The organism is Rugamonas fusca (genome assembly GCF_014042365.1).
Classification (GTDB): Bacteria; Pseudomonadota; Gammaproteobacteria; order Burkholderiales; family Burkholderiaceae_D; genus Rugamonas; species Rugamonas fusca.
This window is the reverse complement of the sequence record NZ_JACEZS010000025.1, coordinates 1-56,583: the sequence shown is the minus strand read 5'-3', so window position 1 is coordinate 56,583 and position 56,583 is coordinate 1. Positions and strand designations below refer to the sequence as shown.

Below are 56,583 nucleotides of genomic sequence, written 5' to 3'. Positions count from 1 at the left end.
AACTGGGCGTCGAAGCTGGCCGTGTTGGCCGGCGCGTTGAAGCGGGGCAGGGCGCCGAACAGCCGCAGGTATTCAGCGTGATCGGCCGGATCGCCGCCATCGTGGGTGAGCGCCAGTTCGGCGGGTGGCAGCGGCATCCCGGCCAGCCAGTTGCCGAACACGCGGATGCCGGCAAACACGCTGTCGATCAGGTGGCGCCGGCCCGGCCCGTAATGGCAATGCCAGGTGTAATGGGCCATGCCGTCGTTCACGCGCAGGGACGAGCGGCCCAGGTCATGCGCCAGCTGCTCGTAGCGCATGGTCTGTTCGAAGGCCTGGCCGAAGTCGCGGCAACTGAGCAGGATCAGCCCATACACGTTGTAGGTACCCAGCTTGAAGCGTTCGCCCACGTGCAGCCCGAAGTGGGGATCGCCGGCCAGTTCGGCGCCCACGTCGAGCAGGCGCACGTAATCGTCGGCCGCCAGCGACTCGGGCAACGGGCTCAGGGCGCCGGCGGGCAGGCCGGCGGCCCGTTCCAGTGCGGCCGGCTGCACGCCGCGCGCGGCGGCCGCCTCCAGCAAGGGCTGCAGGTAGGAGCCGGCCACGCGGGCGCCATGCGGGGTGCGCGCGTCAGGCGTGGGGCTTGGCATGATCGAACAATGCGGATGTCATGAATACGCAATACCTTGTGTGGGTTCTGTCTTATTCTGCTGCCATGATTAGCCAGGTGCGCGCCAGTATAACAACTGCTGCAAGCGCGCCGCAACGAGGACAGGAAAACGATGAGACGCTGGAACGGTTGGGGTGACGACACCATAGAATTCGCGCTGGGCGAGGATGCGCTGGGCTTCCTGGCGCAGCGCATCGGGAGCGGCACGCCATTCCCGGACGCCGCCTTCGAGACGGCATGCGGGCAGTTGCGCCCGTCGCGGCTGGCGCCGCATCGCCTGATCGACACGGCGCCGGCCGTCCGCTTGCGCAACGCGCTGGGCCAGAGCCTGCCGGACTGGCTGCGCCTGCGCTACGGTGCCATCGACACTGCGCCCGACGGCGTGGCCTATCCGGACAGCCCGGAACAGGTGCGTGAATTGCTGGACTACGCGGCCGAACACCATGTGGCGCTGATTCCACAGGGCGGCGGCACCAGCGTGGCCGGCCACCTGACGGCGCCTGGCGGCCCGCGTCCCGTGCTGGCCGTGAACCTGACCCGCCTGCGCAACCTGCTTAGCCTCGACACCCAGTCGCAGCTGGCCACCTTCGGCGCCGGCGTGTTCGGCCCGGACCTGGAGGCGCAACTGCGCGCCCACGGCTACACGCTGGGCCATTTCCCCCAGTCGTTCGAATACTCGACGCTGGGCGGCTGGGTGGTCACCCGTTCGTCCGGCCAGCAATCGTTGCGCTATGGCCGCATCGAGCAGATGTTCAGGGGCGGCAAGGTGGAAACGCCGGCCGGCACGCTCGATATTCCCACGTTCCCCGCCTCGGCCGCCGGCACTGATTTGCGCGAAGTAGTGCTCGGATCCGAGGGGCGGCTCGGCATCCTGACGGAAGCGACCGTGCGCGTGACGCCGCTGCCCGAATATGAATCGTTCCATGCCGTGTTCTTCCCCAATTGGGACCAGGCCGAACAGGCCGTGCGCGCCGTGGTGCAGGCCGGCCTGTCGCTGTCCATGCTGCGCCTGTCCAATCCGCTCGAGACGGTGACCATGCTGGCGCTGGCCGGCCACCAGACCCTGATCGGGGCGCTGGAAACGTGGCTGCGCCTGCGCGGCTGCGGCGAAGGCAAGTGCATGCTGATGATAGGCGTGAGCGGTCGCAAGGCCGCCGCCAGGGCGGCCCTGAAGGACGCGCTGGCCCTCACGCGCGCGCGCGGCGGCGTGCACATCGGCCGCTACATGGGCGACAAGTGGAAGCAGAACCGCTTCCGCAACGTCTACCTGCGCAACGCGGCCTGGCAGCACGGCTACGCCATCGACACGGTGGAAACGGCCGTCGACTGGCCGCGCGTGGCCGGCATGATGCAGGCCGTGGAGGCGGCCGCCACGGCGGCGCTGGGCCAGCACGGCGAGAAGGTGCACACCTACACTCACCTGTCGCACCTGTACGCGCAGGGCGCCAGCGTGTACACCACCTTCGTCTACCGGCTGGCTGGCAATTTCGAGCAGGACCTGGCCCGCTGGCGTACGCTCAAGCAGGCCGCCAGCCAGGCCATCGTGGCCAATGGCGGCACCATCAGCCACCAGCACGGCGTGGGCAGCGATCACGCGCCTTACCTGCCGGCGGAAAAAGGAGAGCTGGGCCTGAGCGCCATGCAGGCGCTGTTCCGCCACTTCGACCCGCAGCAGATCATGAACCCCGGCAAGCTGCTGCCGTCCGAGGCCGTGCCGTCATGAGCGCCCACTGGAACAGCGGTGGCCGTGGCGGCGCCGCGCAACTGCTGGCGCGCGACTGGGACCTGGTCGTGATCGGCGGTGGCATCACGGGCGCCGGCATCCTGCTGGAAGCGGCGCGGCGCGGCTTGAAGACGCTGCTGGTGGAGCAGCGCGACTTCGCGTGGGGCACGTCGAGCCGCTCGTCCAAGCTGGTGCACGGCGGCCTGCGCTACCTGAAGGAGGGCAAGTTCGGCCTCACGCGCGAATCCGTGCACGAGCGCCAGCAGTTGCTGCGCGACGCGGCCGGCCTGGTGGAGCCGCAAAGCTTCGCGTTCGGCGATTACCAGGGGCGCAAGCCGGGCCGGCGCATGTTCCTGCTCGGCCTGGCCATCTACGACCTGATGGCGGGCCAGCGTGCGCGCCACTATTTTGGCCATGACGATTTCCTGGCGCTGGCGCCCAACATCGCCAACGCCGGCCTGCAGGGCGGCATGTGCTACACGGACGCCAAGACCGACGACGCGCGCCTGGTGCTGCGCGTGCTGCGCGAGGCGCAGCAGCATGGTGGTGTGGCGCTCAACTACATGGCGGTGGAATCGCTGCTGCGTTCAGCGGACAACGGCGGCAAGGTGTGCGGCGCGAAGGTGCGCGATGGCGTGACGGGACAGTCGCACGAAGTGCGCGCGCGCCTCGTCATCAGCGCCACCGGCGCCTGGGCCGACGGCTTGCGGGCCCAGGGCGGGGCGGCGCCCCGGCTGCGGCCACTGCGCGGCAGCCACCTGGTGCTGCCGGCTTGGCGGTTGCCGCTGGCGCAGGCCGTGAGCCTGATGCATCCGGCCGATGGCCGCCCCGTGTTCGCCTTCCCCTGGGAGGGCGTAACGCTGGTGGGCACCACGGACGTGGACCACAAGGGCGACATGGCGCGCGAGGCCGCCATCACGCGGGGTGAAGTCGATTACCTGATGGCGGCGCTGCACGACCAGTTCCCGCAACTGGGATTGAACGAGGGCGACATCCTGGCCAGCTACGCGGGCGTGCGTCCCGTGATTGACAGCGGCAAGAGCGATCCGTCCAAGGAAGGGCGCGACCATGCGTTATGGCTGGAAGATGGCCTGTTGACCGTCACTGGCGGCAAGATGACCACCTTCCGCGTGATCGCGCTCGACGCGCTGCGCAAGGCCGCCACGCTGCTGCCGGACTGGCGCGACAAGCTCGAACCGCGTCCCATCTTCGATCCGGCCGCGCCGCTGCGCTACGACCGCCGACTGTCCGTCATGCAGGCCGCACGCCTGCAAGGACGTTACGGCGCCCAGGCGCAAGCGCTGGTGGATGCGGCCCAGCCGGGCGAACTGGCCACCATACCGGGAACGGAAACGCTGTGGGTCCAACTGCGCTGGGCGGCCCGCTGCGAATCGGTGCAGAAGCTGGACGATCTGCTGCTGCGCCGCAGCCGCATCGGCATCCAGTTGCGCGGCGGCGGCGTGGAGATACTGCCGCGCGTGCGCGCCATCTGCCAGCCGGAACTGGGCTGGAGCGACCAGCGCTGGGATGACGAACAGCGCGCCTATCTGGCATTATGGGCTGCCCATTACAGCCTGCCGGCGCAACGCGCCATGAGCAACGAGAACAACTAAAACAATCAGACGATATGGCCGAACAATATCTTCTCTCCATCGACAACGGCACCCAGAGCGTGCGCGCGCTGCTGTTCGATTTGCGCGGCAACCTGGCGGCCAAGACCCAGGTGCATTTGCAGCCGTATTTCTCGGACAATCCCGGCTGGGCCGAGCACAGCGCGGACGGCTACTGGAAGGCCGTGTGCGTGGCCTGCCAGCGGCTGTGGGCGGAAACGGATATCCCCAAGTCCGCCGTCAAGGGCGTTGCCGTCACCACCCAGCGTGGCACCGTCATCAACCTGGACCGCGACGGCAACCCGCTGCGCCCGGCCATCACCTGGCTGGACCAGCGCCGCACGGAACAGGTGCCGCCGCTGAACGCCTTGTGGCGCACGGCCTTCAAGGTGGCTGGCGTGAGCAGTACCATCGAATACTTCCGGCGCGAAGCGGAGATCAACTGGATCGCCGCCCACCAGCCCGACATCTGGGCCAAAACCGACAAGTTCCTGCTGCTGTCGGGCTTTCTCAACTATCGCCTGTGCGGGCGCATGGTCGATTCCATCGGTTCGCAGGTGGCCTACCTGCCGTTCGACTACAAGGGCCACAAGTGGGCCGGCAAGCGTGACTGGAAATGGCAGGCGCTGGCCATCAAGCCGGACATGCTGCCGGAACTGGTGGAGCCGGGCACGGTGATCGGCGCCATCACGGCCGCCGCCGCCGAGGCCACCGGCATCCCGGCCGGCACGCCGCTGGTGGCCGCCGCCGCCGACAAGGCGTGCGAGGTGATCGGCGCCGGCGGCCTGGCGCCGCACATCGGCTGCCTCAGTTACGGCACCACGGCCACCATCAACACCACCACCAAAAAATACGTGGAGGTCACGCCGTTCATCCCGCCGTATCCGGCCGCCATTCCGGGCGCCTACAGCACGGAAGTGCAGATCTTCCGCGGCTACTGGATGGTGAACTGGTTCAAGGAGCAGTTTGGCCACCTGGAGCAGGCCACGGCCAGCGAGCGGGGCACGGCGCCCGAAGCCATGTTCGACCAGCTGGTCGAGCAGGTGCCGCCCGGTTCCATGGGCCTGATGCTGCAACCGTACTGGAGTCCCGGCATCCGGGTGCCGGGGCCGGAAGCCAAGGGCGCCATGATCGGCTTTGGCGACGTGCACACGCGCGCCCACATGTACCGCGCCATCCTCGAAGGGCTGGCTTACGCGCTACGCGAAGGCAAGGAGCGCATCGAGAAGCGCAGCGGTGTGGCCGTGACGGAGCTGCGCGTGGCAGGCGGTGGCTCGCAGAGCGATGCGGCGATGCAGCTGACGGCCGATATCTTTGGCTTGCCCGCCGCGCGCGCGCACGTGTATGAAACCTCGGGCCTGGGCGCGGCCATCGCGATCGCGGCCGGCCTGGGGCTGCATGCGGACTTTGATACCGCCATCCGCGCCATGACGCGCACGGGCCGCGTGTTCCAGCCGATTGCCGCTAACCAGAAGATGTACGACCGGCTGTACCGGCGCGTCTACCTGAAGATGTACGAGCGGCTGCAGCCCATGTACGCCGAGATCGCCGACATCACGGGTTATCCGGAGCAGCTTTGAGCGGGCGGGCGCTCAGCGCGAAGTGAGCGCCTTGATGGCATCCATGGCCGCGTTGCCGGGCAGGGTGGCCTGCACCTGGTTGCGGCCACTTTCCTTGGCCACGTACATGACGCGGTCGGCCGCCACGAACAGCGATTCCGTGCTGTCGAGCTGGTGGGGCTGGATGGTCGACACGCCGATGCTGACCGTGATCCACGGCGACGTGGGCGAGCGGGGGTGGGGCAGTTGCAGCGACTCCACGTGGGCCCGGATCGACTCGGCCAGCAGGTAGGCCGAGTCGGCGTCCGTTTCCGCGAACAGCAGCACGAATTCCTCGCCGCCGTAGCGGGCCGCCAGGTCGGTCGGGCGCAGCGCGTGCGAGGCGATGGCTTGCGCCACCTGCTGCAGGCAGGCGTCGCCGGCCGGATGGCCCAGCGTGTCGTTGTACAGCTTGAAGTGGTCCACGTCCAGCACCACCAGCGACAGCGGCATGCCGCTGCGCAGGGCGCGCTGCCATTCCTTTTCCAGGAAGGCGTCGAAGTGGCGGCGGTTGGCGATCATGGTCAGCGGATCGACCATGGCCGCACGCTGCAGCGCATCCTCGGACTGCTTGTGGTGGGTGATGTCGTGCAGCAGGCCGATGAACAGCGGCTGGCGCAGGTACATGGGCGTGAGCGTGAGGTCCATGCACACGGAGCTGCCGTTGCGGTGGCGGATGATCACCTCGCGCGTGCCGTGGTTGTGGGCCGTCTGCGGCGCTGCCGCGTAGCGCTCGAAGTAGTCCAGGTATTCCTGCGCCACCATGGGGTTGAGCAGCTCGGTGATGGAGCGCCCGGCCAGTTCGTTCTCCTGGTAGCCCAGGTACTTGTCGCAGGCCGGGTTGGTGAACTGGATGCGGCCGTCCGACTCGATGATCAGCAAACCTTCGGCCATGTTGTTGACGATGGTGCGCAGGCGCTCGGCCTGCTCTTCCTGGTTCTCGCTGTTGCTGCGGATTTGCAGCTGGGTGCGCACGCGGGCGCACACTTCGGCCATGCGCAGCGGCTTGCCGATGTAGTCCACGGCGCCGATGTCGAAGCCGGCCACCACGTCTTCGGTCTCCGTGCGCGCGCTCATGAAGATGACGGGAATGCGCTGGGTGGCCGCATGGCTCTTGAGCTGGCGGCAGGTCTCGAAACCGTCCATGCCGGGCATGACCACATCCAGCAGGATCAGGTCCGGATGCACCCGGCGCGCGATCTGCAGCGCCCGTTCGCCGGAGGTGGCGACAAAGGTCTGGTAACCCTGTTGCACCATCATCTTGCGCAGCGTGCCCAGGTTGTCCGGCGCATCGTCCACGATCAGAATGGCGGCGTCGCGCCGCACGGCAAAGCTCGGGCCAGCTGGATTCATTGGGTCGTATCCTGGCTGGGGCGGCCGCTGGCGACACCGTGCGGCGAGGCCGGGGCGACAGGGCGGAGAGCGGAATGGTGTGCGCTTGCGTACAAAGGCTGGCCTGACGGTAAGGTGACTATCCGTCCAAATAATACCCCTTTGCAATGTGCAATTGTGAAAAAAAGTGCAGGGTTATTCGAGGAAAACCTCAGAATCTATGCGGAACTGCCGTCAATGCGGCAAATTGCATGACTTTTTATCATGCTTGCCGTTTCTGATTGGAAAGTTTGTTACTTTTGGTGATAAAGTCGCGGCGCACGGCGGTGTGCCGCGGCGGTGGCCGCGCGCCGTCGCCGGAGGTGCCGGCGGCGGCGCGGGTGAACGATCGGGGCCTCAGATTTTGGCAGCGATCAGCTTGCCCAGGGTGGCGATGCCGGCGCGGATGCGCTCCGGCGGCACCGTCACGAAGGACAGGCGGAAGGTGTTGGTTTCCGGCTCGTTCGCGTAGAACGGCGCACCCGGCACGAAGGCCACGTGGTTGGCGATCGCTTCATCCAGCAGGGTCATGGCGTTGACGTGCTTGGGCAGGGTGACCCAGATGAACATGCCGCCTTCGGGCTTGGTCCACTTGACGCTGGCGGGGAAGTGCTCGGCCATTGCGTCCAGCATCACCTGGCACTGATTGCCGTACAGCTGGCGGATTTGCGGGATGTGGCGCTCCAGGAAGCCGTCCTTGATCACGCGGTGCACCACCATCTGGGTCAGCTGCGAAGTGTGCAGGTCGGCCGCCTGCTTGGCCAGCTCCAGGCGGCGCACCAGCGGCAGCGGGGCCACCACGTAGCCGAGGCGGATGCCCGGGGTCAGCACCTTGGAGAAGGAGCCCATGTAGATCACGCCGTCCGGGTTCATGGCCACCATCTTCGCCAGCGGTTCGCCCTTGTAGCTCAGGGCGCCGTACGGATCGTCCTCGATCAGCGGCAGGCCGAGGCGGGCGCAGGTCTCCACCAGCTGCTGGCGGCGTTCCACCGACAGCGTGCGGCCGGTGGGGTTCTGGAAGTTGGGCAGCGCGTACAGCAGGCGCGCGCCTTGCGCCACCTTCTCCAGCGACGATGGCACCAGGCCGTGGTCGTCCGTTTCCACCGACACGAATTCAGGACGGTACACCGAGAACGCCTGCAGCGCGCCCAGGTAGGACGGGGTTTCCACCAGCACGCGGCTGCCTTCGTCGATCAGCACCTTGCCCAGCAGGTCCAGCGCCTGCTGCGAGCCGGACGTCATCAGTACCTGTTCCGGCACGATTTTCGCGCCATTGGTCGACAGGGAATCGGCGATCCACTGGCGCAGCGGCAGGTAGCCATCGGTGGGGCCGTATTGCAGCGCCACGTTGCCCGAGTCGGTCAGCACCTGGTCGAACGCCTCCTTCATCTCGGCCACGGGGAAGGTGGCGGGCGAGGGCAGGCCGCCGGCGAACGAGATGATCTCGGGACGCTGGGTGATCTTCAGGATTTCGCGGATGGCGGAGCTTTGCATCTGCTGTGCGCGCTCGGAGAAGCGCCACTGCATCGGATTCGGGTTTTCAATTTTCATACGTGTCTCACTGAGTAGATGCCGGGCTGGCCCGGGCTGGAGTCAGGTGCGCTGGTGGCGGCCTGCGGAAGGGCGGCGCAGGGTAGGGCGCCGCCCGGGAATTACGCGACTTCCGCCACCAGGTCGATCTCGACGCAGCAGCCGAGCGGAATCTGGGCCACGCCGAAGGCGGCGCGGGCGTGCTTGCCGGCGTCGCCGAACACTTCACCGAGCAGCTCGGAGGCGCCGTTGGTGACCAGGTGGTGTTCCGTGAAGTCGGGCGTGGAGTTGACCAGGCTGGTGAGCTTGACGATGCGGCGCACGCGCGTCAGGTCGCCGCCCACGGCTTCCTGCAAGGTGCCCATCAGGGCCACGGCCACGCTGCGCGCGGCGGCCTTGCCTTCTTCCGTGCTGATGTTCTTGCCCAGTTGGCCCACCCACGGCGAGCCGTCCGCCTTGCGCGCGATATGGCCGGACAGGAATACCAGGTTGCCGCTCTGGACGTACATGACGTAGGCGGCTACCGGCGCGGCGGGCGCGGTCAGGGTGATGTCGAGGGCTTTGAGTTTTTCGTAGACGGACATGAGGGTTCCAATATTGAACAATGGGTGAAGTCGAACGAGCGACGGGTTTATTTATCGTGTTGTCTTGGCCGTGGGCGTGCGGTTGGGGGCGTTAAGTGAGCGCGTCGTGCGCGGCAGACCGATATTGTACGTCGTGCCGGGGGCGCTGCCCACAAAGCAGGCAAAATCAGAATTCTCTACGGTTTTAGCGCCGCTTCACCTGCATTTTGCGGCCCGCGCCCACCACAATGATCACTGCCAGTGCGAATACCAGGGTTGGCCATTCCGGCGTCTCGCCCAAAAACAGGCCTGCGCCCAGCATGGTCAGGAACGGCTGCACCAGTTGCACCTGGCCCACCCTGGCCACGCCGCCCAGCGCCATGCCGCGGTACCAGAAGAAGAAAGCGAGGAACATCGAGACCAGCGACACATAGGCAAATCCGGCCCAGGCGCGGGCGCCGGCGGCGGCGATGCGGGCCGCGTCGTGCCAGGCCAGCCAGGCCACGGCCGGCGCCAGCACGGGGGCGGCCAGCAGCAGGGCCCAGCAGATCGTTTGCGGCCCGCCCAGGCGCTGGGCCAGTTTGCCGCCTTCCGCGTAGCCCAGCGCGGCCAGCAGCACGGCCGCCAGCAGCGCCAGGTCGGCCGGGCGCAGCGTACCGCCGCCGTCACGCAGGGCGAAGCCGGCCACCAGCGCCGAGCCCAGCATCGCCATGCACCAGAAGCCGGCCGAGGGCCGCTCGCCACCGCGCAGCGCGGCCCATACGGCCGTGGCCAGCGGCAGCAGGCCGACCAGGACGGCGCCGTGGGTGGCCGGCACGCTGCGCATGGCGATCGAGGTCAGCCATGGGAAACCGACGATGCAGCCGCCGGCCACGCAGGCCAGGGGCAGGAGGGCCGAGCGTGGCGGCCATGGCGCGCGGTTCCAGCCCAGCCACAAGGCGGCGCAGCAAGCGGCGGCCACGGCCCGGCCCAGCGCCACGAAGGCGGGATTGAAGTCGGCCACGGCCATCCGGGTGAACGGCAAGGTGAGGCTGAACATGGCCACACCGATCAGGCCGAGCAGCATGCCGGCGGCATCGTCGCTCAGGCCGGTAGTGGTGGCCAGGGGGCGGCCAATGGCGGCGGGTGTTCGCATGGTGTCTTCCTTCCTGTTCCTGAATTGTGATGGTCTGTGCCGCTACAGTGGCCAGGTGTGGGTGCGCGCCGTTCAGGCACCGTGCAGCACGCCGGCCAGCATGGCGGCATCCACATTGCCGCCGGTCAGGGGCAGGCCGATGCTGCGGCCGCGCCAGGCCGGGTCCTGCTGCAAGGCCAGGGCGGCGGCCAGCGCCGCGGCGCCGGCCCCTTCGGCCGTGTTGTGGGTGGCGCGGTGGTACAGGCGCATGGCGGCGGCCACCTGCTCGTCGCTGACGGCCACCACATCGTCCACGTATTCAAGGATGATGGCGAGCGAGTGCGGGTCGGGCACGCGGCAGGCCAGGCCGTCGGCCAGTACGGTGGTGACGGGCGATTCGATGCTGCGCCGGGCCCGGAACGACAGCTGGTAGGCCAGCGCATGCTGCGACACGACGCCGATAATGGGCATCTTCAGCCCTAATGCGTTGCGGGCCGCGATGGCCGCGCAGATGCTGGAGCCCTGGCCAATCGGCGCCAGCAGCAGTTCCAGTCCAGGTTGGGCGCGCAACAGTTCCATCCAGGCCGTGGCCACGCCGGCCATCAAGTCCGGATGGTAGGACGGAACCATGTGCAGGCCGTCGCGTTCGGCCAGCATCAGCGCGTGCTCGCGGCTGGCCTGGAAGTCGTCCCCATGTTCAATCAGCTGTGCACCCAGGGCGCGCATGCCGGCATTCTTTTCCGTGCTGTTCCCGTGCGGGACCACGATGGTCGCTTGCAGGCCATGGCGGCGGGCCGCGTAGGCCAGCGACAGGCCATGGTTGCCGCGCGTGGCCAGCACGATGCCTTTGACGCCGGGCAAACGGCGTGCAAGTGCCTCCACATAGACCAGTCCGCCGCGTACCTTGAAGGCGCCGGTGGGGGTATGATTTTCGTGCTTGATCCACGCTTCCACGCCCAGCCCTTCGTTCAGCAGGGGCCAGCTGTATTGCGGCGTGGGCGCCATGGCGGCGTAGACGGTGGCGCTGGCGGCATCGAGGTCGGAACTGGTGGGCAGGTGCATGGCGGCTTTCCCCGGTCGGTGGATTTGTGTGGGTGATGGGTGTATCCTAAGCGACAACACCAGTACAGTCCCAATACACTTTTCCACATAATTTCAAATACTGTGACGGTAATATGACCAATACACTGTCCCCGCAAACGACCGCACAACCTGGCAAGGCGCGGCCGGTGGCGCTCGTGGCGCTGCTGTCGCGCGAATCAGGCGAATCGCTGATTGACCAGATCGTCCGTTCCGTGGCCGCGCGCATCGACGACCGGCTGCTGCGCGGCGGCGCGCGCATGCCGTCGATCCGCCAGTTCGCCGCCGCGCACGGGGTGTCGGCGTTCACGGTGGTGGCCAGCTACGACAAGCTGGTGGCGCGCGGCTACCTGGAATCGCGGCGTGGCGCCGGCTTCTATGTGCGCGAACGTCCCGCGCTTGGCCCCGGCGCCGCCGAGGCAGGGACGGCGCAAGTGGCGCGCCTGCCGCTGGAGCGCTTCGACAGCAAGCCTATCGACGTGGTCTGGCTGGTGCGTAACATGTTCCGCCAGGTGCCGCACCAGCAGATGCCCGGCACGGGCGTGCTGCCGTCGGAATGGCTCGACGGTCCGATGGTGGCCAATGCGCTGCGCGCTGTCAGCCGCCAGCATCCGGGCACGTTGCTCAATTACGGCGTGCCGCATGGTTCGCTGCTGTTGCGCCAGCAGTTGCAGCGCAAGCTGGCGGAACTGGAAATTGGCGCGGCGCCGGAGCAGATCGTCACCACGGCCGGCGTGACGCAGGCGCTGGACCTGGTGGCGCGCGAGTTCCTGCGGCCTGGCGACACCGTCTTTGTCGACGATCCGGCCTGGTTCCTGATGTTTGGCTCGTTCGCCGCGCTGGGCGCGAAGGTGGTGGGCGTGCCGCGCCTGGCCGATGGCCCGGACATCGCGCAGCTTACCCACTTGGCCGCCATCCACCGGCCCAAGCTGTACGTCATCAACTCGGTGCTGCACAACCCCAGCTCCACCTCGCTGTCGGCGGCCAAGGCGTTCCAGGTGCTGCGACTGGCCGAGGAATACGATTTCGTCATCGTCGAGGACGACATCTATTGCGACCTGCATCCGGGCAGCGCCGTGCAGCCGGCCACGCGCATGGCGGCGCTGGACCAGTTGCGGCGGGTGATTTACCTGGGCGGCTTTTCCAAGACCATGGCGGCCAACCTGCGGGTGGGTTACATCGTCACGTCGCCCGCATGGGCCGAGCGCCTGGCCGACCGCAAGATGCTGACCACCCTGACCACCAGCGATATCGGCGAACGGGTGGTGTACAAGGTGCTGTCCGAAGGCGCCTACCGCAAGCACGCCGACCGGGTGCGCGCGCGGCTCGACGGCGTGCGCGCCAAGACCATACGGCAGCTGGAGCGGCTGGGCATGACGATCGACGTGGCGCCGTCGGCCGGCATGTTCGTGTGGGCCGACGCCGGCTGCGACACCAACGCGCTGACGGAACGGGCCTCGGCGGAAGGATTGCTGCTGGCGCCGGGCAGCCTGTTCTCACCGCAGCAATTGCCTTCCACCCGCATGCGGCTCAACGTGGCGGCCATGCAGGACGCGGGCGTGTGGCGTTTTCTTGAACGGGAGCTGCCGCGCGGGCGCGCGGCACGCTAGAATAGACCAGCAGCCGTCGTTACGCATTACAGCTCACGTATTACCGCTTACTTTCACACTGCATTTCACACTGCATTTCACGCTGCACGTGTTGGCGTGCAGCCGTGCACCGCCGGAGCTTGCGTCTATGGATTCCATCTTCGATCTGCTCGAACACTGGACTGCCCTGCGGCCTGACAAGGTCCTGTTCGAATTCCGTGACCGGCTGGGGCAGACCAGCGCACGCCACACCTACCGCACTTTTCACGCCCACACGCTGGCCCTGGCCGCGCGGCTGATGGCCACGCCCGGACTCGAGCCGGGCGCGCGCGTGCTGCTGGCCCATCCGGCCGGACTGGAAGGAGTGGCTGCCTTGCTTGCCTGCGCGCGCGCCGGCATGATCGGCGTCCCGGTGGCCTTGCCGCGCACGGCCGGCGACACGGCCATGCGCCGCCTGCGCGCCATCGGCGAGAATTGCGGCGCGGCGGCCTTGTTGACGGACGATGTGCATGTGGCGCGCCTGGCGCAGTTGTTCGCGGCATCCGGCACGGCGCCGCCCTGGCCGCTGCTGGCGCTGGATGGCGACGCGGCCGGCCGGGATGGCCAGTACACCGAGGCCGGTCTGCCGCCGCGCCGCCATGAGCGGCTGCTGTTCCTGCAATATACGTCCGGTTCCACCGGCTTGCCGCGCGGGGTCATGGTCAGCCACGAGAATGTGATCGCCAATGCGCGCGCCACGCTCGATCATGTGCCCACCGGGGTGTCATGGCTGCCGCAGCACCACGACATGGGGCTGATCGGCTACTACCTGTTTCCCATCGTGTCCGGCGGCAGCAACTACGGCTTCGCGCCGGTTGACTTCCTGCGCCGTCCCGCGCTGTGGCTGCGCATGATCGCCGAAGTGGGCGCGACCTACAGTTCATCGCCCAACTTCGGCTTTGAATACTGCCTGCGCGAAGGCAAAGTGTCGGACGCCGAACTGGATGGCGTGGACCTGTCTTGCCTGCGGGTGCTGATGAACGCCGGCGAGCCGGCGCGGCCGGACACGATACGGCGCTTCCACCGCCGCTTCGCCCGCTTTGGCCTGGCGCGCGGCGCCTGCACGGTGGCCTACGGACTGGCGGAAAATACGCTCAACGTCACGCAGGGTGGCTGCGGCAGTGTCGCCGTGCGGCACGATGGGCACGCAGGCGCAACAATGACCACGGCCGCGTTGACGTTGGCCGAAGCCGCCGATGGCGGACACACCGTCGAATACGCGAGTTGCGGCACACCCGTGGCCGGCGTGGCGCTGCGGATCTGCGCGCCGGACAGCGGCCGCCCGCTGGCGGAGCTGGAAGTGGGCGAGATCCGCGTTGGCGGCCCGTGCGTTACCTCCGGCTACTGGAACAATGCGGCGGCTACCGTTGCGCTGCTGGGCGATCCGAACGGCGAGGGCGCCGACGACAGCTGGCTCCTGCGCACGGGCGACCTGGGTTTCCTGCACCAGGGCCAACTGTACGTGTGCGGCCGCAGCAAGGACATGCTGATCATCGGCGGCGCCAACTTCTTCCCGGACGACCTGGAGCAAGCGCTGGCGGCCAGCGGCGCCGCCGTGCGGCCACGGGGCATCTGTGCATTCCAGTGCGATGACGGCAGCGTAGCCGTGCTGGCCGAGCCCCGGCACACGGATGTCTTGCCCGATCCCGCCATGCTGGCGCTGGCCATCCGCGCCGTCTGCGGCCTGCTGCCCGACCAGCTGCACGTGGTGGCGCCCGGCACGGTCGCCATGACCACGTCGGGCAAGATCGCACGGGCCGAAACGCGCGCGCTGTTCGAGGCGGACAAGGTTGAATCGCTGGCGTGCTGGCGCAACGATGCGCCATGCCTGCCGCAGGAAGGCGATCCGGATGGCGAGCAGACGAACTGGCGCGACGCCGTGCAGCGCGCGTTCGCCCGCCAGGGCATCGCCAGCGACAGCGTCGCGCTGGCCGACCTGGGCATCGATTCGCTGGCGCTGACGGAAATCCAGCTGGAACTGGAGGACGTGCTGCGCGGCTTCGGTTCCGGCGCGCTGGCCGAGGCGCTTGATGCGCAGTTGCTGCAACGCCTGTCGCAGCGCAGCCTGTTGTCCGCGCTGGCGCCGCTCGACCATGGCCATGATGGCGGGGCCGATGCGGCCATGGCGGCCCTGGCGCAGCTGCGCGCGTCGCTGGACGACGCCATCGCCGCCCGTATGCTGGAGGACCGCGGCCGCCCGCTGCCCGCAACGGAAAGCCTTGCGCCGCCCACTGGCCGGCCCGGTCGCGCCATCCTGTTGACGGGGGTGACGGGGTTCTTCGGCCCGTTCCTGCTCGATGAACTGTTGCGCCAGGTCGATGATGAGGTGGTGGTCCTGGTGCGGGCATCCGACCCCGCCGCCGCCATGGCGCGGGTGGAAGCGGCCCTGCGCCATGCGCGCCTGTTCACGCCCGCGCTGCACGCACAGTTGCGCGCGCGGGTGCGCGCCGTGTGCGGCGACCTGGCGCTGCCTTCCTGGGGACTGAGCGCGGCGCAATGGCAGGCGCTGGCGCACAGCGTGGGCGAGGTGTTCCACAACGGCGCCTGCGTGAATTACGTGATGACGTATGAAGCCATGCGCGCCACCAATGTGGAAGGCGCACGAACGGCCTTGCGCCTGGCCCGCGACAGTGGCGCACGTTGCCTGCACCTGGTGTCGAGCACGTTCATTTTCGGCTGGAGCGCCAAGGGCGTGCTGCTGGAATCGGACTGCAACGGGGCCATGGAAGCGCTGGATTTCGGCTACGCGCAAAGCAAATGGGTGGCCGAACAGCAGGCGCTGGCCGCGCGCGCCGCCGGCATGGACGTGCGCATCTACCGGCCCTCGCTGATTTCCGTCTCGACCCAGGGCGCGGGCGACGACAACGACGTGGCGCTGCGCATGCTGGCCTTCATGATCCGGCACGGAATCGCCGTGGACACGCCCAATCAGCTCAGCATCGTGGCGGCGGACGTTATCGCCCACAATATCGTGGCCATCGCGCGCCAGCCGCACGCGCCGGCCACGCCGCTGCACGTGACGGCCGATCACTACTACAGCATGACGGCGCTCACGCGCGTGATCGAGCGCGATTTCGGCTACCGCTTCCGTTACTACGACATTCCCCATTTCATCGACCAGCTCAACTTGCGTTGTTCGGCCAGCGATCCCGTCTATCCGCTGCTGGATTTCTTCAACCGTTCGGCCGACAAGATCGCCGCCATGCAGCTCAAGCGCTACAGCAGCAACGCCTATCGCCAGGCCCGCGACAGCCTGGCCGATGGCCGCGCCGACCCTTCGCTGGAGCAGACGGCCAGCTACCTGGTGCGCTACCTGCTGGAGCAGGGCATGATCGCGCCGCTCACGGCGCCAGCGGCCGCGGCCGGGAACTGAGGCGGCGCGCGAGGTGATCGCACCACCAGGCCGCCAGCAGGCCAGCCGCCGCATCGGCCACCGTATGTTGTTTGGACAGGCAAACGGATGCCACGATGGTGGCCAGTACCAGGGTGGCCGGCACGCGCCAGCGGGCGTCGTCGCGTACCAGCGCGCCGCTGGCCAGCGCGGCCAGCGATACATGCAGCGAGGGCAGCAGGTTGCGCGGCGGGTCGATCGCGTGCAGATGGCGCAAGGCCAAGGCCGTGAGCGGGTCCAGTCCGGCGCCGCCGGCTTGCACGCGCAGTTGCGGCGCCTCTGCCGGCACCAGTACAAAACACAGGATGGAAAAGGCGATCAGCAGCGCATAGCTGTAAGCGGTGTGCCGGAACAGGGCGGGCGACTGTAGCAGTACAGCGGGCATGCCCATCCAGACTATGCCGAACAGATAGGGCCACAGTGCCAGTCCGGCGAATGGGATGGCCGCGTCCAGTGCGGACGATGGATTAAAAATGGGCGCTGGATGCAGCCAAACGCCGGCCGCGAAATAGCCCAGCGCCCAAAACCCGGCCAAGCCCACACTCCAGGCCAGCCGGGTGCCCAAGACGATTTGGGCCTCAGGGGAGTGCATCGATCATGCCAGCCCGTGCCAGCGCGCCCTCGGTGCCCGGCCAGGCCGTTTGCAGCCTTGCTCCGATCTGGCTGCGCGCGCGCGGGGCGAACCGCACCAGCGATGCTACTGACGCCAGCTCGTCCTCAAGCTGCTGCGGCGTGGGCGACATCACGCAGTCCAGCGGCGCCGCGCCCAGCCAGGCTGCCACCTGGTCCCGCATGTCCAGCCGTTCGGCCGCGCCGTGCCAGGTGCGTTGCAGCGGTTCGAAGATCGCCCACTGCACCAGCGGCAGCGCCAGCGCCGCGCGCAATTGGGGCTCCAGTTGCGCCACCAGGCCGGGCGCGCCGGCCGGCAATGGCTCGCCGCGCAGCAGCAGCGCCAGGTAGGACGCCACCTTGGCCGGGCTCAGGTAGCGCGGACAGGCAGAGCGCAATTCCTTCTCGGCCTGGCGCACGGCCGCCGCGTCATCCGGCGCCAGCGCCAGTTGGCCGGCCAGTTGGAACCACGCGAACAACGGCCGCACCACCAGTGCCATCACGCCCATGCGCGCCGCCTCGCTTTCCGCGATCTGGTCTGCCAGTGCAGGGCTGAAGCGCCAGTACTGGTCGTAGATGGCGTCGATCAGGCGTCCGGCCAGCGGCGCGCGGGCCGCCACCTGGTCGCGCAGCGCGCGCATGCCCGTCACTTCCTTCGACTGGGCCGAACCGCTGGCGGCCGTCACGATGAAGCAGCTGACGCCTCCTCCGCCCGAACTTGGCGGCGGTGGCACGTACACGCTCAAACAGGTCGATTGCGGCGTGCCTATCTGTGACCGGTCGAAGGTGAAGTTGCGCGACGAGTAGCCGGCCTTGGAAATCTGCACGATGTAGCCGCTGTAGTAGTCGTCGATCAGCGCGATGAACTGGCCATAGCTGTCGGTGTAGCCGCCGCCGCCGTAGCCGTCGCTGATCAGCGCGCCCTGTATGCCTGCGTTGGTGGCGCAGTCGTGCACCACGAGTGTCACTGCCCAGACCATGGCTATTCTCCTTTGGCGACGGTGTAGCCGAACAGCGATGGTCCGGCGAAATGGACGGCGGGGATGGAGGCGCCGCGGCTGCCGGGCAGGGCGCCGGCCAGCAGCGACGATGGCCCGCCCTGGCCCTGTTGCGCGGCGATGCGCAGCATGCCGGCGATCTTGGCGACCAGGTCGGCGCTGTCGCGGATCGGCAGCAGCGACTTGAAGCCGAAGCGTTCCACCATGGCGGGACTCAGATACATGCCGTCCACGTGCACGTACTGCACGGCGCGTTCAATTTCCTCGATGCTGGAAATGGGCAGGTGCTTCTGCATGGCGCGCGCGATCTCCAGCGCCAGGCGGGCCTGGGGAAATTGCGCGATCACCAGGGCCTGCAGGGCTGCGTCTTGCGGATCTTGGCTGGGAATTTTCATGGACTCATCCTCCATAGTGTGATGCGGGGTGGCGCGGAACCAGGCCGGGTGGGCCAGGACCAGCAGGTAGCCGCCGGTGACCGCTTGGGCGGTGGTGTGGCAGATATTGAGCACGACGAAGGTGTTGAGCGGCAGCGTCTGGGCCTGCAGTTGCAGTTCAATCTGCTGGGCCACGCCGGCCTGGCCATCCACCTTGAACAGGTGTTCTCCCAGCGGCGCGCGGCCGTCCAGCGGCATCGGGCGCAGCTTGTCGTCGGGCCGTGCCAGCGCGCGGGTGGCGCCCGTCTGGCGCACGGCGGCGATCACGGTCTTGGCCGGAATCTGTTCTCCCGCCACGGGTGGCTGGCGCGGCCCGCCCGGCGCGCGGCGCGCCGTCATGGCTTGCGGCCGCAGCCCGGCCAGCAGGTGGGCGGCCGCTTCGCCCAGCAGGCGCACGGCGTTGGTGGGCTCCTTGGGCAGCTCGCGCAGCACGCCGCGCAGAGCCGTCACGTGCAGCTCGGCGCGATTGCCGCCGGGCGCCCAGAACTGGAACGGCTGCGCCACGGCCGGCAGCACGGCCAGGTTGCGCTGGCCCACGTGGCGGTCGGCCCAGGGCTGGAATGGCAGCAGCAGCGGGTCGAGCACGTGATTGTCGCAGTTGACGAAGGCGCATTCGTGGCCATTATTGAGGTAACTCGGTATCCACGGCGTGGCGCAGCGCACCACGCGCGACGTCATGGGCCCGATCTCGGCCCATTCCGTGCCGATGAAATGGGCGTCGGCCGCGCCCAGGCCCACGGAAGGATCGGCCCAGTAAAAATCGATCTTGGCCGGTGCCGCCGTGCCCGCGCCAAGGTTGAACACGCGCGCCACCAGGTGGTTTTCCGCGCCGGCCTGGGGCCGGCCGGACGGGTCTGGACTCTCGACCCAGATGAACGGCGAGGCCCAGTACGGCGTGCCGGAGGCCAGCGGCCGCAGGCCGTAGTCGCCCAGGTTGCAGGGCAGGACCATCCACGCCGTGTACTGGGCGCGCCCGCCCTGTTCCTTGAGCCAGGCCAGCCACGCGCGCCGGCGCGCCTGTTCCTGCTTGTCGAGCGCATCCTGGGTGCGCCGCCATTCATCGAGCCACTGCTGTTCATCGCGCTGCTCGCGCCGTGGCTGGCCGTCGCGGGTGGCCGGTTTCAATTCGGGCATGATGGGCCTCACGTGCTAGGTTCGATGTTGACCGGGTTGGTCCAGTCATCCGTCACGAAATGCCAGTTCTGGAAGCCCAGGCCACGGTCGCCGTCCAGGTCGTGGTCGGGCAAGTCGGACGTGGGCGCGCCCAGCCAGGCCAGCATGGCGTCCACCGTGTTGATGAAGCCGGCCGGGTCGTTCCCCATGCCGGGCGCGAACGGCCACGGGCTGGCGTCGAATGGCGAGCGGCTGCCCAGCGGATTGGCCGGATCGTCGAGGAAGCCGGATGGGTAGGCCGCCGCCAGCGCCGGCTGCGTGCCCGGTTGTTCCATGGCGCCGCTGGCGTCGTCGAACCAGGAAAAGCCCATGCCGTTCCATGGCAGCACGGGATAGCCTTCGCGCGAGGGGCGGGTCAGCACGGTGTTGTCGCCGGTGCGGATGTGGGTGGGGATGGCCGACAACAGCTGCACCACCGTGTCGTCCGTGCTCAGTTCGGGCGTGTACGGGTGCACCAGGCCGCCCAGGCTCATCACGTCATGCAGCGCGCGCAGGCCGTTGTACATGTAGAGCCGGTACCACACCAGGCTGCAGCGGAACTTGTCCCAGTCGATGGTGCCGGCGCTGGCGGCCAGCGCGATGGCGCCGGCGATGGCCGCGCCGCCGGCCACCCAGCCGCCAAAGCACAGCGCCACGATGCCCAGGATGGCCAGCAGCACGGCGCACACCACGTTGGCCGGCTTGACCTTCTTGTCGATCTCCGGCGGCGGCGGGCCGCCCGTGCTGCCGCCCGCATCGCCCGGCACGGCGGGATTGGTCCACGGTGGCGCACCGCCGCAGTCGGTGGGCGCCACCGGGGCCACGGCGTTGCAGCCCAGCGTTTGTGGGCTGGTCTGGAACCACAGCACCAGCCACGCCATCGCATAGGCATCTTGCAGGCGGTCGGCGTCCATTTGCGGGCGGTCCATGCCCAGGTCGCCGTACACGTGTTCGTAGGCGTCCAGCCAGTAGCTGACGAAATCGGCCGGCAGGCCCGTGCCGAGCGCGTTCCCGAGCCGCAGGTCCTGCATCATGTGGTCGGGGTCGAACGTGGCGCCGGGCACGGCGACCTGCTCGTGCAGCTTCTGCGCGCACAGGTTGGGCCAGTCCGTGTAGGGCTTGGGCCGCGGCCCCACCTTGGCGTAGCCATAGGACCACAGGTCGATGTAATTGCCGACGAAGCGCGAGCGCCACCACTGGTTGCGGTACGGTGCGCCGACGATGCTGGCCACGGCGCTGGCGCCGCCGGCGCTGAGCGACCAGCTCGACAACCAGCCCAGCGCATAGGCTTTGAACTCGTCGCGCCCGCTGGCGTGGGCCGATTCCCACAGCCGCTGGGCGAAGCGGCCCGTCCGGCGCTGCGACAGGAATTCGCGCAGCGTCCAGAAGCGCGGCGGGAAGCCGGCGCCACCGCCGACGCGCGGCCGCACGGCGGCGGGCATCATGCGCGTGCCGATCAGGTCCGCCACCTGCGGCACGATGCCCAGGTTGGACGGCGTGCCGTCGCCCTTGATGGCGACCAGGATGGCACTGAGGTCGGTGGCGATCTGGTTCAGCGTGTCCACTTCGCCGCTCATCGCTTGCAGCGCGTCCAGGTCTTCGGCGGCGGCCACCGTGTCGAGCCGGTCGAGCAGGTCGCGGATGCGGTCGAGCACCGGCTTGAGGCCGGGGTTGGTGGCCGTGCCGTCGCCGCCGAACACGTTGAACACCAGCTTCCACAAGGCGATATAGGGATTGGCGCCGGCCGTGCCCAGCGTGCCGCTGGCGGGCAGGCGCACGGGCGCGAAGTCGCCGATGGCGGTGCCCAGCGCGCCAAAGTTGGCGTAGCGCGCGTGGGTGGTGATCAGGTTGCCCAGCGCCGCCAGTTGCGGGTCGGCCGCGGCGAGCAGACGTTCTCTTAGCAGCTGCAGCGCCGCCAGTTTGGTGGCCATGCCGATCATGACGTCCCCCCGTTTTTTGACGCACCCAGGGTGCATCTTGCATGTATCGTGGCTCAGGACTGCTGGCCTTGCACCGCGCGCCACAGGGGCGGGAGCGAGCCCGGCTGTGTTCAATATAGGCAGTAAAACAACGGGGATATACGCCAATTGTCACACGCTAAGATGCAAGTTTTACGTTTTGGCAGGCAATTTTTCCTATGGGCTTGAATTCGCTCCTATAATCCCCACCTTCGCCAAATCCGTGCAACACAACCTGTATCAACCGAGACTAACTAGAGGTAAAAATGGCTGACAACGAAAAGCAAACCCTGGGCTTTCAAGCTGAAGTGAAGCAGCTGCTGCAACTGATGATCCACTCGCTGTACTCGAACAAGGAAATCTTCCTGCGCGAGCTGGTGTCGAACGCGTCGGACGCGGCCGACAAGCTGCGTTTCGAGGCGATCAACAACGACGCGTTGTACGGCAACGATCACGAACTGAAAATCAAGGTTAGCTTCGACAAGCAAGCGCGCACCATCACCATTTCCGACAACGGCATCGGCATGAACCGCGAGGAAGCCGTCTCGCACCTGGGCACCATCGCCAAGTCGGGCACCAAGGAATTCTTCGGCAAGCTGTCGGGCGACCAGCAGCAGGACGCGGCCCTGATCGGCCAGTTCGGCGTGGGCTTCTATTCCGGCTTCATCGTGGCCGACAAGATCACGGTCGAAACCCGCCGCGCCGGCGCGGCCGCCAACGAGGCCGTGCGCTGGGAATCCGGCGGCGAGGGCGACTACAGCGTGGAGACTATCGAGAAGGCGTCGCGCGGCACCGACATCATCCTGCACCTGCGCGAAGGCGAGGATGAGTTGCTGTCGAGCTGGAAGCTCAAGTCCATCATCCGCAAATACTCGGACCACATCTCGCTGCCCATCATGATGCGCAAGGAAGAGTGGGACGAGGAGAAGAAGGAAACCGTGCTCAAGGACGAGCTGGAAACCATCAACCAGGCCAGCGCGCTGTGGGCCCGCAACAAGTCCGACATCACCGACGAGCAGTACGCGGAATTCTACAAGCACGTCTCGCACGACTTCCAGGCGCCGCTGACCCACACCCACAACCGGGTGGAAGGCCGCAGCGAATACACCCAGCTGCTGTACATCCCGGCCAAGGCCCCGTTTGACCTGTGGGACCGCAACAAGCGCAGCGGCATCAAGCTGTACGTCAAGCGCGTGTTCATCATGGACGACGCCGAGCAGCTGATGCCGACCTATTTGCGCTTCGTGAAAGGCGTGATCGATTCGGCCGACCTGCCGCTGAACGTGTCGCGCGAGATCCTGCAAGAGTCGCGCGACGTGAAGGTGATCCGCGACGGCTCGACCAAGCGCGTGATCGGCATGCTGGAAGAACTGGCCAACGCCGAGGAGCAGGACAAGAAGGACAAGTACGCCACCTTCTGGAAGGAGTTCGGCCAGGTGCTGAAAGAGGGCATCGGCGAGGACGCCACCAACAAGGAGCGCCTGTCCAAGCTGCTGCGCTTTGCCTCCACCCACAACGACAGCGACGAGCAGAACGTCTCGTTCGAGCAGTACGTGGCGCGCATGAAGGAAGGCCAGGACAAGATCTACTACGTCACAGCCGATAACTACACGGCGGCCAAGAACAGCCCGCACCTGGAAATCTTCCGCAAGAAGGGCGTGGAAGTGCTGCTGCTGACGGACCGCGTGGACGAATGGATGCTGTCGTTCCTGCAGGACTTCGACGGCAAGGAACTGGTGTCGGTGGCCAAGGGTGGCCTGGACCTGGGCAAGCTCGAGGACGAGGCCGAGAAGAAGGAACACGAGGAAACCGAGTCGTCCTACAAGGACCTGGTGGCCAAGATGAAGGAAGCGCTGGGCGACAAGGCCAAGGACGTGCGCGTGACGTTCCGCCTGACCGATTCGCCTGCCTGCCTGGTGGCCGACGAGCACGAACTGTCCGGCAACCTGCTGCGCATGCTGAAGGCGGCCGGCCAGAACGCGCCTGATTCCAAGCCCATCCTGGAAATCAATCCCAACCACCCGCTGGTGACGCGCCTGAAATACCAGGATGCGGGCAGCCAGTTCAACGACTGGGCCCACATCCTGTTCGATCAGGCCTTGCTGGCCGAAGGCGGTTCGCTCAGCGATCCGGCCACCTTCGTCAAGCGGTTGAATGAAATGCTGCTCAACGGCGCAGCCAAGTAAGCACACATTATCGTACCTGGCCGCAAGGCCAGGAACCGTACCGGCGTCATGTTCACGGGAGTGGGCATGACGCTTTTTTCATGGGCATGCCGTGGAGCTTAGCTGCCACGGTTGCCGTTCTTGCGCCGCCTTCCCAGCAGCAGAACGGGCAAACCCAGTGCCAGCATGGCGAATCCGCTTGGTTCCGGTACGGGCGCGGCTGGGGTGTAACCACGGATCTCACCGTTGGGATATTGGTCCGAATGGATGTTGAGGTAGGCTTCGCCGCCTGCCAGTCCGGCCATCAGCGCTTGTTCCGCGCCCGACGTGGTGCCGCCGTGGGCGGAAATGAAGGCCGGGTTCCAGCTGCTCGCTTGCGAAGTGTCGAACAGATGGCTGTAGGCGCCGCTGTGGCCGCCCAGCGGGAAGCCCGGGAGGGTGGGCAGTTCCGTGGCCACGATCGCGCTGCCGGCGCCCGGCGCGGCCGTGCAGCAGTGGATATGGGCGGCCGTGGTCACGCCATCGAGCCCGCCATACGCCACCGTCACCTGCAACTGGTGCATCAGGTCGTTGAAATCGATCACCGCCGCGCCCACGCCCTTGGAGGCGTTGGCCGGGTCCTCGTGGGTGCCGTCGAGCAGGAAGGCATAGCTGGCCGCGTGGGCCGCTGTCATGGTTGAGAGCAGCAGCGCGAGCGCTGCCGCGCCATGTCGGATTTGCTTGTTCATCTTATCTCCTTTGCTGGTTCTGAAACGGCGGGCGGACTGTCGCCCGCCACCGTTAGACCGGACCTCAAAAGGAGGAGTTCCTGCTGCTGGGATAAGGTTTTTATCGGGAGCGGCTTGCGCTTACCGCTGCAGCTGGGCGCAAAAGTCCAGCAGCAGTTGTTCGCCTTCGGGCCACGGACCATAGCCGGCGTCGCCGTTGATGTGGCCAGCGTCGCCGATGGTGACCAGGCGACTGCCCCATGCGGCCGCGAACTGCCGCGCGCGTTCGATGGTCACATAGGGATCGTTGGTGCTGGCCACCACGATGCTGGGGAAGGGCAGCGGGGCCAGCTGCATGGGCTGGAAGCCCGTGGTGCAGTCGGGGTAGCTGGGCGCATCGACGTCGCTGGGACCGACGAGGAAGGCGCCGGCCACGCGCGCGCGCGAACCGGAGGCGGCCCAGCGCGTCACCAGGCTGCAGCTCAGGCTGTGCGCGGCCAGCACGGGCGGCTGGCCGCAGGCGGCGATGGCCTTGTCCAGTTCCGCCACCCATTCGGCGCAGTCGGGCGTGTCCCAATCGCGGTGCGGCACGCGCAGCCAGCCGGGATGTCTGGCTTCCCATTGGGTTTGCCAGTGCAGCGGTCCCGAATTCCACAATCCGGCCAGCGTCAGTACCTGCGGCTCCATGGGGCGTCCTTTCAATCTTGAATGAAAGGCAATGATAGCCGAAGTTGGCCGCGACTGTGCGCAACCATACCGGGACAGTGCGCGTTACAGTTCCGTACGGAGTGCAAACAGTTCGGGGAACAGCACCACGTCCAGCATCTTGCGCAGGTAGCTCACCCCGGCCGTGCCGCCGGTGCCGGTCTTGAAGCCGATGATGCGCTCGACCGTCGTCACATGGCGGAAGCGCCAGAAGCGGAACGCTGTCTCCAGGTCGACCAGCTTTTCAGCCAGCTCGTACAAGGCCCAGTGGCGCTCGGGGTCGCGGTACACCTCCAGCCAGGCCGCCTTGACGGAGGCGTCGGCCACGGTGGGCTGGGTGCAGTCCGCGTGCAGGCGTTCGGGGGAGATGGCCAGCCCATTGCGGGCCAGCAGCTGGATGGATTCGTCATACACGGATGGCGTGCGCAGCGCCGTGTCGAGCAGCGCGAACACTTCCGGCGTGGTGCTGTGCACGTTGAGCAGGGCGGCGTTCTTGTTCCCCAGGATGAACTCGATCTCGCGGTACTGGTAGGACTGGAAGCCCGACGAGGCGCCCAGGTAGGGGCGGATGGCCGTGTATTCGGGCGGCGTCATGGTGGCCAGCACGTCCCAGGCGTGCACCAGCTGGTCCATGATGCGGGCCACGCGGGCCAGCATCTTGAACGCGGGCGCCAGGTCGTCGGCGCGCAGGTGGGCGCGCACGGCGTGCATCTCGTGCAGCATCAGCTTCATCCACAGTTCGCTGGTCTGGTGCTGGACGATGAACAGCATCTCGTTATGGTTGGGCGAGAGCGGGTGCTGGGCGTTGAGGATCTGGTTCAGGCCCAGGTAGTCGCCGTAGCTCATCGATTTACTGAAGTCCATCTGGGCGCCATGCCACTGGGCGTCCGATGGGTTGTGGGCGGCGCCGGCCGCGTGCGGGCAGCCGCCGGCCGCGCCTTGCTTGTTCTGCTCAGTCATGGTGTTCTTTCGTAGGCGTTGTCAGGTCACGGCGTCGCGCTTGGCGTGCACGTCGTACGCTTGCCGGTCCAGGATGTCGCGCAGGATCTCGACCGCATCCCACACGTCGGCATAGCTGGTGTACAGCGGCGTGAAGCCGAAGCGCATGATGGCCGGTTCGCGATAATCGCCGATCACGCCGCGCGCGATCAGGGCCGCCATCACGGCGTAGCCATGCGGGTGGCTGAAGCTGACCTGGCTGCCGCGCAGCGCATGGGCGCGCGGCGTGACCAGGGCCAGCGGATGGGCGGCGCAGCGCTGTTCCACCAGCGCGATGAACAGGTCGGTCAGTGCCAGCGACTTGGCGCGGATGGCGTCCATGGTGGTTTGCGCGAACACGTCCAGGCCGCATTCGACCATGGCCAGCGATACCACGGGCTGGGTGCCGCACAGCGCGCGGCCGATGCCGTCCGTGGCCGTGAAGTGGGGCGTCATCGCGAACGGCGCCGCGTGGCCCCACCAGCCCGACAGCGGCTGCTGGAAGCGGGCCTGGTGCCGCGTGGGCACCCAGATGAAGGCGGGCGCGCCGGGGCCGCCGTTCAGGTATTTATAAGTGCAGCCAACGGCCAGGTCGGCGCCGCCCGCGTGCAGGTCGACGGGCACGGCGCCGGCCGAGTGGGCCAGGTCCCACACGATCAGGGCGCCGCGCGCATGGGCCAGCGCGCTGGTGGCGGCCATGTCGTGCTGGTAGCCGGTACGGTAGTTCACGTGGGTGAGCATGACGACGGCCGTGTCGTCGCTGATGGCCTGGGGCAGTTCCTCCACCGAGTCGACCAGGCGCACCGTGTAGCCGCGCTCCAGCCACGATGACAGGCCCTGTGCCATATAGATATCGGTGGGGAAGTTGCTGCGCTCGGTGACGAGCACCCGGCGCGCGGCCCGTTGCGGATCGCCGGCCTGCATGCGCAGGGCGGCGGCCAGCGCCTTGAACAGGTTGACTGAGGTGGTGTCGGTGATGACGACTTCGCCGGCGGCGGCGCCGATCAGCGGCGCCAGCCGGTCGCCCAGGCGGCGCGGCAGGTCGAACCAGCCGGCCGTGTTCCAGCTGCGGATCAGGTCGTGCCCCCATTCCTGGGCGATCACGTGCTGGGCGCGGGCCAGGGCCGCCCTGGGGCGCGCGCCTAAAGAATTGCCATCCAGATAAATTACGCCTTGCGGCAAGTCGAACTGGTCGCGCAGGGCGGCGAGCGGATCACGCGCGTCGCGTTCCTGACAGTCTATGCGAGTTGTCATTAAGTAGCTTTCTTCGGGTAGAGGAAATACTTGAGGCCTCAACATTTGAGGCCTGAGCCGCGAGTGTAGCAATTATTTACGCGTTTTAGCCAAAAACAGGCCGTCGCGGGCGCTATCTGCCACCACCTCATCGGCCGCAAACCCGCATGGATACTGGCTTTACGGGCGCCCGCCCAACTTTTTTCAACAATTTTCAAAAAAATTCAAAAAAACCCTAAAGTTCCCGAAAACGCTGCCGTTACCAGTTTCAAGATGCGCCTGAAAAGGTGTGGCGAACGGCCCCGGCGGGGTGGATGTAAAAAATCGAAAAAATTTTCATTTTTTTTCGTCCAGACCCTAAAGTTCCTGAAAAGGCTGCCGTAACCGGGTTAGATGTGGCAAAAAAGAGTCGCGCTAACGCACTATTTTGATGCTTAGGACAGGATGTTGTTGAAGCTTCCCGACCGCTTGAAACCCGCGCCGCAAGGGCGTAGGAGACCGATCTGCGAGTGTTTGTAAGACAAACACCGACAGGTCGCACCCGCTATTTCCCGACGAAAAATACAGAGGGTTACCTCTACAGGTATTTTTGTTGCTCCCGCAGAATGTATCTCACTGGAAACGCAATTGTGTTCCGCGCTGAAGATAACGGATCGAGGAGAAGGAAATGACTGCTAACGATATGATGGCCGAAATTCGCGACGCTAACCTGAGCTACCTGATGCTGGCCCAGCAGATGATTCGTGCGGACAAGGTGACGGCAATCTTCCGCCTGGGTATCGCCGCTGAAATCGCCGACCTGATCGAGGGCATGAGCAACGCCCAGATCTTGAAACTCGCTGGCGGCAACATGATGCTGGCCCGCTTCCGCTTCGACGACAGCGCCATCCTGTCCATGCTCACCAGCCATAACAAGGACCGCGCCCTGGCCCAGTCGCACGCCGCCATCCTGATGGCCGGCCAACCGGTGGAAGAAATCGTTTAAGATTCTATCTTTCATACCGGCAATAACCGGCAACAGCGAGGAGAGCACATCATGGCCACCAAAAGTGTCGTATCGGAAGCCCAGGAGATTCAGCTTGCGATCGAACTGATCCAGCTGGGCGCCCGCCTGCAGTTGCTTGAATCGGAAGTGTCGCTGTCGCGCGAGCGCCTGCTCAAGCTGTACAAGGAATTGAAAGGGGTGTCGCCACCCAAGGGTATGCTGCCGTTTTCGACGGACTGGTTCCTCACCTGGCAGCCGAACATCCACTCCTCGCTGTTTATCAATATCTACAAGTTTCTGGTCGATCACGCGGGCGCCACCGGCATCGAAGCCATCATGAAGGCCTACAAGCTGTATCTGGAACAGATGCCGCCGGAGCCGGGCCAGGAGCCGCAACTGTCGTTGACCCGTGCCTGGACCCTGGTGCGCTTCTTCGGCAGCAAGATGCTGGAACTGGCCCCGTGCGGCAAATGCCAGGGCAAGTTCATCGTTGACAGCATGGACTTGAACGGCAGCTATGTCTGCGGCCTGTGCCACATGCCTTCGCGCGCCGGCAAGACCAAGAAAGCCCGCGATTCCGACACCCTGGCCGCGTGACACCGCGCGCGCCAACTCCTGAGCCGGGGCGGGGCAGGGCGTGAGCCGTTCCGCTCGTCCCACCCGTCCCCGTCCTGGCCGCGCCGGCGCCGCGCCGCGCCGCCGTCTGCTGCGTGCGCCCGCCGTGCAAGCCTTGCTGATCCAGTGCGGTGCCGTGCTGCCCACGCTGTTCCTCGTTTACCTGCTCGACACCGTGCGCCTGCCCGTCACGCTGCTGGCGGCCGCTTTGCTGCAAGGCGCGCTGGCGGCCCTGCTGACCTACAAGCTGGGCCTGGCGCCGTGGTGGCGGCCGATTCAGTTATTGTTTCCCGTTGCCTTGCTGGCCGCGAGCGCGCTGCACCTGCCGCCGTCGCTGTTCCTGGGCGCCTTCCTGTTTCTGCTGGTGCTGTACTGGTCCACCTTCCGCACCCAGGTGCCGTACTACCCGTCGCGGCTGGCCGTGTGGCAGGCTGTCGAGCAATTGCTGCCGGCCGGGCCGGTGCGCATGATCGACATCGGCAGCGGGCTCGGTGGCCTGGTGCTGTATCTGGCGCGCCGCCGTCCCGATGCCGATTGCGTGGGCATCGAACTGGCGCCGCTGCCGTGGGCCGTGAGCGCCTTGCGGGCCAGGCTGGCGGGCAGCGCCGCCCGCTTCCTGCGCGGCGATTACGAATTACTTGATTTCGCTCAATTTGATCTCGTATTCGCCTACCTGTCGCCGGCCGCCATGGATGGCTTGTGGCGCAAGGCGTCAGCGGAAATGCGGCCCGGCGCCATGTTGCTCAGTTATGAGTTCGCCATCGCCGCCCGCGCGCCCGACCGTACCGTCGTCCCCGTCGAGGGCGGCCCCGCTCTGTACGCATGGTACTTTTAAGCATCATTTGGCGTTATTTACTTGCCGGGTCGCCATTCTCACGTTATTGTAGTTCCACGCATAAATTTATTGAATTCAGAGGGCGGATGAGCTTACATTCTGTCCCTGTTCGCGCATCCGGCGTCTGCGTTCACTGCAGTGACGGAGCCGGCCGGCGCGGCGCAGCATAAAGAGGGGAGTCAGCGCACTTGTTAGTCATAATTGGATATATCGTAGTCTGCGCTGGCGTGTTCGGCGGTTTTGCGCTCAATGGCGGCCACCTGGCCGCGCTGCTGCAGCCGCTGGAACTGGTGATGATTGGTGGCGGGGCGCTGGGCGCCTTCCTGGTTGGTAATAACGGCAAGGCCATCAAGGCCACGCTGGCCGCACTGCCGACCCTGTTCCAGGGCTCGCGCTACACCAAGGACCTGTACATGGAACTGATGTCGCTGCTGTTCGACATCCTGTCCAAGGTCCGCAAGGAAGGCTTGATGTCGATCGAAGGCGATATTGATTCGCCGCATGAGAGCCCTCTGTTCAGCAAGTATCCTGGCGTGCTGCACGACCACCATATCATCGAGTTCATGGCCGATTACCTGCGCCTGATGGTGTCGGGCAATATGGACGCGTTCCAGATCGAGAACCTGATGGACAACGAGATCGAGACCCACCACCACGAAGGCATGGTGCCGTCGCACGCGCTGGCCAAGCTGGGCGATGGCATGCCGGCGTTCGGTATCGTGGCGGCCGTGATGGGCGTGGTGCACACGATGGAATCGGTGGGCATCCCGCCGGCCGAGCTGGGTATCCTGATCGCGCACGCGCTGGTCGGCACCTTCCTCGGTATTTTGCTGGCCTACGGTTTCGTCGGCCCGCTGGCCAGCCTGCTGGAGCAGAAGCTGGAGGAATCGACCAAGATGTTCCAGTGCGTGAAGGTCACGCTGCTGGCCAGCCTGAATGGCTACGCGCCCGCGCTGGCCGTGGAATTCGGCCGCAAGGTGCTGTACTCGACGGAACGTCCGACCTTCGCCGAGTTAGAGGACCATATCAAGAAATCGAAGTCGAAGTAAGTCCGGCCGCACGGTATGATCTCGGGTATGACGCACATCACAAGGACTGGACATGGCTGAAGAGGGCTTGCGGCCAATTATCGTCAAGCGCATCAAGAAAAGCGGCGGTGGTCACCACGGCGGCGCGTGGAAGATCGCGTACGCCGATTTCGTGACGGCGATGATGGCCTTCTTCCTGCTGATGTGGCTGCTCGGCTCGACCACCAAGGGCGACCTGAACGGCATCTCCGAATACTTCAAGACCCCGCTCAAGGTGGCCATGCAGGGCGGTGCCGGCAGCGGCGACAGCTCGTCCGTCATCCCCGGCGGCGGCAAGGATTTGACGCGCAAGGAAGGCCAGGTCAAGGCCGCCGACGACCCCTCCATCAAGAAGACCTATAACCTGTCGGCCGCCAAGCAGGCGCTCGAGCACGAAGAAACCGTGCGCTTGCAGGCGCTCAAGGAGAAGATCGAAGCCAAGATCTCCTCCGATCCGCTGCTCAACAAGTACAAGAACCAGCTGCTGCTGGACCTGACCAGCGAAGGCTTGCGGATCCAGATCGTCGATGAGAAGAACCGGCCCATGTTCGCGCTGGCCAAGGCCGAACTGGAGCCGTACGCGCGCGACATCCTGTACGAGATCGGCTTCGTGCTCAACGACGTGCCCAACAAGATCGGCCTGTCCGGCCACACGGACGCCACCCCCTACATGAACGACGCCGGCTACAGCAACTGGGAATTGTCGGCCGACCGCGCCAACGCCTCGCGCCGGGCGCTGGTCGCCGGCGGCATGAACGAGAACAAGATCCTGCGCGTGGTGGGCCTGGCCTCGGCCGCCTACCTGGACAAGCAGGATCCGTTCAACCCCATCAACCGCCGGATCAGCATCATCGTGATGAACAAGAAGACGGAAGAGAATGTGATGCGCGACAGCGCCAAAATCGATGTCGGACCCGCCGAACCCGCAACCAGGGCGGCGGCCGCCGCAGCCGGCAAATGAGGCCGGCGCGGCGCGCGGAAGGATGAGCAGGAGAATGAGACTGTTATGACGAGAAAAAAAATACTAGGCTCCCATGTGAAGCGCCTGCTGTCGGGTGTGTCCGACCACGGCCGGCGCCACCTGACGGAGGTGGAGACGGACCTGATCCAGACCGGCCTGCTGCTGGAGGAGGCGATCGAGAAGCTGACCTTCAATTTCATGGCCATCCACCAGGCGGTGGAGGCCGAACAGGACACCATCCAGCTGCTGCTGGCCGGCGGCACGCCCACGGCCGAGCAGAAGGCCAGGCTGGAGGAATTGCACGCCCAGGTGGGCAAGCACGTGAACGCGGCCATCACCAGCATGCAGTTCCAGGACATGACGAGCCAGCTGATCGACCGCACCTTGAAGCGCGTCACGGGCTTGCGCGAGTTCCTCGGCACGCTGGGCGCGCATGGCGCCGAGATGCTGCCCGAGAGCGACAACGAGGAAATTGTGGCATTGCTGGGCAAGGTCAGCATGGCGCTGGCGATACAGAGTCTGGAATTGCGCAGCGTGCTGCGCAAGGCTGTCAGTCAAAAACACCTGGAAAGCGGCGACATCGAGCTGTTCTAGCCCGGTCCGGCGCGTGATCGATTTAAAAAAGAGGGGCCTAGGCCCCGGAATTGAAGAGTGAGAGCAAAGATGGCTAAAACAATACTTGCAGTTGATGATTCCAGTTCCCTGCGCCAGATGGTGGCCTTCAGCCTCAAGGCTGCCGGCTACCAGGTGGTGGAGGCGGTCGATGGCCAGGACGGTCTGGAAAAAGCCAAGCTGCAAACCGTGGACCTGGTGCTGACCGACCAGAACATGCCGCGCATGGACGGCCTGCAGCTGATCAAGCTGCTGCGTGAGCTGCCTTCCTACCAGAAGGTGCCGATCCTGATGCTGACCACGGAATCGTCCGACGAAATGAAGTCCAAGGGGCGTGCCGCGGGCGCCAATGGCTGGCTGGTCAAGCCATTTGACCCGCAGCGCCTGATCGAGGTAGTGAAAAAGGTCATCGGCTGATGAAGCGAGTGCACTGATGCAAAGCGAACTTCACGGAGTCTCACCATGACCATCGATATTAGCCAGTTTTTCCAGGTCTTCTTCGATGAGGCCGAGGAATTGCTGGCTGAAATGGAGCGGCTGCTGCTGGCCGTTGACATCGACGCGCCCGATGCCGAGGATCTGAACGCGATCTTCCGCACCGCCCATTCCGTCAAGGGCGGCGCCTCCACGTTCGGCGTGACCGACATGACGGAAGTGACGCACATCCTGGAAACCCTGCTCGACCGCGTGCGCAAGGGCGAGATGGCGCTCACCTCCGAGCACGTGGACGCCTTCCTGGCCGCCAAGGACATCCTCAAGATGCAGCTCGACGGCCACCGCCACGGCGCCGAGGTGGACCAGGACGCCGTGGCCGACGTGCGCATGATGCTGCAATCGCTGTCGCAGGACGCGCCGGTGGCCGCGCTGGCCCATATCGCCCCGTCGTTCCACAGCGCGCCCGAGGTGGCGGCCGTGGACCACAGCGGCGGACGGCGCTACCGGCTGGAACTGCCGGCCATGGCGCACCGTGAAGTGACGGCGCTGGGCGCGGAACTGGGCTTGATGGGGCACGTCTCCATCACCCCGCTCGACCACGACCGCAACGCGATGGTGGTCACCACCCACGAGAGCCTGGACGACATCATCGCCATCTGCTCGTTCGTGCTCAATCCGGACCAGATGGTGGTGACGGAGCTGCCGGCCCTGACGCCCGAGCAGGCCAGCCTGGAACAGGCGGAACGGGCCAAGACCGAGGACGCGCTGGGCTACGGCTTCTTCGACCCGGTGGACTTGACGCCGGCCGCGCCGGCCGCCGCGCCAGCGCCGTCCGGCCAGGGCCAGTCCGGCCAGGGCTACGGCTTCTTCCAGCCGCTAGCCGAGATCCGCGCCGCCGCCGCCGAAGGCGCGGACGACGCGCGCGGCTATGGCTTCTTCCAGCCGATCGAACAGATCCGCACGGCCGCCGGCCTGCCGCCCGAACCGGCGCCCGTGGCGGTGCAGCAGCACCACGAGGAACACGAGAAAAAGCCGGGCAAGAAGGAAGAGAAGGCCACGCCGGCGCCGGGCGCGGAATCGTCCTCGATCCGGGTCTCGATCGAAAAAGTCGACCAGCTGATCAACCTGGTGGGCGAACTGGTGATCACCCAGGCCATGATCGAGCAGCGCGTCGATACGCTGGACCCGATGGTGCACGAGCGCCTGCTCAACAGCGTCAGCCAGCTCACGCGCAACACCCGCGATTTGCAGGAAGCCGTGATGTCGATCCGCATGATGCCGATGGACTTCGTGTTCTCGCGCTTCCCGCGCATGGTGCGCGACCTGGCCGCCAAGCTGGGCAAGAAAGTCGATTTCATCACCAATGGCGCGGCCACGGAACTGGACAAGGGCCTGATCGAGCGCATCGTCGATCCGCTCACCCACCTGGTACGCAACAGCATCGACCACGGCATCGAGATGCCCGACGTGCGGCGCGCCGCCGGCAAGGCCGACGCGGGCCGCCTGTTCCTGTCGGCCAGCCACCAGGGCGGCAACATCATCATCGAGGTGTCGGACGACGGCGGCGGCTTGAACCGCGAGAAGATCCTGGCCAAGGCCATGCAGAACGGCCTGCCCGTGTCCGACACCATGGCCGACGCCGACGTCTGGCAGCTGATCTTCGCGCCCGGCTTCTCCACCGCCGAACAGGTGACGGACGTGTCCGGCCGCGGCGTGGGCATGGATGTCGTCAAGCGCAACATCACGGCCATGGGCGGGGTGGTCGACATCCGCTCGGCCAAGGGTTACGGCACCACCATCTCCATCTCGCTGCCGCTCACGCTGGCCATCCTGGACGGCATGTCGATCCGGGTCGGCGAGGAAGTCTACATCCTGCCGCTGGGCTTCGTGATCGAATCGCTGCAGCCGGCGCCGGAAGACATCAAGGAAATCAGCGGCAAGGGCAAGGTGGTCAAGGTGCGCGGCGAATACCTGCCGCTGGTGCCGCTGTACCAGATGTTCGACATCACGCCGCGCTACACCTGCCCGTCCGAGGGCATCGTCGTCATCATCGAGACGGAAGGGCGCAAGGCCGGCCTGTTCATCGACGACCTGGTGGGGCAGCAGCAGGTGGTGGTCAAGAACCTGGAATCGAATTACCGCAAGGTGGCCGGCATCTCCGGCGCCACCATCCTGGGCGATGGCGGCGTGTCGCTGATCCTCGATGTGGCGGCCTTGATACGCTCGTCGCGCCAGCTGGCCGACGAATCGATCTTTTCATGAATTCTTTGACATATAAATAGGGACGCATCATGGCGGAAGCGCTTACCATAGGGGCAAAAGAGATCGCCGGCCACGAATTCCTGGCTTTCACGCTGGGCAAGGAGGAGTACGGCATCGACATCCTGAAGGTGCAGGAGATCCGCGGCTACGAAGCCGTGACCCGGATCGCCAACGCACCGGAATTCATCAAGGGTGTGATTAACCTGCGCGGCATCATCATTCCGGTGGTGGACATGCGCATCAAGTTCAACCTGGGCACCCCGGTCTACGACCAATTTACCGTGGTGATCATCCTGAACATCGGCGGACGGATCGTCGGCATGGTGGTCGATTCGGTGTCGGACGTGACCACGTTGACGCCGGAGCAGGTCAAACCGGCGCCCGAAATGGGGACCGCGTTCAGCACCGAGTACATGATCGGTCTGGGCACGATCGACGAGCGCATGCTGATCCTGGTGGACATCGACAAATTGATGGCCAGCCCGGAGATGGGATTGATCGAGACGCTGGCCGCCTGAGGCCGACGTCCAGGGGCCGCGCGAGCGGTAAAGGTATAACGCCGTCGACGCTCCGCAGAGAGCCGGAGTACGGCGCAGCGTCCCGCCAGTACGGGGTGCGCAATAATGAGCAGGTACAAGGGGAGAACTGAAATGAATTTACGCGACGTTAAGATTGGGTCCCGGTTGATGGCTGGTTTCGGCGTCATCCTGCTGATCCTGGTGGCCATGGTGTTGTCGGCCAACTTCCTCAACTACAGCAACAAGGCCAAGCTGACCAAGGGCTTGCAGCTGTCGACCGCCAAGAGCCTGCAGGCGGCCATCATGAAAAGCGCCATGCTGGAGACCGGTATCGCGATGCGCAATATCGGCCTGCAGTCGGACGTGAGCCTGATGCAGAAAGAGGAAGCGAAGGTCAAGGACCAGCGCAAGGTGTATGAGACGGCCATCGGCCAGCTCAAGAGCCTGGGCCTGACGGACGCGGAAAAGAAGATCCTGGGCGATATCGCCACGCTGGACGCCGACACCGACGCCGCCTTCAAGGAAGCCATCGGCCAGGTGCTGGCCTTTAACAGCGAGGGCGCGGCCAAGGTGATCGCCAGCCGCATCGACCCGCTGAACCAGCAGACGCTGGCGCTGCTGAACAAGGTGGTCGACATCCAGCAGGCCGCCGCCAAGGAAGTGATGGACAATTCCGTCACCGCCGACACCGAGCTCATGTTCATGCTGTTCGGCCTGGGCGCCGTGGCCGTGGCGCTGGGCGTGGGCTGCGCGCTGATCATCACCCGCTCCATCACCGTGCCGCTGTCGGGCGCCGTGGCCGTGGCCCAGAAAGTGGCGGCCGGCGAGCTGACCTCGCAGGTGACGGTGGAAGGCCACGACGAAACCAGCGCGTTGCTGCAGGCCCTGAAGGACATGAACGAGAGCCTGGTCAAGACCGTCGGCGACGTGCGTGCCGGCACCGAGACCATCACCGTGGCCTCGCAGGAAATCGCTTCGGGCAACGCCGACCTGTCCTCGCGCACGGAAGCGCAAGCGAGCTCGCTGGAGGAAACGGCCAGCTCGATGGAGGAACTGACTTCCACCGTGAAGCAGAATGCGGACAACGCGCGCCAGGCCAACCAGCTGGCCGTATCGGCTTCGTCGGTGGCGGAGAAGGGCGGCTCGGTGGTGTCGCAAGTGGTCGACACCATGGGCTCGATCAAGGAATCGTCGCGCAAGATCTTCGACATCATCGGCGTGATCGACGGCATCGCCTTCCAGACCAACATCCTGGCCCTGAACGCGGCCGTGGAAGCGGCCCGCGCGGGCGAGCAGGGCCGCGGCTTCGCCGTGGTGGCGTCCGAAGTGCGCAACCTGGCCCAGCGCTCGGCCGGCGCCGCCAAGGAGATCAAGGAACTGATCGGCGACTCGGTGAACAAGGTCGATGCCGGCAGCAAGCTGGTGGACGAGGCCGGCCAGACCATGGACCTGATCGTCACCTCGATCAAGCAGGTGGCCGACATCATGGGCGAAATCACGGCCGCCACCCAGGAGCAGAGCAACGGCATCGAGGAAGTGAACCAGGCCATCACCCAGATGGACGAGATGACGCAGCAGAACGCGGCCCTGGTGGAGCAGGCCGCCGCCGCCGCCGAAAGCATGCAGGAGCAGGCCCACAACCTGGCCGAAGCGGTCAGCATCTTCAAGCTGTCGCATGAGGACCAGGCCCGCCGTCCGGTGCTGGCGGCGCGTGCGCCGGCACCGGCCGTGGCCGCGCCCGCGCCGCGTCCGGCGCCCGTGCGGCCCGCCGTCACGGCCCGTCCGGCCGCCCCCAAGAAGCTGGCCGCCTCGGCGCCTGGCGATGACTGGGAAGAGTTCTGAGTGGTTTGAGCAGGTCAGGCATTGTTGCAAGATTCAGTGAAGGGTAAAACAAATGCCGAATGGTAAAGACACCGTCAAGGAGTTTGATTTCAACGCCAGGGACTTTGAACGGGTCCGTGGCCTGATCTACAAACGGGCCGGCATCTCGCTGGCCGACAGCAAGCAGGAGATGGTGTACAGCCGGCTGGCGCGGCGTCTGCGCGCCACCGGCATAGACAGTTTCGGCAAATACCTGGACGACCTGGAAGCGGGCCGCCTGGGCGAGGAGTGGGAAGCGTTCACCAACGCGCTGACCACCAACCTGACGTCGTTCTTCCGCGAGGCCCATCACTTCCCGCTGCTGGCCGAGCATGTCAAGCACCTGCAGGGGCCGATCACCATCTGGTGCTCGGCCAGTTCCACCGGCGAGGAACCGTATTCGATCGCCATGACGCTGTGCGAGGCGTTCAACACGCTCACGCCGCCGTGCCAGATCATCGCCACCGACATCGACACCAACGTGCTGGCCACGGGCGCCAATGGCGTCTACAGCATGGACCGCATCGAGAAGATGTCGCCCGAGCGCCAGCGCCGCTTTTTCCTCAAGGGCAAGGGCGAGCGCGAAGGCCTGGTGCGGGTGCGGCCCGAGCTGCGCCAGATGATCACCTTCAAGCAGCTCAACCTGCTGGCCGACAGCTGGCCCATCACGGGGCCGTTCGACGTGATCTTCTGCCGCAACGTGATGATCTACTTCGACAAGGCCACCCAGCGCAAGATCCTGTCGCGCTTCGTGCCCTTGATGAAGCCCCATGCCCTGCTGTTCGCGGGCCATTCGGAGAACTTCCTCTACGTGTCGGACTCGCTGAAACTGCGCGGCAAGACCGTGTACGAGCTCGATACCCAGCACCAGGGCGCGGTGCACAAGGTTGCGGCCCACCGCACGTGAGACTAGAACATGGACCTCGAACAATTTGCCACGAACGTCTATTACGACCGGACGTTCGACTGCGACGCCGCCAAGATCCTGCCCGGTGAGTACTACTACACCAACAAGGACATGTTGATCGTGACGGTGCTGGGCTCGTGCGTGTCGGCCTGCATCCGCGACCGCACCACGGGGCTGGGCGGCATGAACCACTTCATGCTGCCCGACGGCGGCGGCGACGGCAGCCCCGTGTCGGCCTCGGCCCGTTACGGCACCTATGCGATGGAAGTGCTGATCAACGACCTGCTCAAGGCGGGCGCCCGGCGCGAGAACCTGGAAGCGAAAGTGTTCGGCGGCGGCGCCGTGCTCAAGGGTTTCACGGCCATCAACGTGGGCGAGCGCAACGCCGCCTTCGTGCTCAATTACCTCAAGGTCGAGCGCATCCGCGTGGTGGCCGAAGACCTCAACGATATCCACCCGCGCAAGGTGTATTTCTTCCCCCGCACCGGCAAGGTACTGGTCAAGAAGCTGATGCAGACCCATAACGATACGCTGGCGCGGCGCGAGATCGAGTACGCCAGCCGCCTCAAGGTGGCGCCGGTGGCCGGCGAGATCGATCTGTTCTGATAAGAAGAGGGCGCTACGCCCGGAAAGATGTGTATGAAGATCAAAGTCCTGATCGTCGATGACTCCGCGCTGATCCGCAGCGTCATGACGGAAATTATCAACAGCCAGCCCGACATGGAAGTGGTAGGCGTGGCCCCCGACCCCCTGGTGGCCCGCGAGTTGATCAAGCAGACCAATCCCGACGTCCTCACCCTGGACGTGGAAATGCCGAAAATGGACGGCCTCGATTTCCTGGAAAAGCTGATGCGCCTGCGGCCCATGCCGGTGGTGATGGTGTCGTCGCTGACCGAGCGCGGTTCCGAGATCACCATGCGCGCGCTGGAACTGGGCGCGGTCGATTTCGTCACCAAGCCCAAGATTTCCATCCAGGCCGGCATGCGCGAATACACGGAGCTGATCACGGACAAGATCCGGGCCGCCTCCAAGGCGCGCGTGCGGGCCCGCACCTTGCCCCAGCCGGGGGCGGACGGCCATGCGCAGCTGCCCCAGTTGCGCAATCCGCTGATGTCGTCGGAAAAGCTGATCATCATCGGTGCCTCCACCGGCGGCACGGAAGCGATCCGCGAATTCTTGATGCAGATGCCGTCGGACTGTCCCGGCATCCTGATCACCCAGCACATGCCCGAAGGCTTCACGCGCTCGTTCGCCAAGCGCCTCGATTCGCTGTGCAAGATCTCGGTGCAGGAGGCCGCCGGCAACGAACGCGTGCTGCCCGGCCACGCCTACATCGCGCCGGGCCACTCGCATTTGCTGCTGACCCGCAGCGGCGCCAACTACATGACCAAGATCGAGCAGAGCGAGCCGGTGAACCGCCACCGTCCATCCGTGGACGTGCTGTTCCGCTCGGCCGCCCAGTGCGCCGGCAAGAACGCCGTGGGCGTGATCCTGACGGGCATGGGCAAGGACGGGGCGGCCGGCATGCTGGAGATGAAAACGGCCGGCGCGTATAATTTTGCGCAGGATGAAGCCAGTTGCGTGGTGTTCGGCATGCCGCGCGAAGCCATCGCCATCGGCGCCGCGCACGAGGTGGGCGCGCTGCAGGCACTGCCCGGCATGGTGCTCGGTTACCTGGCGACCCACGGCATGCGCGCCTTGCGCGTGTAATCCGTCCAAGGATGACGTTTTACTGCGACTTTGTTCGCCTTCAAGCAACGAAAATGCTATCCTACAACTTGCTGGCAATTGTAGTCACTATTAACAACCGCGTAAGAGAATCAACGGAGTAATTCATGGCTGATCCAAAGATGAAATTTTTAGTCGTAGACGATTTTTCGACGATGCGCCGCATCGTCCGGAATCTGTTGAAAGAACTGGGTTATGCCAACGTCGACGAGGCTGAGGACGGCGTGATGGCGCTGGCCAAGTTGCGCGCCGAACAGTTCGACTTCGTGGTGTCGGACTGGAACATGCCGAACATGGACGGCCTGACCATGCTGCAAAACATCCGTGCCGATCCCGCGCTGGCCAAGCTGCCGGTGCTGATGGTGACTGCCGAAGCGAAGAAGGAAAACATCATTGCGGCGGCCCAGGCCGGCGCCAATGGTTATGTGGTCAAGCCGTTCACGGCCGCCACGCTGGACGAAAAGCTCAACAAGATCTTCGAGAAACTCGGGGCCTGACAACATGGGTGAGCATCACAGCGGCGCCGTCTTGCAGCACATGGCGGAGCCGGGCGAGGAGTTCCTGTCGCGCATCGGTCACATGACCCGTGCGCTGCATGAAAGCCTGCGTGGGCTGGGCCTGGACAAGCTGATCGAAAAGGCGGCCTCGGATATTCCCGATGCCCGCGACCGCCTCGACTACGTGGCGCGCCTGAGCGAAGACGCGGCGCAAAAGGTATTGAACGCCACCGACGCGGCCAGCCCCCTGCAAGATGAGATCGCGGCGGGCGCCCGCCAGCTGGGCGCCTCCTGGCAGCAGTTGCTGGCCAGCGGCGCCAGCGAAGCGCAGTGGCGGGCGTTGGCCGAACAGACGGTCGCCACGCTGGGCGCCACCGGCGCCGCCACGGGCTCCACCAAGGCCCACCTGATGGACATCATGATGGCCCAGGATTTCCAGGACCTGACCGGCCAGGTGATCAAGAAGGTCACCTCGATCGCGCAGAACCTGGAGCAGCAGCTGGTTCAGATGCTGATCGACTTCGCCCCGGACCAACTGCGCAAGGAGCATGAAAACAGCCTGCTGAACGGACCGCAGATCGACCCGGCCGGCGAAGGTGTGGTGGCCGACCAGAGCCAGGTCGACGACCTGCTCGACAGTCTCGGCTTTTAAGGCGGGTTGCCGGTCGCGGCCGGCGGCCAGTGGCCTGCGTTGGGCCTTCCTGGAACATCACCATGCATCAAACCAATTTTCTAGTCCGCGAACCCTTGCTCGACCCCAAGCAGCGCGTGGTCGGGTATGAGCTGACGTGGCAACAGTCGTCGCTGGAACCGTTCACGGCGCAGGACCTGGAGGAGCTGGTCGGCTTCGTGGCCAGCCAGGTCAATGGTGACGACGGCACCTGGCTGCTGCGCGACAAGACCCTGTTCCTGCAAGCCGTGCCGGCCATGTTGTCGACCGACGCCTTGTACAACATGCCGCCCGAGCACACGGTGCTGTCGATCAAGACCAGCGAGCTGGCCAATCCCTCCACGCTGCAAGCGGTGCAGGCGCTGCGTGCCGGCGGCGTCGGCATCCTGCTGCGCGAGGCCGACCTGGCGCGCATCGGCAACCGGCTGCCCACCATCGCCTCCTACGTGGAAGTGCGGTTCTCGGGCGCCGACGTGGCGTCGCAAGCGCGCAGCTATGCGCTGCTCAAGCAATCGACGGTGCGCATGGTGGGCCGTCCCGTGACCACCTGGGCCGATTTCGACGCCTGCGCCGCGCTGGGGCTGGACGCCTTCGTCGGCAAGCTGCACCTGACGCCCCGTCCCGGCGCGGACACCAAGGGCATGAACCCGGCCCAGACCATCATCATGCAGCTGATGCAGATGGTCAAGCAGGAAGCGGACATCCAGCAGATCGAAGCCGTGCTCAAGCGCGACGCCACGCTGTCCTACAAGCTGCTGCGTTTCATCAACTCGGCCGGCTTTGGCGCCGGGCGCGAAGTACAGTCGCTGCGCCAGGCGCTGGCCCTGCTGGGCTACACGCCGCTGTACCGCTGGCTCACGCTGCTGCTGGCCACGGCCAGCACCAGCGGCTATTCGCCGGTGCTGCTGGAAACGGCCGTGGTGCGGGGGCGCCTGGCCGAACTGCTGGGCCAGGCCGCGCTGGGCAAGAGCGAAGCGGAAAACATCTTCGTGGCCGGCATGTTCTCGCTGCTGGACCGCTTGCTGGGCATCCCGATGCAGGAAGTGCTGGAAGCGATCCAGTTGTCGGACGACGTGGTGGCCGCGCTGCTCACGCGCGGCGGCAAATACGGCCCCTACCTGGCGCTGGCCGAAGCGTGCGAACTCAATTCCGCGCTGGTGGCCTCGCTGGCCGCGTCGCTCAACCTGACGCCGCTGGACGTAAACAAGGCCCACCTGTCGGCCCTGTGCTGGGCCCAGAACCTCGCCAGCTAAGCCGCAGCAAAATCGGGGACGTAACACGGTTTTCCCGCCTGGAAAAATCGGGGACGTAACACGGTTTTGCTGCCCGGTATGAAAATCACGTCATCGCGGCGTTGAGTTGGCTGGCCGGCCGCTCTTGCCTGGCATCACCATAGGCCCCAAGGCTTGCCGCAACTGCGTCGTGTAGCGCGCCGTGCCCAGCGCGTAATTGCCGTTGCTGGCTTGCCGTATCTGCGCCAGCACGTCAGCCTGCAGCTCGTGCGCAAACAATTCCCGGTAGGTCCGCTGGCGTTGGTCCGGGCTGTCGCCCAAGGCATCGTACAACGGATGGGCTTGCAGCAGCGGGTTCGATGCCCCCTCGGCATTGGCGCGGTAGCTGGACCAGCGGTAGTGGGCGGGATGGGCCACCACGCCCGCCCGCACAGGGTTCAGTTCGATATAGCGATGGCAGGCGAAGAAATACGCTGGTTCTTCCGTCAGGGAAGAGTGAAAGCGGCCTTGCCACAGCGTGCCGGTGCGTTGGTACTTCTTGTTGATGTAGCGGACATAGCGTTGATTCACGGCCTTCATCAAGGTGGCTGGCCCGGCGGGCGTGGCCGAGGACAGCAGCAGATGCACATGGTTGCCCATCAATGCATAGGCATGGAGGGCGCAGTCCGATGCCGCAGTGTGATCGCGCAGCAAATGTTGGTAGGTCTGATAATCGGCATCGGCAAAGAAGCACGCCTGGCGATTATGTCCGCGCTGAACCAGATGGATCGGCACGTTGGCGAGGATGATACGTGCATGGCGAGGCATGGCGAGCTCCGCTAGTTATATTGCTGGAGGCTAGCATGGGATCGCGATGCTGGTGTTGACATAGCCCTGGCACAGGGCGCGATCGGGCATCGGGGGACGTCCCGGATTTTACCGGCAGGCAAAACCGTGTTACGTCCCCGATTTTTCTTGGGGTTAAATTTCCAGGTTGTCGATCAGGCGGGTGCCGCCCAGCTTGGCCGCGGCCAGCACCACCAGCGGCGTGCCTTGGGCCAGGTCGCCGGCGCTCGGCGGTTGCAGGTCGATACGCTTGCGGATCGAAATGTAGTCCGGTTTCCAGCCGCGCTTGGCCAGGTCTTCCATCGCCTTGTGCTCGAGCTGGAAGATGTCCAGGTGGCCGGCGCGCATTTCGTTGGCCACGAAGTTCAGGCTCTGGAACAGGGCCGGCGCTTCGGCCCGCTCCGCTTCCGACAGGTACATATTGCGCGAGGACAGCGCCAGGCCGTCGTCGGCGCGGTAGGTCTCGGCCGCGATGATTTCCGTCGGCAGCGCGAACTGGCGCGCCATGTTGCGCACGATCATGAGCTGCTGGTAATCCTTCTTGCCGAACACGGCCACGCGCGGCTGCACGCAGGAGAACAGCTTCATCACCACCGTCGTCACGCCACCGAAGAAGCCAGGGCGGAATTCACCTTCCAGCGTGTTGCCCAGGTCGTCCGGCGGGCGGATGCGGAATTCCTGCGGTTCCGGGTACAGGTCTTTTTCCGTCGGCGCGAACAGCACGTACACGCCTTCCTTTTCCAGCTTTTCCACGTCGGCCTGGAAGGTGCGCGGGTATTTTTCGAAGTCTTCGTTGGGGCCGAACTGCAGCCGGTTGACGAAGATGGAGGCCACCACGGGGTCGCCGTGCTTGCGCGCCAGCCGCATCAGCGACAAATGGCCTTCGTGCAGATTGCCCATGGTGGGCACGAACGCGGTGCGCAGCTGGCCGCTCAGTTGGTCGCGCAATTCTTCGATGGAGGAGATGATTTTCATGGCTAGGGTGCGATGGGCGTAAAAAGAATTCAGTGGGCGGCCGTCAGGCGGGCGAGTAGGCCAGGCGCACGTAGATCGGTGCGAACGGTTCGGCCTGGGTGATTTCGATCAGGGTTTCCTTGGCCAGTTCCAGCAGGGCGACAAAGTTGACCACCACCACGGGCGCGCCGCCGGCGATGTCGAACAGGTCGGCAAATTCCACGAAGCGCGCGCTTTGCAGCTTGCGCAGGATGGCCGTCATGTGCTCGCGCACGGACAGTTCCTCGCGGCTGATCTTGTGGTGCTGGGTCAGCTTGGCGCGCTTGAGGACGTCGAGCCACACTTGCTGCAGGTCCACGGCGGCCACGTCGGGCCAGGTCGGCACCAGGCTTTGCTCGATGAAGATCTGGGTGCGCACGAAGTCGCGGCCCACCTGGGGGATCGTGTTCAGGTCGTAGGCGGCCAGCTTGATCTGTTCGTATTCGAGCAGGCGGCGCACCAGCTCGGCGCGCGGGTCGCCGGCTTCGTCCTCGTGCTCGGCCTTTTTCTGCGGCAGCAGCATGCGCGATTTAATTTCGATCAGCATGGCCGCCATCAGCAGGTATTCGGCCGCCAGCTCCAGGTTGGACAGGCGGATCTGCTCGACATACTTCAGGTATTGCAGGGTGACCTGCGCCATCGGGATGTCGAGGATGTTGAAGTTCTGCTTGCGGATCAGGTACAGCAGCAGGTCGAGCGGACCTTCGAACGCTTCCAGGAAGATTTCCAGCGCATCGGGCGGGATGTAGAGGTCGGTCGGCAGGCGCAGCAGCGGTTCGCCGTACAGGCGTGCCAAGGCGGCGCCCTCGGCCGGGGCGCCATCGGTGCGCGATGCGCCGGCGCTATCGGCGGGCGCGGCCGCCTGGGCCAGCATGGTGGCCGTGTCCGTCGCCGCGTCGCTGGCTGCCGCCTGGGCTGCGGCCAGCGCCTCGGCCAGCGGTTCGGCCACGGCGAGCGCAGCGTCTCCGCCCGGCGTCAGCGCGCCGGCGCTCGCCGTTTCCTCTGGCAACATCTTGCCCGCCTGGCGTGCTTAGACTTTGTTCTGGTAGACGTAAGCCTGTTGCTTGACGGCCGAGGCGAGCTGGCGTTGCTGCTCGTCCAGCGACAGGGGGGCCTTGTCCCACAGGCGGGCGCGGCCTTCCTGCTGGCCTTTTTCGATCTCGGGGTGCTTGGCTTTCAGGGCCTTGATGAACAGGGTATGGTCGGATTCGTACAACTGATGTTGTTTAGTGAGTTTCATAATGGCTAGTTGGGTGAGTCAGCAGCGCGTATTTTACCGCGCCCGGCGCCGGGGGCGGTAATTCTATCGCTGCTGCCGGGCAAGTTTAGGTTGCGGCGCCTAGAATTTGTGGCGTATGCCCAGCGCCGTCGTGTTGCCATCGCTGGCCGTGCTCAGCTTGTCGTACACGAACACGGCGTAGACGTCGGTGCGCACGGACAGGCTGTAGTCGTAGCCGGCGGTGGCCGTGTCGCGCCGGAATTCGGGGCGGTTCAAGCCATCCTCGCGCGAGCGGGCCCAGGCCAGCAGGTAGCGGCCCGAGCCGGACGGCACTTGCAGGCCCAGTTGCGCCGTGCGCGTGCGGCGGCCCGTGAGGTCGGTCCGGTTGCGGTCGTAGCTGCCGTACAGCTTGACGGCGCGCAGGTCATAGGACACGCCCAGCAGCCAGGTATCCTGGCGTGGCGCGGCCGTGGTAATGCCCAGCCCGGCTTCGACGCGCTGGCCGCCGGCCACCAGCAGCAGCGGCCCGGCCTCGTAGCGCAGCACGGCGGCCGCGTTGTGGCTGGACGTGGCCGGGTTTTCGCCCGGCGCGTACTGGCCCACGAGCGTGACGCCACCGAGGGTGGGCGAGGTGTAGTGCAGGGCGTTGCTCCAGCCCGTGTCGCCCGTGACGGCGACCCCGTAAGGCGCGCTCCACAGCTGCGTCATCAGGGGCGAGAAGCGCGTCGAGTAGGCGTAGGGATTGACGGCGGCCGAGGCCTGGAACAGGGGATTGGGTACCCGGCCCAGCTTGATGGTGCCAAAGTCGCCGTTCAGGCCCACGTAGGCGGCGCGGGAAAACAGCGGGTCATTGGGGAAGCGGCCCGATTCGCCCGTATCGAGCCGCACCACGCCTTCCAGCGCGAACACGGTCTTGACGCCCTGTCCAAGTTCCTCGCTGCCACCGATGCCGTAGTAGGACGTGGTCATGCCGCCATTGTTGATGGCCCTGGCGGCCACGCCGCCGCTGGTGTTGGTATTGCCGGCAAAAACATCCAGGATGCCGTAGACCCGGACCCCGGTTTGCTGCGCCATGCACCATGCAGGCAGGCAGAGCGAGAAGGCAGCCGCCAGGGCGGACAGGGTGGGACGCATGGCAGTTCCTTTCAGTCCGGCGGGCGGTGGCGCTGTGTCCGGAGCAAGGCGAGGCGCCGGTCACACTGGCAATGTTATAAAAGGTTGAACTTTATTTTACCTTTAATTGCTGGGCTGGACGATGCCTGCGCGGCCATTGTGGCGGCGCCGGTACAGGTCATTTTCGGGCGCATCGCGGCGGAATCGGGCGGGATCGGGTATGCTCAAGGGCTAAAGCTTGCATGTTTGATCTTATTGGAAACGCCGCATGACCCATCGCCTCACGCCCCGGACCGCCTTGCTGTTGACCATTCCGCCCTTGCTGTGGGCCGGTAACGCCATCGTCGGGCGCCTGGTGCATGAGATGGTGCCGCCCATCCTGCTCAATTTCCTGCGCTGGCTGATCGCCTTCGTCATCCTGTTGCCGCTGGCCGGCCCCATCTTCCGCCGCGGCAGCAGCCTGTGGCCACACTGGCGCCGCTTCGCCATGCTGGGCCTGCTGGGCATTGGCATGTACAACGCGCTGCAATACCTGGCGCTGCAAACGTCCACCCCGATCAACGTGACGCTGGTGGCATCGGGCATGCCGGTATGGATGATGCTGACGGGCTGGCTGTGGTTTGGCGCCCGCGTCACGCGGCGACAGATGGCGGGGGCCGTGCTGTCGATCGCCGGCGTGCTGCTGGTGCTGGCGCGCGGCCAGTGGCAGCACTTGCTGGCGCTGCGGCTGGTGGCGGGCGATTTGTTCATGATCCTGGCCAGCATCGCCTGGTCGCTGTACAGCTGGCTGCTCACGCGCGCGCTCGAGCCGGCCGACTTGCGCGCCAACTGGGCCAGCTTCCTGCTGGCGCAGGTGGCGTTTGGCGCCGTCTGGTCGGGCGCGTTCGCGGCCGGCGAATGGGCGCTGGGCAGCGCGCCCGTGCAATGGAGCTGGACGCTGGCGGCGGCCTTGCTGTACGTGGCCGTGTGTCCGGCCGTGATCGCGTTCCGCTGCTGGGGCGAGGGCGTGCGCGAGGCGGGACCGGCCATTGGCGCCTTCTTTGTCAATCTCACGCCCTTGTTCGCGGCGCTGATGTCGTCCGCATTTCTTGGCGAGGCGCCGCATGGCTATCACGTGGCCGCGTTCGCGCTGATTGTGGGCGGTATCGTCGTCTCGTCGCGCCGCTAGGACGTCAGCGAAAACGTTGCGGTATCGCTTCCTCGAATGGATAGAACTGGAAATAGGGCTTGGCTTCCTCCAGCACGCGGCGTGCGGATGGCCGGTCCATGAGGCGCGTGAAATAGGCGTGCAAGTGGTGGTGGCCGGCCGGTATCGGCACCAGCGTGCTGGCATAGAACAGGGCCGGGGCCGCCGCGCAGTCGGCCATGCTGAAGCCTGAGCCCGCCACCCAGTTGCGTTCGCCCAGTTGTTGTTCGAGCATGCCATAGGCCGTGGTCAGCATGGCGCGCTGGGATGCCATGTCGGCCTTGGTGTTGTACAGGCGGTCAGCCACGATGCGCTGCATGGGGTCTTGCACATAGCCGTCGAAGAAGCGCTCCCACAGCCGCACGTCGAGCGCGTCGTTCCAGTCGGCGGGGATCAGGGGGCGGTGGCCGCGATAGTGGTGGTCCAGGTATTCGATGATGATGGTGGACTCGGGAACGTCGCGCCCGCGCGCGTGATCGCGCAGCACGGGAAAGCGTACCGGCGGCCAGACGGCCGCCAGCGCCGCGCGGTCATCCTCCTTGCCCAGGTCGATCAGACGCTTCTCGAACGGCGTGCCATTCTCGTACAGCGCGATCAACACCTTGTGGCAGTACGATGCCAGCGGGTGATAGTACAACGTCAGGGACATCGTTTTTCTCCTCAAACGGCCGGCATGCGCGATATGGCCAATCTAGCGCAATTCACCTGCCCGTGGCGCACGGGGCCGGCACGGTAGAAAATCGGTATTGCCAGCTCAGCCATTTACAGTAACATGTTCATATGCCGCAAGATTGACATGGCGACATATCGCTCACTTTTCGCGCAACGCTTTTTCAGGAGAACATGATGGGATTGCTGGATCAGCTGGTGGGACAGGTCGCGGCGGCGGCCGGTGGACCAGGCCAGGATGGGGCGCCGCAGGGCACGCTGATCGCTGGCGTGATGACCATGATCGATAACGCGGGCGGCGTGCCCGCGCTGCTGGAGCAGCTCAAGGCCAGCGGCCTGGGCGAGCACGTGGCGTCGTGGATAGGGACGGGAGCCAATCTGCCCGTGTCCGCCAGCCAGCTGGCCGAGGCGCTCGGCGCGGGCCACCTGGCGCAGGTGGCGCAGCAGGCCGGGGTGGAACCGGAGCATGCGGCCAATGGCCTGGCGCAGTTGCTGCCGCAGCTGATCGACCAGCTGAGTCCGGGCGGCCAGTTGCCGGAAGGCGGCTTGCTGTCCCAAGGCTTGAGCATGCTGGCGGGCAGATGGTTGGGATGACCACGTGGCGCCCCGTGCGCCGTGTGGCGGGTGCAGTGTGAAGTTAATTCAATTCAAGAAAAAAGGAAATTTTTATGAAAAAGATGATCGCCGTATGTTTCGCCGCCCTGGTGTCGACCGCCGCCTTCGCTGCCGCGCCTGAAGCCGCGTCCGCACCCAAGACGGCCCAGCAGACCAAGATGGCCACTTGCAACGCCGACGCTGCCGGCAAAAAAGGCGATGAGCGCAAGGCGTTCATGAAGGAATGCCTGAGCAACAAGCCCGCCGCGCCCGCCGGTCCGGTGACCCAGCAGAGCAAGATGAAGACTTGCAATGCCGACGCGGGCGCGATGAAAGGCGACGAGCGCAAGGCCTTCATGAAGAAGTGCCTGAGCTCCGGCAAGTAATCCCCCCAAGCAAAATCGGGGACGTAACACGGTTTTCCCATGCGGAAAAACCGTGTTACGTCCCCAATTTCTTCTAGCGGCGCAGCAGGCGGCGCATGACGACAGGCGCCGGTTCCAGCGGGTTGGCGTGCGAATATTCCAGCTCTTCGGCCAGCTCGAATTCGAAGGCCGTGTAGAAGTCGATCAGCTTGGGCTGGTCGCTGCGCACGGCCAGCCGCACCTCATCCACGCCGGCCGCCAGCGCGTGGTGGATCACCGCTTCCAGCAAGTGTTGCGACAGGTGCTGGCCCCGGTGGCCGGGCAGCACGCCCATGCGCGCCACTTCCCACACGTCCGGCTCCGCGTCCAGCGGCAGCCAGCGCACGGAGCCGACCGGCACATCATCGACCAGCAAAACAAAACCGCCGCCGTCGCGCAGGTGCTGCGTGACGAGGACGGCGGTTTCGCGGTGGCCGCTGGAGGTGACGCTGACCTTGCCGGCCCACGCGGCGCGCGTGAGCTCGGCGATCAGTCTTGCATCGTCGGCCGTCGCCTCGCGCACCAGGATGTTCATGCGGCTGCCTGGCTCTCGTCCGTTAGCTGATGCGCATGCCCGGCGTGGCGCCCGGCCATGGGTTGAGGATGTAGATGCCGGGATGGGCCTTCTCGTCGACCGCCGAGGCGGCCATCACCATGCCTTCGGACACGCCGAACTTCATCTTGCGCGGCGCCAGGTTGGCGACCAGCACGGTCAGCTTGCCGATCAGGTCTTCCGGCTGGTACATGGACTTGATGCCGGAGAAGACGTTACGCATGCGGCCTTCGCCGGCGTCCAGCGTCAGGCGCAGCAGCTTGTCCGAGCCTTCCACGTGTTCGCAGTTGACGATCCTGGCGATGCGCAGGTCAACCTTGAAGAAATCGTCGACCGAGATTTCCGGCGCGATCACTTCGATGCCGGTTTCGGTGACGGCGACGGCCGGCGCGGCCTTGGCCTTGGCGGCCTTCTCCGGCTTGGCGGCGCTTACGCCTGCGGCGACGCCAGCGGCCAGTTGCGCCGGAGCGTCGAACAGGTCGTCGATCATCTTCGGCTCGACGCGCTTCATCAGGTGGTCGTAGGCGCCGATGGTGCGGCCCAGCATGGTGTTCCACACGGCGCCGGTCGACACTTCCGTGTCGGCCCACACCAGTTGTTGATCATTGAGGAACTTGCGCACGTTGGCGGCCACGCCCGGCAGTACCGGCGACAGCATGATGGTCAGCTGGCGGAACAGGATCAGGGCGGTGGTGCACACGTCATGCAGCTCGGCCAGCTTGGCTTCATCCTTGGCCAGTACCCATGGCTTGTTATCGTCCACGTACTGGTTGGTGATGTCGGCCACTTCCATGATTTCGCGCAGGGCCTTGCCGAATTCGCGCGCCTCGAAGTGGGCGGCGATGCTGGCCTGGCGCTCGGCGCCGGCCTCGGTGACCAGGGCGCGCTTGATCCACGCTTGCGCGTTGTCCGACAGCGAGGCCGCCAGCTTGCCGTCGAACTTCTTGGTGATGAAGCCGGCGCAGCGCGAGGCGATGTTGACGAATTTGCCGATCAGGTCCGAGTTCACGCGGGCCACGAAGTCCTCGCCCGTGAAGTCCAGGTCTTCCACCTTCGAATTGAGCTTGAAGGCGATGTAGTAGCGCAGCCATTCCGGATTCATGCCCAGGTTCAGGTAGCGCAGCGGCGAGATGCCGGTGCCGCGCGACTTGGACATTTTCTCGTTGTTGACGGTCAGGTGGCCGTGCACGTTCACCTTCAGCTTGTCGATCACGGGGTGATCGGCGAACTTGAGCATGGCGGGCCAGAACAGCAGGTGGAACGAGACGATGTCCTTGCCGATGAAGTGGATCTGTTCCGTGGCCGGGTCGTTGAGCAGGGCGTTGAAGTCCATGCCCTTCTTCTCGCAGTAGTTCTTCAGGCTGGCCAGGTAGCCCACGGGCGCGTCCAGCCACACGTAGAAGAACTTGCCCGGCGCGTCAGGGATGGGGATGCCGAAGTAGGGCGCGTCGCGCGAGATGTCCCAGTCGGCCAGCTTCTCGCCGGCTTCGCCCAGCCACTCGCTGACCTTGTTGACCATTTCCGGCTGCAGGCGGCCCGGCGTGTTGAGCCAGTCGCGCAGGAACTGGAAGCAGCGCGGGTCGGACAGCTTGAAGAAATACTGTTCGGACGGCTTGAGGATGGGCGTGGAGCCGGTGAAGACGGAGAACGGGTTCACCAGTTCGGTCGGCTGGTAGGCCGCGCCGCACACTTCGCAGTTGTCGCCATACTGGTCCTTGGCGCCGCACTTGGGGCACTCGCCCTTGATGTTGCGGTCGGCCAGGAACATGCCCTTGACGGGGTCGAAGAAGCGGTCCACCACCTTGGTCGCGATCAGGCCCGTGTCGCGCAGCTTGCGGTAGATGCCTTGCGACAGTTCCACGTTTTCCGGCGAATCGGTGGAGTACCAGTTATCGAAGGCGATGTGGAAGCCGTCCAGGTACTGGGCGCGGCCGGCCGCGATCTTGGCCACGAATTCCTGTGGCGTGATGCCTTCCTTTTCTGCCGCGATCATGATCGGGGTGCCGTGGGTGTCGTCGGCGCCGACAAAGTGCACCTCGCGCAGGCCGTCGCCGTCGCGCTGCATTCGCTGGAAGCGCACCCAGATGTCGGCCTGGATGTACTCCATCATGTGACCGATGTGGAAGGCGGCGTTGGCATAAGGCAGGGCAGTGGTGACAAACAGCTTGCGGGTCATGGTTGATGCACTTTGTGGGTGGATAAAAAAAGCATTTTAACAGCGGATGTGCGGAATGCGCACTTTCGGGGCAGGGGCAATCCTGTAATTTTGGCTATTTTGCGCTAGACTGCTGCATCACTTACGGAGATTTTCATGAGCATCACTGCAGAAGACGTCAAAGCGGCATTATCAAAAGTGCTTGACCCGAATACAACGAAGGACTTCGTCAGCGGCAAGGCCGTGAAGAACGTCAAGGTGGACGGCGGCGCCATTTCGGTCGATATCGAACTGGGCTACCCGGCCAAATCGCAATTTGACGCGATCCGCGCCAGCGTGGCCGACGCGCTGCGGGCGCTGCCCGGCGCGGGCGCCGTGACGGTCAACGTGCAATCGAAGATCATCTCGCACACGGTGCAACGGGGCCTGAAGCTGCTGCCCAATGTGAAGAACATCATCGCCGTCGCCTCCGGCAAGGGCGGGGTGGGCAAGTCGACCACCGCCGTCAACCTGGCGCTGGCGCTGGCGGCCGAAGGCGCGTCCGTCGGCGTGCTCGATGCGGACATCTACGGCCCGTCGCAACCGATGATGCTGGGCGTGAGCGGCCGGCCCGAGACGCGCGACGGCAAGACCATGGAGCCGCTGGAGAACTACGGCCTGCAGGTGTCGTCGATCGGTTTCATGATCGATCCGGACGAGCCGATGGTGTGGCGCGGCCCGATGGTCACCCAAGCCTTGCAGCAGCTGCTGGAGCAGACCAACTGGCGCGACCTCGATTACCTGATCGTCGACATGCCGCCGGGCACGGGCGATATCCAGCTCACGCTGTCGCAGAAGGTGCCGGTGACGGGCGCGGTGATCGTCACCACGCCGCAGGACATCGCGCTGCTGGACGCGCGCAAGGGCTTGCGCATGTTCGAGAAGGTGGGCATTCCCATCCTGGGCATCGTGGAGAACATGAGCACCCATATCTGCTCCAACTGCGGCCATGCGGAGGAGATTTTCGGTTCCGGCGGCGGCGCCAAGATGTGCAAGGATTTCGGCGTGGAGTTCCTCGGCGCGCTGCCGCTGACCATGGCGATCCGCGAGCAGACCGATTCCGGCAAGCCCACCGTGGTGGCCGAGCCCGATGGTCCGGTGGCGGCCATCTACAAGGATATCGCCCGCAAGATCGCGGTGCAGGTATCCGAGAAGGCCAAGGACATGACCAGCAAGTTCCCCAGCATCGTGATCAAGAACGATTGATGCTGCCGTTGTTCGACCCCGTGGTTTAACCTGGAGATGCCCACAATGAAAGCAAGCATGATGTGCCGCGTGGCGGCTGCGGTAACCCTGATGGCCGGCGTGGCCGCTGGTGCGCAAGCCGACGCGCAATCGGTCAAGATCGTCGAGCCGGCTGACGGCGCCACCGTCAGCAGCCCGTTCAAGGTCAAGTTCGGCGTGGATGGCATGGAAGTGAAACCGGCGGGTGACATGAGCGCCAATACGGGGCACCATCACCTGCTGATCAACGCGGACGCCATCAAGGCCGGCGAGCCGGTGCCATTCGACGACACCCATCTCCACTTTGGCAAGGGGCAGACGGAGACGGAAGTGAAGCTGCCACCTGGCAGCTACACGCTCACGCTGCAATTTGCCAATGGCGCGCACCAGTCGTATGGTCCCGCGCTGAGCAACAGCATCAAGGTGACGGTCAAGTAATCATCGGGCGTCTGAACCGGTGTCAGGTCTGTCAATTGGACACGGCGATAACACCTTTGAGTTTGATCAACAGGTGTCGCGTCGAATGTGTTATGCGGTTTCGTATAGTTTTCGCATTAAGAGTCGGAAGTGCGCATCTTGGTATATCTCAGGTCTTGATATATCTCAAAGATGCGTGACGACTGTCCGAATGACAGACCTGACACCGGTTTGGCGGTGCTGCGCGCCGCCATGCGGCCCATGTTCGCGATCCCCCGGCAACGCGGTAAAATAGCTTCTTTTACACACCAGCTTTCTTACTTCGATGACCATTGCACCCGCCAAGCCAGTCCGCACCCGTTTCGCTCCCAGCCCCACCGGCTATCTTCACCTGGGCGGCGCCCGCACGGCGCTGTATTCCTGGGCCTTCGCCCGCCACTTCGGCGGCACCTTCGTGCTGCGCATTGAAGACACCGACCTGGAACGCTCCACGCCAGCGGCCGTGCAGGCCATCATCGACGGCATGCAGTGGCTGGGCCTGAACCACGACGAAGGTCCGTTCTACCAGATGCAGCGCATGGACCGCTACCGCGAAGTGGTGGCGCAGATGCTGAAAGAGGGCACGGCTTACCTGTGCTATTCCTCGCCCGAAGAAGTGGAAGCGATGCGCGAGCGTATGCGCGCCGCCGGCGAGAAGCCGCGCTACGACGGCACCTGGCGTCCAGAGCCGGGCAAGACCCTGCCGGCCATTCCGGCTGACCGCAAGCCCGTGGTGCGCTTCAAGAATCCGCTCGATGGCGACGTGACGTGGGATGATGTGGTCAAGGGCACCATCACCATCTCCAACAAGGAGCTGGATGACCTGGTGATCGCGCGCCCGGATGGTACGCCGACCTATAACTTCTGCGTGGCGGTCGATGACTGGGACATGGGCATCACCCACGTGCTGCGTGGCGACGACCACGTGAACAACACGCCGCGCCAGATCAACATCCTGCGCGCGATCGGCGCGCCGCTGCCGCTGTATGGTCACCTGCCGATGATCCTGGGCGCGGACGGCGAGAAGCTGTCCAAGCGCCACGGCGCGGTCAGCGTGATGGATTACCCGGCGCAAGGCTATCTGCCCGAAGCGATGCTGAACTACCTGGCGCGCCTGGGCTGGAGTCACGGCGACGACGAAGTGTTCTCGATGGAGCAGTTCTGCGAGTGGTTCAACCTCGACCACCTGACCCGCTCGGCCGCCCAGTTCAACAACGAGAAGCTGGCCTGGCTGAATAACCACTACATCAAGCAGGCTGACAACCAGCGCCTGGCCGACCTGGCCATGCCGCACATGATCGATGACGGCGCCAACTTCGAGGGCGCGCCCGCGCTGCCCGTGGTGCTGGGCCTGATGAAGGAGCGCGTCAATACCATCAACGAGCTGGCCGATGCGGCCATGCTGTTCTACCGCGAGCCCAAGCCCGATGCGGCGTTGTTGGCCCAGCACCTGACGGACGCCGTGAAGCCGGCGCTGGCCCAATTTGCAGAACGCTGCAAGACGGTGGAGTGGACCAAGGAAGCCTTGTCGGCCATGATGAAGGAAGTGCTGGCGGCGAACGGTTTGAAGATGCCGCAGATGGCCATGCCGCTGCGCTTGATCGTGACGGGTCAATTGCAAACACCGGCGATCGATTCGGTCTTGCAAATTTTTGGCCGGGAGGTTATTCTCTCGCGCCTGGCCAAATTTCTCTGAATTTGTTTTTGAGAATTAAGAGATAAGCCAGCAAGGTTGCAGAAGGGTATTTGCACAAAACGATAACCCTGCTATAATCTTGCTTCTGCAGCACACGGGGGTATAGCTCAGCTGGGAGAGCGCTTGCATGGCATGCAAGAGGTCAGCGGTTCGATCCCGCTTACCTCCACCAGTATCAGGATGCAGTCTGTTCTGATCGTGTTGAAGAAGTAGTATTGGTTGTTCGCAGTCCCCATCGTCTAGAGGCCTAGGACATCACCCTTTCACGGTGAGTACGGGGGTTCGAATCCCCCTGGGGACGCCAAGTTGTAAAGTAGTTGTTGTAGTTGACGTTGTTTGTACTGATTGTTTGATGTTTGGCTTTGCGCTGGATAGCAACAAGTAGTGAAAACAAAAGTCGCCCAGGCGGCTTTTATTATTTCTGCACCAGAGGGGGTATAGCTCAGCTGGGAGAGCGCTTGCATGGCATGCAAGAGGTCAGCGGTTCGATCCCGCTTACCTCCACCAATAAGTGCGGAAATGATGGGGTCTACGTAGTGAGCAGTTCCTGGTCCCCATCGTCTAGAGGCCTAGGACATCACCCTTTCACGGTGAGTACGGGGGTTCGAATCCCCCTGGGGACGCCAGCTGATGCTGGTGGTAGTCAAAGTAGTGAGTAGTAAAACGTAGTAAATAGTTTCTGCGCCCGGGGGGGTATAGCTCAGCTGGGAGAGCGCTTGCATGGCATGCAAGAGGTCAGCGGTTCGATCCCGCTTACCTCCACCAATCGCGCAGAAATACGAATTCAGGTCCCCATCGTCTAGAGGCCTAGGACATCACCCTTTCACGGTGAGTACGGGGGTTCGAATCCCCCTGGGGACGCCAGATTTTGCGAGTTGTCTGCCATAGCCGGCAACCGCGCGCTGCAAGTTTCACCGATTCGAATGATCAAGCCGCCTAGTGCGGCTTTTTTGTTGGTGCGCCCAGCATGGGCGCACTCCTGTGGGTGCAAGTCCCGCCGCGAGCTGACCACAGTGAGCGAAGTGAAGCGCAACTGCGGAAGGGTAACTGACTGTGGGAAGGAAGCGTGGAGCATAA

The 56,583-nt window shown here is 65.2% G+C and carries 50 protein-coding genes and 6 tRNA genes (1 of these 56 only partly in view); 34 read left to right on the top strand and 22 right to left on the bottom strand.

Translation table 11 applies throughout. The features are described from left to right. Positions 1–629 carry the 5' portion of an AraC family transcriptional regulator gene (locus H3H36_RS22440; RefSeq protein WP_182220293.1) on the bottom strand. The gene continues 421 nt to the left of window position 1, outside the view, so 629 of the gene's 1,050 nt are visible here — the first part of the coding sequence; it begins with the start codon at positions 627–629; the stop codon falls past the left edge of the window. Between the two features lie 132 nt (positions 630–761). Here H3H36_RS22440 and H3H36_RS22435 point away from each other — a divergent pair, with 132 nt between their 5' ends. Genes H3H36_RS22435 through H3H36_RS22425 form a run of 3 tightly spaced genes read left to right on the top strand, consistent with a single transcriptional unit; the run spans position 762 to position 5,562 of the window. Then, positions 762–2,372, top strand: a complete 1,611-nt coding sequence (locus tag H3H36_RS22435; protein WP_182220292.1) for an FAD-binding oxidoreductase — start codon at positions 762–764, stop codon at positions 2,370–2,372. After that, a complete protein-coding gene (locus H3H36_RS22430; RefSeq protein ID WP_182220291.1) occupies positions 2,369–3,985 on the top strand; it encodes a glycerol-3-phosphate dehydrogenase/oxidase in 1,617 nt (538 codons plus the stop codon). Before H3H36_RS22435 ends, H3H36_RS22430 begins: the two co-directional genes overlap by 4 nt. A 14-nt stretch (positions 3,986–3,999) precedes the next feature. Then, positions 4,000–5,562, top strand: a complete 1,563-nt coding sequence (locus H3H36_RS22425; RefSeq protein WP_182220290.1) for an FGGY-family carbohydrate kinase — start codon at positions 4,000–4,002, stop codon at positions 5,560–5,562. Positions 5,563–5,574: 12 nt separating this feature from the next. On the opposite strand, the gene H3H36_RS22420 is transcribed toward H3H36_RS22425, so the two are convergent. The 5 genes from H3H36_RS22420 to H3H36_RS22400 form a co-directional block, all read right to left on the bottom strand. Continuing rightward, entirely contained in the window at positions 5,575–6,933 is a 1,359-nt protein-coding gene (locus H3H36_RS22420) for a diguanylate cyclase (RefSeq protein ID WP_182220289.1), read from the bottom strand. 375 nt (positions 6,934–7,308) lie between these two features. Then, positions 7,309–8,502 (bottom strand): aminotransferase-like domain-containing protein, encoded by a 1,194-nt coding sequence (locus H3H36_RS22415; RefSeq protein WP_182220288.1) that lies wholly within the window; start codon positions 8,500–8,502, stop codon positions 7,309–7,311. Positions 8,503–8,603: 101 nt separating this feature from the next. Next, entirely contained in the window at positions 8,604–9,065 is a 462-nt protein-coding gene (locus H3H36_RS22410) for a RidA family protein (protein WP_182220287.1), read from the bottom strand. Positions 9,066–9,249: 184 nt separating this feature from the next. Continuing rightward, on the bottom strand, positions 9,250–10,179 hold the full coding sequence (locus H3H36_RS22405) for a DMT family transporter (RefSeq protein ID WP_229220051.1): 930 nt from the start codon (positions 10,177–10,179) through the stop codon (positions 9,250–9,252). A 72-nt stretch (positions 10,180–10,251) separates the two neighbouring features. Further along, on the bottom strand, positions 10,252–11,220 hold the full coding sequence (locus tag H3H36_RS22400) for a threonine dehydratase (protein WP_182220286.1): 969 nt from the start codon (positions 11,218–11,220) through the stop codon (positions 10,252–10,254). A gap of 113 nt (positions 11,221–11,333) precedes the next feature. Between H3H36_RS22400 and H3H36_RS22395 the strand changes: the two genes are divergently transcribed. Together H3H36_RS22395 and H3H36_RS22390 are read left to right on the top strand one after the other, a co-directional pair. After that, positions 11,334–12,848, top strand: coding sequence for an aminotransferase-like domain-containing protein (locus tag H3H36_RS22395; protein ID WP_182220285.1), 1,515 nt, complete (start codon positions 11,334–11,336; stop codon positions 12,846–12,848). Positions 12,849–12,975: 127 nt separating this feature from the next. Continuing rightward, the gene (locus H3H36_RS22390; protein WP_182220284.1) at positions 12,976–16,239 is read left to right on the top strand and encodes a thioester reductase domain-containing protein; all 3,264 of its coding nucleotides are present in this window, start codon (positions 12,976–12,978) and stop codon (positions 16,237–16,239) included. On the opposite strand, the gene H3H36_RS22385 is transcribed toward H3H36_RS22390, so the two are convergent. Genes H3H36_RS22385 through H3H36_RS22370 form a run of 4 tightly spaced genes read right to left on the bottom strand, consistent with a single transcriptional unit; the run spans position 16,208 to position 21,381 of the window. Continuing rightward, positions 16,208–16,792 (bottom strand): phosphatase PAP2 family protein, encoded by a 585-nt coding sequence (locus tag H3H36_RS22385; protein WP_182220283.1) that lies wholly within the window; start codon positions 16,790–16,792, stop codon positions 16,208–16,210. The genes H3H36_RS22390 and H3H36_RS22385 overlap by 32 nt on opposite strands. 43 nt (positions 16,793–16,835) lie before the next feature. Then, the gene (locus tag H3H36_RS22380; RefSeq protein ID WP_182220282.1) at positions 16,836–17,846 is read right to left on the bottom strand and encodes a CFI-box extended C-terminal domain-containing protein; all 1,011 of its coding nucleotides are present in this window, start codon (positions 17,844–17,846) and stop codon (positions 16,836–16,838) included. 2 nt (positions 17,847–17,848) lie between these two features. Next, entirely contained in the window at positions 17,849–19,432 is a 1,584-nt protein-coding gene (locus H3H36_RS22375) for a hypothetical protein (RefSeq protein WP_182220281.1), read from the bottom strand. 8 nt (positions 19,433–19,440) lie between these two features. Then, positions 19,441–21,381 (bottom strand): hypothetical protein, encoded by a 1,941-nt coding sequence (locus tag H3H36_RS22370; RefSeq protein ID WP_229220050.1) that lies wholly within the window; start codon positions 21,379–21,381, stop codon positions 19,441–19,443. Positions 21,382–21,674: 293 nt separating this feature from the next. On the opposite strand from H3H36_RS22370, the gene htpG reads away from it, so the two are divergent. Then, on the top strand, positions 21,675–23,594 hold the full coding sequence (gene htpG, locus H3H36_RS22365; RefSeq protein WP_182220279.1) for a molecular chaperone HtpG: 1,920 nt from the start codon (positions 21,675–21,677) through the stop codon (positions 23,592–23,594). A gap of 98 nt (positions 23,595–23,692) precedes the next feature. On the opposite strand, the gene H3H36_RS22360 is transcribed toward htpG, so the two are convergent. The 4 genes from H3H36_RS22360 to kynU form a co-directional block, all read right to left on the bottom strand. Then, positions 23,693–24,301 carry a CHRD domain-containing protein gene (locus H3H36_RS22360; RefSeq protein ID WP_182220278.1) on the bottom strand — a complete coding sequence of 203 codons (609 nt, stop codon included), beginning with the start codon at positions 24,299–24,301 and terminating at the stop codon, positions 23,693–23,695. A 120-nt stretch (positions 24,302–24,421) separates the two neighbouring features. After that, entirely contained in the window at positions 24,422–24,967 is a 546-nt protein-coding gene (locus tag H3H36_RS22355; protein ID WP_182220277.1) for an RBBP9/YdeN family alpha/beta hydrolase, read from the bottom strand. 84 nt (positions 24,968–25,051) lie between these two features. Beyond that, positions 25,052–25,945, bottom strand: a complete 894-nt coding sequence (kynA, locus tag H3H36_RS22350; RefSeq protein WP_182220276.1) for a tryptophan 2,3-dioxygenase — start codon at positions 25,943–25,945, stop codon at positions 25,052–25,054. 21 nt (positions 25,946–25,966) lie between these two features. Further along, positions 25,967–27,217 (bottom strand): kynureninase, encoded by a 1,251-nt coding sequence (gene kynU, locus H3H36_RS22345; protein WP_182220275.1) that lies wholly within the window; start codon positions 27,215–27,217, stop codon positions 25,967–25,969. 646 nt (positions 27,218–27,863) lie between these two features. Between kynU and flhD the strand changes: the two genes are divergently transcribed. The 16 genes from flhD (at position 27,864) to H3H36_RS22265 (ending at position 42,401) form a co-directional block, all read left to right on the top strand. Further along, complete coding sequence (flhD, locus tag H3H36_RS22340; RefSeq protein ID WP_182159314.1) at positions 27,864–28,181, top strand: flagellar transcriptional regulator FlhD; 318 nt, start codon at positions 27,864–27,866, stop codon at positions 28,179–28,181. Between the two features lie 51 nt (positions 28,182–28,232). Further along, positions 28,233–28,778: a flagellar transcriptional regulator FlhC gene (flhC, locus tag H3H36_RS22335; RefSeq protein WP_182220274.1), complete on the top strand. Its 546-nt coding sequence runs from the start codon at positions 28,233–28,235 to the stop codon at positions 28,776–28,778. A gap of 40 nt (positions 28,779–28,818) precedes the next feature. Beyond that, positions 28,819–29,631: a class I SAM-dependent methyltransferase gene (locus H3H36_RS22330; RefSeq protein WP_375539614.1), complete on the top strand. Its 813-nt coding sequence runs from the start codon at positions 28,819–28,821 to the stop codon at positions 29,629–29,631. Positions 29,632–29,819: 188 nt separating this feature from the next. Continuing rightward, complete coding sequence (motA, locus tag H3H36_RS22325) at positions 29,820–30,680, top strand: flagellar motor stator protein MotA (protein WP_182220273.1); 861 nt, start codon at positions 29,820–29,822, stop codon at positions 30,678–30,680. Positions 30,681–30,732: 52 nt separating this feature from the next. Then, complete coding sequence (motB, locus tag H3H36_RS22320; RefSeq protein WP_182220272.1) at positions 30,733–31,659, top strand: flagellar motor protein MotB; 927 nt, start codon at positions 30,733–30,735, stop codon at positions 31,657–31,659. A gap of 45 nt (positions 31,660–31,704) precedes the next feature. Further along, a complete protein-coding gene (locus H3H36_RS22315; protein ID WP_182220271.1) occupies positions 31,705–32,253 on the top strand; it encodes a chemotaxis protein in 549 nt (182 codons plus the stop codon). A gap of 69 nt (positions 32,254–32,322) precedes the next feature. After that, entirely contained in the window at positions 32,323–32,688 is a 366-nt protein-coding gene (locus H3H36_RS22310; RefSeq protein WP_182220270.1) for a response regulator, read from the top strand. Between the two features lie 45 nt (positions 32,689–32,733). Then, positions 32,734–34,968 (top strand): chemotaxis protein CheA, encoded by a 2,235-nt coding sequence (gene cheA / locus H3H36_RS22305; protein ID WP_182220269.1) that lies wholly within the window; start codon positions 32,734–32,736, stop codon positions 34,966–34,968. Positions 34,969–34,997: 29 nt separating this feature from the next. Further along, entirely contained in the window at positions 34,998–35,486 is a 489-nt protein-coding gene (locus H3H36_RS22300) for a chemotaxis protein CheW (RefSeq protein ID WP_182220268.1), read from the top strand. Between the two features lie 132 nt (positions 35,487–35,618). Continuing rightward, the gene (locus H3H36_RS22295) at positions 35,619–37,328 is read left to right on the top strand and encodes a methyl-accepting chemotaxis protein (RefSeq protein ID WP_182220267.1); all 1,710 of its coding nucleotides are present in this window, start codon (positions 35,619–35,621) and stop codon (positions 37,326–37,328) included. Between the two features lie 52 nt (positions 37,329–37,380). Further along, entirely contained in the window at positions 37,381–38,253 is an 873-nt protein-coding gene (locus H3H36_RS22290) for a CheR family methyltransferase (RefSeq protein ID WP_182220266.1), read from the top strand. A gap of 9 nt (positions 38,254–38,262) precedes the next feature. Next, positions 38,263–38,859, top strand: coding sequence for a chemoreceptor glutamine deamidase CheD (gene cheD, locus H3H36_RS22285; protein ID WP_182220265.1), 597 nt, complete (start codon positions 38,263–38,265; stop codon positions 38,857–38,859). A gap of 33 nt (positions 38,860–38,892) precedes the next feature. Next, a complete protein-coding gene (locus H3H36_RS22280; protein ID WP_182220264.1) occupies positions 38,893–39,963 on the top strand; it encodes a protein-glutamate methylesterase/protein-glutamine glutaminase in 1,071 nt (356 codons plus the stop codon). A gap of 125 nt (positions 39,964–40,088) precedes the next feature. Further along, entirely contained in the window at positions 40,089–40,478 is a 390-nt protein-coding gene (gene cheY, locus H3H36_RS22275) for a chemotaxis response regulator CheY (protein ID WP_028104141.1), read from the top strand. A gap of 4 nt (positions 40,479–40,482) precedes the next feature. Beyond that, complete coding sequence (gene cheZ / locus H3H36_RS22270) at positions 40,483–41,130, top strand: protein phosphatase CheZ (RefSeq protein WP_182220263.1); 648 nt, start codon at positions 40,483–40,485, stop codon at positions 41,128–41,130. 62 nt (positions 41,131–41,192) lie between these two features. Continuing rightward, positions 41,193–42,401 carry an EAL and HDOD domain-containing protein gene (locus H3H36_RS22265; RefSeq protein WP_182220262.1) on the top strand — a complete coding sequence of 403 codons (1,209 nt, stop codon included), beginning with the start codon at positions 41,193–41,195 and terminating at the stop codon, positions 42,399–42,401. Positions 42,402–42,491: 90 nt separating this feature from the next. Here H3H36_RS22265 and H3H36_RS22260 read toward each other — a convergent pair whose 3' ends face one another. The 5 genes from H3H36_RS22260 to H3H36_RS22240 all read right to left on the bottom strand — a co-directional run bounded on the left by H3H36_RS22260 (position 42,492) and on the right by H3H36_RS22240 (position 46,551). After that, positions 42,492–43,187, bottom strand: coding sequence for a transposase (locus tag H3H36_RS22260; RefSeq protein WP_182220261.1), 696 nt, complete (start codon positions 43,185–43,187; stop codon positions 42,492–42,494). 153 nt (positions 43,188–43,340) lie between these two features. Then, the gene (gene panC / locus H3H36_RS22255; protein WP_182220260.1) at positions 43,341–44,180 is read right to left on the bottom strand and encodes a pantoate--beta-alanine ligase; all 840 of its coding nucleotides are present in this window, start codon (positions 44,178–44,180) and stop codon (positions 43,341–43,343) included. 43 nt (positions 44,181–44,223) lie between these two features. Beyond that, positions 44,224–45,072: a segregation and condensation protein A gene (locus H3H36_RS22250; RefSeq protein WP_182220315.1), complete on the bottom strand. Its 849-nt coding sequence runs from the start codon at positions 45,070–45,072 to the stop codon at positions 44,224–44,226. A 156-nt stretch (positions 45,073–45,228) separates the two neighbouring features. After that, positions 45,229–45,438 carry a DUF3460 family protein gene (locus H3H36_RS22245; RefSeq protein ID WP_182220259.1) on the bottom strand — a complete coding sequence of 70 codons (210 nt, stop codon included), beginning with the start codon at positions 45,436–45,438 and terminating at the stop codon, positions 45,229–45,231. Positions 45,439–45,537: 99 nt separating this feature from the next. After that, positions 45,538–46,551 carry a porin gene (locus H3H36_RS22240; protein WP_182220258.1) on the bottom strand — a complete coding sequence of 338 codons (1,014 nt, stop codon included), beginning with the start codon at positions 46,549–46,551 and terminating at the stop codon, positions 45,538–45,540. A 247-nt stretch (positions 46,552–46,798) separates the two neighbouring features. On the opposite strand from H3H36_RS22240, the gene H3H36_RS22235 reads away from it, so the two are divergent. Further along, a complete protein-coding gene (locus H3H36_RS22235) occupies positions 46,799–47,698 on the top strand; it encodes a DMT family transporter (RefSeq protein ID WP_182220257.1) in 900 nt (299 codons plus the stop codon). 4 nt (positions 47,699–47,702) lie between these two features. Here H3H36_RS22235 and H3H36_RS22230 read toward each other — a convergent pair whose 3' ends face one another. Then, complete coding sequence (locus H3H36_RS22230; protein WP_182220256.1) at positions 47,703–48,365, bottom strand: glutathione S-transferase family protein; 663 nt, start codon at positions 48,363–48,365, stop codon at positions 47,703–47,705. 194 nt (positions 48,366–48,559) lie between these two features. Here H3H36_RS22230 and H3H36_RS22225 point away from each other — a divergent pair, with 194 nt between their 5' ends. Next, positions 48,560–48,979 carry a YidB family protein gene (locus H3H36_RS22225; protein WP_229220048.1) on the top strand — a complete coding sequence of 140 codons (420 nt, stop codon included), beginning with the start codon at positions 48,560–48,562 and terminating at the stop codon, positions 48,977–48,979. Between the two features lie 74 nt (positions 48,980–49,053). Further along, positions 49,054–49,365: a PsiF family protein gene (locus H3H36_RS22220; protein ID WP_182220255.1), complete on the top strand. Its 312-nt coding sequence runs from the start codon at positions 49,054–49,056 to the stop codon at positions 49,363–49,365. Positions 49,366–49,438: 73 nt separating this feature from the next. Here H3H36_RS22220 and H3H36_RS22215 read toward each other — a convergent pair whose 3' ends face one another. Continuing rightward, positions 49,439–49,918 carry a GNAT family N-acetyltransferase gene (locus tag H3H36_RS22215; protein WP_182220254.1) on the bottom strand — a complete coding sequence of 160 codons (480 nt, stop codon included), beginning with the start codon at positions 49,916–49,918 and terminating at the stop codon, positions 49,439–49,441. A gap of 22 nt (positions 49,919–49,940) precedes the next feature. Beyond that, on the bottom strand, positions 49,941–52,112 hold the full coding sequence (gene metG / locus H3H36_RS22210) for a methionine--tRNA ligase (protein ID WP_182220253.1): 2,172 nt from the start codon (positions 52,110–52,112) through the stop codon (positions 49,941–49,943). A 135-nt stretch (positions 52,113–52,247) separates the two neighbouring features. Here metG and apbC point away from each other — a divergent pair, with 135 nt between their 5' ends. The 9 genes from apbC to H3H36_RS22165 all read left to right on the top strand — a co-directional run bounded on the left by apbC (position 52,248) and on the right by H3H36_RS22165 (position 56,370). Next, positions 52,248–53,336 carry an iron-sulfur cluster carrier protein ApbC gene (gene apbC / locus H3H36_RS22205; protein WP_182220252.1) on the top strand — a complete coding sequence of 363 codons (1,089 nt, stop codon included), beginning with the start codon at positions 52,248–52,250 and terminating at the stop codon, positions 53,334–53,336. A 45-nt stretch (positions 53,337–53,381) separates the two neighbouring features. Next, the gene (locus H3H36_RS22200; protein WP_229220047.1) at positions 53,382–53,792 is read left to right on the top strand and encodes a DUF4399 domain-containing protein; all 411 of its coding nucleotides are present in this window, start codon (positions 53,382–53,384) and stop codon (positions 53,790–53,792) included. A 304-nt stretch (positions 53,793–54,096) separates the two neighbouring features. Continuing rightward, positions 54,097–55,506, top strand: coding sequence for a glutamate--tRNA ligase (gene gltX, locus H3H36_RS22195; RefSeq protein WP_182220251.1), 1,410 nt, complete (start codon positions 54,097–54,099; stop codon positions 55,504–55,506). Positions 55,507–55,602: 96 nt separating this feature from the next. Beyond that, positions 55,603–55,678: transfer RNA gene (locus H3H36_RS22190), tRNA-Ala, on the top strand. A 56-nt stretch (positions 55,679–55,734) separates the two neighbouring features. Beyond that, positions 55,735–55,810: transfer RNA gene (locus H3H36_RS22185), tRNA-Glu, on the top strand. 127 nt (positions 55,811–55,937) lie between these two features. Continuing rightward, a tRNA-Ala gene (locus H3H36_RS22180) sits at positions 55,938–56,013 on the top strand. Positions 56,014–56,056: 43 nt separating this feature from the next. Further along, positions 56,057–56,132, top strand: a tRNA-Glu gene (locus H3H36_RS22175). 63 nt (positions 56,133–56,195) lie between these two features. After that, positions 56,196–56,271, top strand: a tRNA-Ala gene (locus H3H36_RS22170). Positions 56,272–56,294: 23 nt separating this feature from the next. Beyond that, positions 56,295–56,370, top strand: a tRNA-Glu gene (locus H3H36_RS22165). The last annotated feature ends 213 nt before the right edge of the window (positions 56,371–56,583 follow it).

Bases quoted from the DNA above. Each gene is read 5' to 3' on its own strand.
- H3H36_RS22435 (WP_182220292.1), top strand. From the start codon at position 762: ATGAGACGCTGGAACGGTTGGGGTGACGACACCATAGAATTCGCGCTG.
- H3H36_RS22430 (WP_182220291.1), top strand. From the start codon at position 2,369: ATGAGCGCCCACTGGAACAGCGGTGGCCGTGGCGGCGCCGCGCAACTG.
- H3H36_RS22425 (WP_182220290.1), top strand. From the start codon at position 4,000: ATGGCCGAACAATATCTTCTCTCCATCGACAACGGCACCCAGAGCGTG.
- H3H36_RS22420 (WP_182220289.1), bottom strand. From the start codon at position 6,933: ATGAATCCAGCTGGCCCGAGCTTTGCCGTGCGGCGCGACGCCGCCATT.
- H3H36_RS22415 (WP_182220288.1), bottom strand. From the start codon at position 8,502: ATGAAAATTGAAAACCCGAATCCGATGCAGTGGCGCTTCTCCGAGCGC.
- H3H36_RS22410 (WP_182220287.1), bottom strand. From the start codon at position 9,065: ATGTCCGTCTACGAAAAACTCAAAGCCCTCGACATCACCCTGACCGCG.
- H3H36_RS22405 (WP_229220051.1), bottom strand. From the start codon at position 10,179: ATGCGAACACCCGCCGCCATTGGCCGCCCCCTGGCCACCACTACCGGC.
- H3H36_RS22400 (WP_182220286.1), bottom strand. From the start codon at position 11,220: ATGCACCTGCCCACCAGTTCCGACCTCGATGCCGCCAGCGCCACCGTC.
- H3H36_RS22395 (WP_182220285.1), top strand. From the start codon at position 11,334: ATGACCAATACACTGTCCCCGCAAACGACCGCACAACCTGGCAAGGCG.
- H3H36_RS22390 (WP_182220284.1), top strand. From the start codon at position 12,976: ATGGATTCCATCTTCGATCTGCTCGAACACTGGACTGCCCTGCGGCCT.
- H3H36_RS22380 (WP_182220282.1), bottom strand. From the start codon at position 17,846: ATGGTCTGGGCAGTGACACTCGTGGTGCACGACTGCGCCACCAACGCA.
- H3H36_RS22375 (WP_182220281.1), bottom strand. From the start codon at position 19,432: ATGCCCGAATTGAAACCGGCCACCCGCGACGGCCAGCCACGGCGCGAG.
- H3H36_RS22370 (WP_229220050.1), bottom strand. From the start codon at position 21,381: ATGGCCACCAAACTGGCGGCGCTGCAGCTGCTAAGAGAACGTCTGCTC.
- htpG (WP_182220279.1), top strand. From the start codon at position 21,675: ATGGCTGACAACGAAAAGCAAACCCTGGGCTTTCAAGCTGAAGTGAAG.
- H3H36_RS22360 (WP_182220278.1), bottom strand. From the start codon at position 24,301: ATGAACAAGCAAATCCGACATGGCGCGGCAGCGCTCGCGCTGCTGCTC.
- H3H36_RS22355 (WP_182220277.1), bottom strand. From the start codon at position 24,967: ATGGAGCCGCAGGTACTGACGCTGGCCGGATTGTGGAATTCGGGACCG.
- kynA (WP_182220276.1), bottom strand. From the start codon at position 25,945: ATGACTGAGCAGAACAAGCAAGGCGCGGCCGGCGGCTGCCCGCACGCG.
- kynU (WP_182220275.1), bottom strand. From the start codon at position 27,217: ATGACAACTCGCATAGACTGTCAGGAACGCGACGCGCGTGATCCGCTC.
- flhD (WP_182159314.1), top strand. From the start codon at position 27,864: ATGACTGCTAACGATATGATGGCCGAAATTCGCGACGCTAACCTGAGC.
- flhC (WP_182220274.1), top strand. From the start codon at position 28,233: ATGGCCACCAAAAGTGTCGTATCGGAAGCCCAGGAGATTCAGCTTGCG.
- motB (WP_182220272.1), top strand. From the start codon at position 30,733: ATGGCTGAAGAGGGCTTGCGGCCAATTATCGTCAAGCGCATCAAGAAA.
- H3H36_RS22315 (WP_182220271.1), top strand. From the start codon at position 31,705: ATGACGAGAAAAAAAATACTAGGCTCCCATGTGAAGCGCCTGCTGTCG.
- H3H36_RS22310 (WP_182220270.1), top strand. From the start codon at position 32,323: ATGGCTAAAACAATACTTGCAGTTGATGATTCCAGTTCCCTGCGCCAG.
- cheA (WP_182220269.1), top strand. From the start codon at position 32,734: ATGACCATCGATATTAGCCAGTTTTTCCAGGTCTTCTTCGATGAGGCC.
- H3H36_RS22300 (WP_182220268.1), top strand. From the start codon at position 34,998: ATGGCGGAAGCGCTTACCATAGGGGCAAAAGAGATCGCCGGCCACGAA.
- H3H36_RS22295 (WP_182220267.1), top strand. From the start codon at position 35,619: ATGAATTTACGCGACGTTAAGATTGGGTCCCGGTTGATGGCTGGTTTC.
- H3H36_RS22290 (WP_182220266.1), top strand. From the start codon at position 37,381: ATGCCGAATGGTAAAGACACCGTCAAGGAGTTTGATTTCAACGCCAGG.
- cheD (WP_182220265.1), top strand. From the start codon at position 38,263: ATGGACCTCGAACAATTTGCCACGAACGTCTATTACGACCGGACGTTC.
- H3H36_RS22280 (WP_182220264.1), top strand. From the start codon at position 38,893: ATGAAGATCAAAGTCCTGATCGTCGATGACTCCGCGCTGATCCGCAGC.
- cheY (WP_028104141.1), top strand. From the start codon at position 40,089: ATGGCTGATCCAAAGATGAAATTTTTAGTCGTAGACGATTTTTCGACG.
- cheZ (WP_182220263.1), top strand. From the start codon at position 40,483: ATGGGTGAGCATCACAGCGGCGCCGTCTTGCAGCACATGGCGGAGCCG.
- H3H36_RS22265 (WP_182220262.1), top strand. From the start codon at position 41,193: ATGCATCAAACCAATTTTCTAGTCCGCGAACCCTTGCTCGACCCCAAG.
- H3H36_RS22260 (WP_182220261.1), bottom strand. From the start codon at position 43,187: ATGCCTCGCCATGCACGTATCATCCTCGCCAACGTGCCGATCCATCTG.
- panC (WP_182220260.1), bottom strand. From the start codon at position 44,180: ATGAAAATCATCTCCTCCATCGAAGAATTGCGCGACCAACTGAGCGGC.
- H3H36_RS22250 (WP_182220315.1), bottom strand. From the start codon at position 45,072: ATGCTGGCCCAGGCGGCCGCGCCCGCCGATAGCGCCGGCGCATCGCGC.
- H3H36_RS22245 (WP_182220259.1), bottom strand. From the start codon at position 45,438: ATGAAACTCACTAAACAACATCAGTTGTACGAATCCGACCATACCCTG.
- H3H36_RS22240 (WP_182220258.1), bottom strand. From the start codon at position 46,551: ATGCGTCCCACCCTGTCCGCCCTGGCGGCTGCCTTCTCGCTCTGCCTG.
- H3H36_RS22235 (WP_182220257.1), top strand. From the start codon at position 46,799: ATGACCCATCGCCTCACGCCCCGGACCGCCTTGCTGTTGACCATTCCG.
- H3H36_RS22230 (WP_182220256.1), bottom strand. From the start codon at position 48,365: ATGTCCCTGACGTTGTACTATCACCCGCTGGCATCGTACTGCCACAAG.
- H3H36_RS22225 (WP_229220048.1), top strand. From the start codon at position 48,560: ATGATGGGATTGCTGGATCAGCTGGTGGGACAGGTCGCGGCGGCGGCC.
- H3H36_RS22220 (WP_182220255.1), top strand. From the start codon at position 49,054: ATGAAAAAGATGATCGCCGTATGTTTCGCCGCCCTGGTGTCGACCGCC.
- H3H36_RS22215 (WP_182220254.1), bottom strand. From the start codon at position 49,918: ATGAACATCCTGGTGCGCGAGGCGACGGCCGACGATGCAAGACTGATC.
- metG (WP_182220253.1), bottom strand. From the start codon at position 52,112: ATGACCCGCAAGCTGTTTGTCACCACTGCCCTGCCTTATGCCAACGCC.
- apbC (WP_182220252.1), top strand. From the start codon at position 52,248: ATGAGCATCACTGCAGAAGACGTCAAAGCGGCATTATCAAAAGTGCTT.
- H3H36_RS22200 (WP_229220047.1), top strand. From the start codon at position 53,382: ATGAAAGCAAGCATGATGTGCCGCGTGGCGGCTGCGGTAACCCTGATG.
- gltX (WP_182220251.1), top strand. From the start codon at position 54,097: ATGACCATTGCACCCGCCAAGCCAGTCCGCACCCGTTTCGCTCCCAGC.